The sequence below is a fragment of the Vibrio sp. T3Y01 genome (genome assembly GCF_013114525.1).
Lineage (GTDB): Bacteria > Pseudomonadota > Gammaproteobacteria > Enterobacterales > Vibrionaceae > Vibrio > Vibrio chagasii_B.
In genome coordinates this window covers 1-57,671 of record NZ_VTXJ01000018.1, presented here as the reverse complement: position 1 = coordinate 57,671, position 57,671 = coordinate 1, and the positions used below count along the sequence as shown (strand labels likewise).

The window sequence follows — 57,671 nt, the reverse complement described above, 5'->3', positions numbered from 1 at the left end:
CCTCTTAACTTTAAGGAGAAACCATGGGCAAACAGGAAGTCAAAACGCGTTCTGGAGAACGTGTTGCCGTTGTCGCTGGATTACGAACCCCATTCGCTCGTCAGAGCACAGAATTTAGCCAAGTGCCTGCGGTCGACTTAGGCAAAATGGTTGTGAGTGAAATGCTCGCAAGAACTGATGTCGATCCTGCGCTAATCGAACAAGTCGTGTTCGGCCAAGTTGTTCAGATGCCAGAAGCACCAAACATCGCGCGTGAAATCGTGTTGGGTACCGGTATGGATATCAATACCGATGCTTACAGTGTGACTCGAGCGTGTGCGACCAGCTTTCAAGCAGCAGTCAACGTGACCGAAAGCATTATGGCTGGCACGATTGATGTCGGTATTGCTGGTGGTGCGGATTCTTCTTCTGTATTGCCTATTGGCGTTTCCAAAAAGCTAGCTGCAAATTTATTAGCACTGAGCAAAACCAAAACCATGGGCCAAAAACTGAAAATTCTCAAAACACTTTCAGTAAAAGATTTGATGCCAGTACCGCCTGCCGTTGCTGAGTATTCGACCGGTTTATCCATGGGACAAACTGCTGAGCAGATGGCTAAGACACACGGTATTACTCGTGAAGCTCAAGATGCACTTGCTCACCGTTCTCACTCTTTGGCTTCTCAAGCATGGAAAGAAGGCAAGATTAAAGACGAAGTAATGACGGCATTTCCGGCACCGTACAAAAAGTACCTAGCGGAAGATAACAACATTCGTCATGACTCTACAGTTGAAGGTTACGCCAAGCTTCGTCCTGCTTTCGATAGAAAATACGGCAGTGTGACCGCTGCGAATGCAACGCCGCTGACTGATGGTGGTGCTGCTGTGATGTTGATGCGCGAAGGCAAAGCGAAAGAGCTAGGCTTAGAAGTACTGGGTTATATTCGTGGCTATGCGTTCTCAGCGATTGGTGTTGAAACGGATATGCTGATGGGACCAACGTACGCGACCTCGCAAGTATTGAAAAACACTGGCTTAGAGCTATCGGACCTTACGCTTATCGAGATGCATGAAGCATTTGCAGCTCAAGTTCTAGCGAATGTGAAAATGTTTGCTAGTGATGAGTTTGCACAGAAGAACCTTGGCCGTGATAAAGCGATCGGTGAGATTGATATGGATAAGTTCAACGTGTTGGGCAGTTCAATTGCTTACGGTCACCCGTTCGCAGCAACTGGTGCGCGTATGATGACTCAAACATTACGTGAATTAAAACGTCGCGGTGGCGGCTTAGCACTGAATACAGCATGTGCTGCTGGTGGTTTAGGTGCAGCAATGATCTTGGAGGTAGAATAATGTCTACGACTCTTGATGCAACAACAGAAAAAGAAGCAGTCACTAACGCGGAGTCAACTCCAGTGACTGAAGCACCGAAAAAGAAAGCGACCGCATTCTCTCTTAACATCGACGACCAAGACATTGCTTGGTTAGCGATTGATGTTCCAGGCGAGAAAATGAACACGCTCCAAGCGGCTTTTGCTGAAGAGATGAAAGCAATCTTTGAGCAGTTAAAAGAGAAGCAAAGCCGCGTTAAAGGGCTAATTGTTCATTCTCTTAAGCCTGATAACTTTATTGCAGGTGCTGATGTTCGAATGCTTGACGCGTGTAAAACCGCTGATGAAGCACAATCTCTAGCACGTCAAGGTCAAGAGATGTTCCAAGCGTTATCTGATCTTCCTTACCCAGTTGTTGCTGCGATTCATGGTCCATGTCTTGGTGGCGGTTTAGAGCTCGCATTAGCGTGTGACTACCGTGTGTGTACCGATTCAGATAAGACGCGCCTTGGTCTACCTGAAGTTCAACTAGGTTTACTACCAGGTTCTGGTGGCACACAACGCCTGCCTCGTTTAATTGGTTTGCTACCGTCACTCGACCTCATTCTTACTGGTAAGCAGCTGCGTGCTAAAAAAGCGAAATCGCTTGGTGTTGTGGATGCTTGTGTCCCAGATACCATTTTGCTTGAAGTAGCGAAAAGCTATGTTGAAAAGAATACGGGTAGCAAAAAAGGTAAGCGCCTTGCTTCTAAAAGCCAAGCATCGACGAAAGAGAAGCTCATCTCTCGCAACAGCCTTGGTCGTAAAGTGATTTTTGAACAAGCTGCGAAGAAGACCAATCAGAAAACTCGTGGTAACTACCCAGCAGCTGACGCGATTCTCGATGTGATTCGTTATGGTCTAGAAAATGGCTTTGAAAAAGGTCTTCAGTACGAAGCGAAGCGTTTCTCTGAGTTAGTAATGACTTCTGAGTCAAAAGCACTTCGCTCTATCTTCTTTGCAACCACAGAAATGAAGAAAGAACACGGCGCAGATGCAGAACCAAAAGCGGTTAAGCGTGTTGGTGTGTTAGGCGGCGGACTTATGGGCGCAGGTATTAGCCATGTGAGTGTAGCTAAAGCAAAAGTACCGGTTCGTATTAAAGATGTATCAAATGATGGTGTCCTAAACGCGCTTAACTACAACTACAAGTTATTCGATAAGCAGCGCAAACGTCGTATTCTGAGCCGTGCAGGTCTTGAAAGTAAGATGCTTCAGCTTTCTGGTGGTATCGACTTTACAAGCTTCAACCACACAGACGTTGTGATCGAAGCGGTGTTTGAAGATCTTGACCTTAAGCAGTCAATGGTTGCAGACATTGAACAAAATGCGAAGCCAGAGACTATCTTCGCGACGAATACTTCATCACTGCCAATCCATAAGATTGCAGAGAAGGCGCAGCGTCCAGAAAACGTGGTCGGTCTTCACTACTTTAGCCCTGCAGAAAAAATGCCGCTAGTTGAGGTTATCCCTCATGAAACAACGTCAGAAGAGACTATCTCGACGGTAGTAGCATTAGCGAAGAAACAAGGCAAAACACCGATTGTTGTAAAAGACACGGCAGGTTTCTATGTGAACCGTATTCTTGCTCCATACATGAATGAAGCGGCACATCTGCTACTCGCGAATGAGCCGATTGAAAAACTGGATAGTGCTTTATTGGATTTCGGCTTCCCAGTTGGCCCAATTACCTTGCTAGATGAGGTGGGTGTGGATATCGGTGCTAAGATCATCCCGATCCTAGTGAATGAGTTAGGTGACCGTTTCCAAGGCCCTGATGTGTTCGATATTCTTCTGAATGACAATCGCAAAGGTCGTAAGAGTGGTAAAGGCTTCTACACCTACAAAGGTAAGAAGAAGGAAGTCGATAAGTCAGTTTATAAGCTGCTTAAGTTACAACCTGAGCCTAAGCTAAGTGATAACGACATCGCAATGCGTTGCGTGTTACCTATGCTGAACGAAGCGGTTCGTTGTCTAGATGATGGCATTATCCGTAGTCCTCGTGATGGTGATATTGGTGCTATTTTCGGTATCGGTTTCCCTCCATTCCTGGGCGGTCCGTTCCGTTACATGGACCAAATTGGTATTAAGTCACTGGTTGAGATGATGAATGATTTTGCTGTGAAGTACGGTGACCGTTTCGCACCATGTGATGGCCTACTGACACGAGCTGGTTTGGATGAGTCTTTTTACAAGTAACTCTCTAGTACGCTAATTATTGAGCCCGTATCAAGCAGTTGATGCGGGCTTTTTTGTTTTATTAATGACTGTGAAAAGAGTGAGATTGCCGACTCCGTCGTTCCTCCCTATCGGGAATGACGGGGGAATTATGTGTTCTGTCTGGTAGAGCTGGTCGGTGTGAGAGATTCCCGACTCGGTCGTTGCTCCTTGTCGGGAATGACGGAGAGTGATGTGTTGTGTCAGGTAGTGTTGGTCGGTGTGGGAGATTCTCGATTCAGTTGTTTCTCCTTCTTGTGCGCTAGAAAAGAGAGGTTGAGAGTAAGCTATTGGTGTTCATTGGATAAACGTATCTCAACCAAAACTAACGTCATCTCCTAAAGCGACGAAGGAATGTAATAGGAGATCTGCTTTTGACTTTGCCCAATAAAAAAGGTTGATGCCTTCACATCAACCTTTTGAATGGTTAGCCCGTTAATTAGCCCAGTTCGGTATCTTTCGGGCGTAACTGGAACTCATCAATAGAGCCAATCTCGACACCTGCAGATAGCTTGTCTTCCTCGATATGAGCGTTGCCGTGTGCGTGCATAATCAGACGGTTAGCAGTACGTGGCTTAAGCTGACTAACCACAAAACGCATCATGTCTGAACGAGTGAGCCCTTTGAGCTCTTCTAGTACTCTCTCTCTCTGATTGAACTCCAAGTCCTTATTGCCTATCGCAACCCATAAGCGCTGAGCACGCCCACGCAAAGTGGTATCTGGTGTTGATATTTGATTCCAAAGGCCTCGTTTACTGCTGTGCCATTGGTAATCGTTCAGCTCCAACAACACCATGTAAAAGGCGTTGAGAAACTCATCGATTGAGACCAGTAAATCAGCTGGAGCAGCATTCGGCGATTGCACATAAAGCACAATGCCAGGGTGTCGATTCAGAGGCATGTTACCAGTGCCGACCATATAGCCTAGTTGTTGCTTGGTGCGTATCTCATGGAAGAACGTCGCCGACATCAAATGGTTGGCTAACGAATACAGTGCGATATTCTTAGGTGAAATATCAGGGCATTGATAGTAAACCACTATTGCCGAATCATCTTGATTACATACCACTTCACGCTGGAAGCTACCGTTTTCACCCAACATGATTAGCGGGCGCAGTGACTCTTCATAAGCTTGGTCTTTAACTCGTAGGGCATCCTTGAGTGTTTCAGCCATCTTGTGTGCATCAGCTTGTCGCCAGTCGCCATACACAAACATTTCGACATGAAGCTCGGCTAAAATAGATTGAACAAATGAAGAGAGTTCATCGACTTCAATCGTTTCTAGCGCTTCAATGAGCACCGCATATGGTGGGTTGTTGGGCTGTAAAATACCCGTCATTGCGTTAAACAGTTGCGAAATCGGGCGGTCTTGCGACGCGTTATTCCAGTTTCTGAGAAGTTGATGCTTAATGGTTTCAAAGCGTGTTGGACTAAAGTCTCGTGCCTGAAAGCGCTCTAGGATCATATTGAGTAGTTGTGGTTGCTTTTCGCTGAATCCAGAGAGTGTCAGTGTCACGCCACCTTGATGGGTGTACATGTTGTAACCCATGCCCGCGATTTCAGCCTGATAGGTCTCTTTTTCAAGAGAATCTAAGAACATCTCGACACATAAGCGTGTTTTTACGATGTTTCTTGGGCTAGCTACCGAGTGTGGGCTATCGATGGCGATATACACCACACCCTTAGGAACTCTAAACTGGTGATCCTGCAGGTGCCATAACTTAAAACCATCTAGCTCTTGCAATAGCTGTGGATATTCAGCGTCACCTTCAAGTTCTGCTGGGTCTAAGTCGTAGCAAATAAACGGGTTTTTACCGGGTAGCTCAAACTGCCAACCGGGATTGATGCAGGTGAAGCATTGAACTTGCTCAGCTGTAAAAGGAATAACCGAGTAGGGCGTAAAGTACCATTTTGCCTCTCTGTCATACTCAAAGCCTTTGGCAATAATGGTGGCACGCATATTGTCGACAGTTAAGTAAGGAAGCAGTGAACGTTGGAGATCTTCGTCGAAATGCGACATTTTATAGTCGCCATACACCACATCTTGCTCTTGATAGTGCTGCATGTTGATAACCAAATGGCTGACGACATCGAGCGGTCTTGCTGGCTCTTGAAAACGGAAAGCGGATTCTAAAACGGCACGTTTTTCAAGGTAACGCCACTCTTCAATCCCTTGTTGTTCAATCAACTTGATATATTGAAATACCGCTTGGATGATGTGGTCTGTTTTGGTTAGGCCTTCGATAGTTAGTGAGCAACTCACCGTGAAATCACGGTAGTTACTGCCGCTTGCACCACCGCCAGCAGAGAGTGATGTTATCCAGCCTTTCTCTTTGAGCTGCATCATCAAACTGCCTTCTCCTTCGTAACCTAATAGGTGTGCGAAGAATGACAGCGGTTTGACACCGTAGTGTTCATCCATGCTCGGCATAGGAAAGGTTAAGGTAAGTTTGCGGACATCCTTAATCGGTTCTACATGTACCTGAACTCCAGTACTCAATTCGCCAACAATGGGCACCTCGACCTTTTTGCCCTGAAGGTTGTGATTGGGGATTGAGCTGAAGCTGAAGCGCTCCTCAACCCAGCTTTGCATCTCATCTAATGATTGATTGCCGGACAGTGTCAGGGTCATTAGGTCGGCGGAGTACTGTTGCTGATGGAATGTGAGAATTTCTTCGCGAATAGTAACGCCATTTCTGTCACCTAACGTATCGATATTACCGACAGAAAACTTCGAGAATGGGTGGTTGTGATTAACCAACTCTTTGGTAACTTGGTATAGGCGTCGCGCATCATCGTTGAGTTTCATCTTGTACTCAGAATCAACGGCTTGGCGTTCTTTATCTAGTGCTTCTTCGTTAAATAGAGGGGCGGTAAAGAATTGGCTAAAGCGATCTAGAGCGGACTCGAAGGCATTCAATTCGACGTCAAAAAAGAAGCAGGTGTGCTCTGTTCCGGTCCAAGCATTGTTACTGCCACCATGTTGGCTGATAAAACTCTGAAACTCTCCGATCTTTGGATACTTTTCAGTTCCTAGAAATAGCATATGCTCTAGGTAATGCGCTAAACCTTCTCGGTCGGCAGGATCATCAAAGTGCCCGACATTAACGGCGAGTGCAGCTGCAGCTTTTTGAGCACAATTGTCTTGAACCAAAAGCACTCGCAATCCGTTATGTAAGGTGAGGTAACGGTATTGATGTTCATCGTTGGGGCTTAAATGCACTGGAGCATCTCCAAAGAAGGTGGTTTTTAAATTATGTACCCGATGGTTCGGCGTGCAAACCTCGTGATCATATTTTGGGATATGAAGTGCTTTTTTGGCGACTTCAACATCACTTTTATCGATTTTTATCAGTGATTTATTTTCTTTTAACAAGATTGTTAAGAAAGTCGAACTCTTTAGCAAGTGACTTGATATAATTATTTATATAGACTGCGGCTCCCTCTGGATTGAGGGCCAAACGCTAAGTAGCGTATCGCTGATATGGGATATATCGACTTTCGAAATGTTACGTAGACAGGACAGAACATGAAAATATTCATAATGCGCCACGGTGAAGCAGAGCATTTTGCTAACTCGGACGCAGAACGAGCGTTAACTAAGCGCGGTAAAATGGCGTCTCTTGCGGTGGCTCAAGCTGCAAATGAGCAGGGCATTAGCCAGTTTGACAAAGTGCTTGTGAGCCCATACTTGAGGGCACAAGAAACGTGGTTAGAGATCTCTCAGGCGTTTTCTGGAAAGAAAGTGGAAACCTGTGATGACATCACGCCTTATGGAATGTCTGACGATGTGTTTGATTTGACCGTGGCAATGGCTGAAGTAGAAAAACTAGAGACCATTTTATTTGTTTCTCATTTACCTCTAGTGGGCTACTTAACTGCTGAATTCGCAACCGGTATGGCGCCACCGATGTTCCCAACATCAGGTTTAGCGTGTATTGAATTCGATCTTGAGACACAAAAAGGCGAGCTGCTTTGGAACATCAACCCATAACTTAGGGTTTGATAGGACATAGTGCGACAGCTAGAATAGAAAAGGGCACCTCAGTAATTGAGGTGCCCTTTATTATTTGCTGTGATGTGATCACGACTCGTTCTATTTCTCTGGAATAGAGAGCAACACTAACAGTGCACCATTGCCGCCAAACTCGAGAGGCGCTTGGTGAAAAGCCATCACATCTGGATGCTGAGCCAACCACAAAGGCACTTTCTCTTTTAAGATGTGCTTACCGATGCCGTGCTGAACACAGGCACACGCGACACCTTCTTTGACACAGTGTGCGATCATGGCACCAAGCTCGCGTTTGGCTTCTTGTTGAGTCATGCCATGCATGTCTAGATAGACATCTGGAACATAGACACCACGACGAAGTCGTTTCACTTCATACTTGGAGACATCGTCCCGCGCATAGCGTGTTGGACCCTCTTCGCTAAGGTGCGGAATGAACTCATCTGAGAAATAAAACTCGCTGTCACTGGCTTGTCTTGCCGTTCGAGTAATTTCTTTTTGTTTGGCATTTCTTTTTGGCTGCTGGATTATGGTATCCTGTTGCAACTTTTTAACGCCCTTTACTGCATCGCTGAACAGGGCGAAATCGTCATCGAAATCGGTGTCTTTTTTGCTCATCAGGTTATGAATTCTAATTTGAAACGTAATTAGCAGTATTGTAGCGCTTTTCGGAGACAATTTTGGATAAGATTTTTGTAGAAGAAGCGGTATCAGAACTACACACGCTTCAAGATGTGATTCGTTGGACTGTTAGCCGCTTCAATGCAGCGGGCCTATTTTATGGTCACGGCACTGATAATGCGTGGGATGAGGCGGTACAACTTATTTTACCAACTCTTTATCTGCCGATTGATGTTCCTTCACATGTATTGAACTCTCGTCTAACGAGCAGCGAGCGTCTACGCATTGTTGAGCGTGTAATCAAGCGTATCAATGATCGTACACCAACGGCTTACCTAACGAACAAAGCTTGGTTCTGTGGTCTTGAGTTCTTCGTTGATGAGCGTGTTCTTGTGCCTCGTTCTCCAATTGGTGAGCTTATTGAAGCTCAATTCCAACCTTGGTTAACTGAAGAGCCGACTCGCATCATGGACCTTTGTACGGGCAGTGGCTGTATTGCTATCGCTTGTGCACACGCATTCCCTGAAGCAGAAGTTGACGCAATTGACATCTCTACTGATGCATTGCAAGTTGCAGAGCAGAACGTTCAAGATCACGGCATGGAGCAACAAGTGTTCCCAATCCGTTCAGATCTGTTCCGTGATCTGCCAAAAGAGAAATACAACCTGATCGTATCTAACCCACCATACGTGGATGAGGAAGATATGAACAGCCTGCCAGATGAGTTCACTCACGAGCCAGAACTTGGTCTAGCTGCGGGTACTGACGGCCTGAAACTGGTTCGCCGTATCCTAGCTAACGCGCCAGACTACCTAACTGATGACGGTATTCTTATCTGTGAAGTAGGTAACTCAATGGTTCATATGATGGATCAGTACCCAGAGATTCCATTCACTTGGATTGAATTCTCTAATGGTGGTCACGGTGTATTCATGATCACTCGTGAGCAGCTTGTTGCTTGCGCTGATGAGTTCTCTATTTACAAAGATTAGTTGGTAGCTATTAGGCGAATGATCCGGTCATTGGGCTGTAAGCTTAGAACCTGAAATCTAGTAAGACGTTCGATTTGAAACGTTTTGTTTAAACGCTATGCATTGCTGCATGGCGTTTTTTATTGCCTAGATTAAAGATGTTTGTATTCATATCGAAGACGTTAAGTGCAATATTTAGTTGATTAATATGAGGGCTTATTACATATTGGTGTTTAATATTTAGTCGTTTTAGTGAGTTAAGGAGAATTCACGATGAGCTTTGATACATGGATCTACTACCTGTTAGCCGTGCTGATTTTGACGGCATCCCCAGGCCCAAGTTCTTTATTGTGCATGACCAAAGGTGTGCAATCGGGCTTCAAATTATCGATATTTACTGCTTTAGGTAGCCTAACGGCGATTACCGGAATTCTCACGCTATCGTTTACGGGACTCGGAGTCATTATTGCCTCTTCTGAAGTGGTATTTAATGTCATTAAATGGACGGGGGCGGCTTATCTTATCTTCCTCGGATGGAAATCGTTGCGCTCGAGTCAGCAAGATTATGACCAACTACCGAGTCAGCAATCAGACTCTAAAGTCGTTAAAGAGAGTATCGTTTCTCACTACGTAAGTGGCTTTATCGTCGGTGCCAGTAATCCTAAAGCGATTCTGTTTTTTACCGCACTTTTCCCGCAGTTTATTGACCCATCACTCGCGCTATTACCGCAGTTTGCTGTGTTTGCTTTAACCTTTGCTGTGATGGAGCTTTCTTGGTTATTGGTGTACGCGTATTTAGGTGCAAAGTCGTCGAACTGGTTGTTCGCGAAAGGCCGAGCTAAGGTTTTCAATCGTGTGACAGGTGGCGTGTTTATTGGAGCTGGAGCGCTGCTTTCAACGACAAGTCGAGCTTAACTCTATGATTTATCGAAGGGGTGAATAGTTACAGAAACTTCTTGGTGCTGTCATAAAAGGTTAACATTAATATGCTTGCTGCTTTTAACAAAAAGCCGATATATTGTAGTTACACCATCACGTTCTCAAGGAGAGGCATATGCAGCATCAAGAAATGATTCAACACAGTAACTTTGGCGTTATCAGCCGTACTTGGATTTTCTCTACCCTTTCTCTAGTGGGTATTCTTGCTCTAATGTAGTCAGCTAAATGGCTCTATATTTCCAGTTTTCATTATGAACATACTTGTAAAAAAGTTTTCAAAGTTAGAACTCTTCCTCCTATAAATGTGGCTTTTCTCACCAGCTTAGCCACTTAACCTTTCCCTAAACGCGTCCTTCTTCTTAGTAAAAATTACATTTCATAGGGCAACAAAGCCAACTTTCGCACAAAGCTAATCGTGTAACCTGATCTGAAGTTGTTACTAAACTGTGATAATCTTAAATTATCTTTTATTTACAGTGTATCTCTCATGTCTGTCTGGGATTCTATTTCATTTAACAATCGATTTACTGCATTACCTCGACTGTTCTATACCCCAATCCAACCAACTCCGTTAAGCAATGTCCAATGGCTCGCCTGGAATCAAAACCTTGCCACTGAACTCGGCTTTCCGTCATTTGAGAGTGCTTCAGAAGAATTACTGGATACCTTATCTGGCAATGTGGAACCAGAGCAATTTTCTCCGTTAGCGATGAAATACGCAGGCCACCAGTTTGGTGCTTATAACCCTGATTTGGGCGACGGAAGAGGATTGTTGTTAGCTCAAGTTGTCGCTAAAAGTGGTGAAACGTTCGACTTACACCTAAAAGGTGCAGGGAAAACACCGTATTCGCGCATGGGTGACGGGCGCGCGGTTATCCGATCGACTGTGCGCGAGTATTTGTGCAGTGAAGCAATGGCAGGGCTTAATATCCCAACCACACGTGCATTAGCCATGATGACCAGTGACACACCGGTTTACCGAGAGAAGCAAGAATGGGGTGCACTACTTGTGCGTGCTTCTGAATCACATATCCGTTTTGGTCATTTTGAGCACTTGTTTTACACAAATCAGTTGGTTGAACATAAGTTGTTGGCCGACAAAGTCATCGAGTGGCACTTCCCTGAGTGCCTAGATGAAGAAAAGCCATACGCTGCTATGTTTAATCAAATTGTTGACCGCACCGCAGAGATGATTGCGTTGTGGCAAACAAATGGCTTTGCTCACGGGGTGATGAACACGGATAACATGTCGATCATTGGACAAACCTTCGATTACGGCCCGTTTGCCTTCCTTGATGAGTATGATCCCCGCTTGATCTGCAATCACTCTGATTACCAAGGGCGTTATGCGTTCAATCAGCAACCAAGAATCGGTATGTGGAATTTATCGGCATTGGCACACTCGTTGTCACCGCTGGTGGAAAGGGCTGATTTAGAGGCGGCATTGGAACAATACGAGCCACAAATGAACGGTTATTTCAGCCAACTGATGCGCCGAAAGCTTGGGATGCTTTCCAAGCAAGAAGGTGACAGCCGCTTGTTTGAGTCTATGTTCGAATTGATGTCGCAAAACAAAGTCGATTACCCAAGGTTCTTTAGAACTCTGTCGAACCTAGACACTTTGCCTGCTCAGGAAGTCATTGATTTGGTCCTCGATCGTGATGCAGCGAAGCTATGGTTGGATAACTACTTGCAACGTTGTGAACTTGAGGAGAGTTCAGCTACAGAGCGCTGCGAAAAGATGAGGCAGGTAAATCCTAAATACATTCTTAGAAACTATTTGGCTCAACTTGCGATTGAAAAGGCCGAACGTGGTGATAGTAGTGATGTTGATGCTCTGATGGTAGTACTCGCAGACCCATATTCGGAGCACCCTGATTACGAATACTTAGCTGCTTTACCACCGGAATGGGGTAAAGGGATGGAGATTAGCTGCTCGTCTTAAATCGGCTTACCAGTACAAAACCAACAGATAGCGGTCGCTTAGTTGTGATCTCTATCTGTTTGTTCTTCTAATTTTACAAACATATCAATAATCAAATACTCGACCTGCCTATACACTATGTGAATAAGTTGTAAATTTTATAGGTTTGGGCGATGCCAACAAATACTCGAATTCTCGTGGTGGATGATGATCAAGAAATCCGCGAGCTGCTGGAAGAGTACCTCACAAAATCAGGCTTCGATGTCTCCTCTGTTGGAGATGGTGTTGAACTTGAAACTCATCTGCAAAGCCAAGGTTACCCTGACCTGATACTTCTTGACGTGATGCTTCCCGGTGATGATGGTTTTACCCTGTGTCAGCGCGTCCGTAGAAACTCTAATGTGCCTATCATTATGCTGACTGCGGTGTCGGATGAAACCGATCAGATCATTGGCTTGGAAATTGGTGCCGATGACTATATCGCTAAGCCGTTTAGTCCCCGCCAATTAATGGCACGAATTAAAGCCTTGTTACGACGTGTTCAAGTGGTCGATGACAAGCCGAGTGACGCATTGCCTAAACAGATCATCTTTGGTGATTGGACACTCGATACTCTTGCACACCGAATCTCTCACAACGAAAGCGCCGAAGAGATGGACTTGTCAGGCAGTGACTTCTCACTGTTAATGCTGTTCCTAACGCGCCCAAACGAAGTGTTAGACCGAGATACTATTTCTTTTGCGACCAGAGGACGTGAAGCACTACCTTTTGAGCGTGGCATTGATGTTCAGTTAAGCCGTTTGAGAAGCAGGTTAGGAGATAGCGCTAAATACCCGCACTACATCAAAACCATGCGTGGTAATGGCTATATCTTGGCTGTCCCTGTGCATTATGAGCACTGAGTAAGAAGTCCGTATGAAGTGGTTGAGAAGTTTAAAGCCAAACTCGTTAGTTGCTAGAACCTTGCTTTTGACCTTACTAGCCGTCGTCATCGCTCAGGGCATTGCAACGTCGATTTGGTATGGTGAATCCAAACAAAAAGAACTAGAGGGTATTCGCTCCGCTTCATCGAGCATGGCGAACATGTTTGCCTCAACAGTGACTTTCTTCCAGTCTCTGCCCGTCAAATATCGCCATATCGTGTTAGATCAAATCCGTAATATGGGCGGGACGAGATTCTTCGTTTCTTTCAATAAAGAGGCGCTGATTGTCGAGCCGATACCCGATACCCGCTTAAAAACCGCATCGATCGAAGCCATAGAGAGTGTCTTGAGTAGCAAGCTCAACAAGGTGGAGTCGGTACGCGTTGATTTCTCTCGGCCAGAGCATCTTCGTTTGCTTAAAAATGACATCTATTTGAGCGATCTCCCGCGATCGTGGGCGCATCATACCTTAACCTTAGAGCCTCTCAATCCGCCGATTCTGGTTGTTCAGATTGAGTTAGCCAGCCATGAATGGGTTTACATTGCAGCACTGTTGCCTGCACCCTATGTAAAACTCGATGACACCATTCTCGGTCGTGAGCAGGTGATCTTCTTACTCTCTTCAACGTTGATTCTGCTGGTGTTGACCTACTTAATGATTCGCCGCCAAGTGCGCCCGCTTAAAAAGCTCGCGAGGGCCGCTAATGAGATGAGTATGGATATTCAGCAGCCGCCACTTAACGAGGAGGGGGCGACTGAGCTGGTCACGGCGACTCGAGCATTTAATCGGATGCAGCAGCGCATTCGTCGCTATGTGGCCGATAGAGAACACCTTTTCTCTTCTATTTCTCATGATTTAAAAACACCGATCACTCGGCTTAGGCTAAGAGCTGAATTGTTGGAAAGCGAAGTTAAGAAAGAGAAGTTCAACAAGGATTTGGATGAGCTAGAGATGATGGTCAAAGGTGCTCTGCAAGCGGTAAGAGATACGGACCTTCACGAAAACAACGCCATTATCGACCTCAATGACATGGTTGCTTCGGTTATTGAATCGCATAACCAGCATCAAACTTTAGTGGAATTTGAACCTATTGTGGTTGAACCGTTAGTCGCTAAGCCACTAGCGATTAAACGTGTGCTGACCAACCTTATCGACAATGCGGTGAAATATGGCACATCCGCTAAAGTTAATATCAGTAGCGATTCTGTGTGGGTTATCGTAACGATTCAGGACTACGGAAAAGGAATCCCAGAAGACAAACTTGAACTGGTGTTTGAACCTTACTTTAGGCTTGCGACCGACGACCAAGGACACGGTTTAGGGCTCGGAATCTGTCGAAATATCCTACACGGACACGGCGGAGATCTCATTATTCGTAACTCCCCTCAAGGCGGCTTAGAAGCCAAAGTCTATATCCCACGCGGCCTAGAAGTTTAATGTAACAATTGTGTTACATTGAACTTACCTTTTGTTTCAATCTTATAAATCAGAATAAGTAGACTCTTTATTGAACCGGGGGACGAGCCCGCTAAACATGGAAGATTATAATGAAAATCAATAAAACCCTACTTACTCTATCTCTTCTTGCTGCCTCAACATTTTCTCAAGCTGGTGAAGTGGAAGTGCTTCACTGGTGGACTGCTGGTGGTGAAGCTAAATCCGCTGCAGTACTTAAAGAGATGATTGAAGAACAAGGTCATACTTGGAAAGATTTCGCTGTTGCTGGTGGCGGCGGTGAAAGTGCGATGACCGTTTTAAAAACACGAGCAGTATCTGGTAATCCACCATCTGCCGCGCAGATCAAAGGTCATGATATTCAGGAGTGGGGTGGTTTAGGTTTTCTAACGTCTCTCGATGCAACCGCGAAACAAGAAAAGTGGGATGACTTACTACCCGCTGTTGTTACCAAAGTGATGAAATGGGACGGCGAGTACGTAGCGGTTCCTGTGAACGTTCACCGTGTTAACTGGCTTTGGGCAAACCCAGAAGTGCTCGAAAAGTCGGGTGTGACGGTTCCAACCACATTAGATGAGTTCTTTGCTGCTGCAGATAAGATCAAAGCAGCAGGTTTCATCCCCCTGGCGCACGGTGGTCAACCTTGGCAAGACGCGACAGTCTTCGAAGCCGTGGCACTTGATGTACTTGGTAGTGAAGACTACAACAAAGCGTTCGTTGATCTAGATATGGACGTGTTATCTGGCGATAAAATGGTCGAAGTGTTCACCAAGTTCAAAAAGATGCGTGACTACATCGACAGCAACTCTCCAGGTCGTGACTGGAACGTAGCAACCTCAATGGTTATCAATGGTGAAGCAGCAATGCAAATCATGGGTGACTGGGCGAAGGGCGAGTTTACAGCGGCAGGTAAAGTGCCAGGTAAAGACTACATCTGTGCACCAGCTCCGGGCACTGACGGCCAATTTACCTTCAATATCGATAGCTTTGCCTTCTTCGAGCTAGGCGATAAAGAGAATCAAAAAGCGCAACAAGATCTTGCGAAAACCATTCTTACTAAAGACTTCCAAGAGGTCTTCAACCTAAACAAAGGCTCGATTCCAGTGCGCCTCGATATGGACATGTCTAAGTTCGACCAATGTGCGTTGGATTCAATGGCAACCTTCAAAGCAAGTGCGGAATCTGGCGACCTTGTACCGAGTATGGCTCACGGCCTAGCAACGACAAGCTACGCTCAAGGCGCTATCTATGACGTTGTGACCAACTTCTTCAATGAGAAAGATGCTGATCCTAAAGAGGCAGCAGCTAAGTTAGCGAAAGCAGTAAAAGCCGCTATCTAACCTCATTTGGTCTAGTACCAAACCCCCAGGGTGGGTAGGTTCGTAGGGAGCCTATCCGCTCTTCACCTCAATTCTGATATGCGTGATGCTGATGTGGTGCCGAGAGGTAAGCCATTGGCTCAATTGTGCAACAAGGAAAAGTTATGGAGCATGTTTTGACTGAGTCGACTCCAAAACCGACAAGGAGCCAGCCTGCACCAAAGCCCAGTTTTGCTGACAGGTTACAACATTGGTTACCTAAGATTGTGTTGGCACCGACCGCGTTGGTGACCGTGGTATGTATCTACGGCTACATATTCTGGACGGCAGCGCTGTCGTTTACTAATTCTCGATTTCTACCGAGCTTCAATTTTGTTGGCTTTACTCAATATGAAAAGCTGATGGAGAACGATCGCTGGATCACCTCAATCACCAACCTCGGTGTGTTCGGGATCCTATTCATGGTGATTGCTATCGTCTTGGGTGTCGGTTTGGCGATTTTGCTTGACCAAAACATCCGTCAAGAAGGCGCGATTCGTACCATCTATTTATATCCAATGGCGCTGTCATTTATCGTGACGGGTACCGCTTGGAAGTGGATTTTGAATCCGGGCCTAGGTATTGAGAAATTGATGCAAGATTGGGGCTTTACCGACTTTAAATTTGACTGGTTGGTGGACTCTGAAATGGCGGTCTACACCTTAGTGATTGCCGCGCTTTGGCAGTCGTCAGGCTTTGTGATGGCGATGTTCTTAGCTGGCCTACGTGGTATCGATTCCTCCATCATTAAAGCCGCGCAAATTGATGGGGCAAGCTTACCCACTATTTATCTCAAAATCATTTTACCTTGCTTGCGACCTGTGGTTTTCAGCGCGGTGATCATAACTTCTCACATTGCGATTAAGAGCTTCGACCTTGTGACGGCGATGACAGCAGGTGGACCAGGGTATTCCTCGGATCTTCCGGCGCTATTTATGTATGCACACTCATTTACACGCGGACAAATCGGCCTCGGTGCCGCCAGTGCGATGATGATGCTTGCCGGTATTTTAGCGATTCTGGTGCCTTATCTTTACTCAGAGCTTAGGGAGAAAAAGTCATGATGAATAACATCAACTTTGCTCGAATGTTCATCTATTCGGCGCTGCTTTTCTTCTGCTTAGTTTACCTAATGCCGCTGTTCGTAATGGTACTAACCTCATTCAAAACCTTGCCAGATATTAAGGCTGGTAACTTGATGAGTTTACCCAAAGAGTGGGTGTTCGATGCTTGGTATAAAGCGTGGGATAGCGCCTGTACTGGCGTTAAGTGTGAAGGGGTGAAAGGCTATTTCTGGAACTCGTTCCAAATGGTGATTCCTGCGGTCGCTATCTCAACACTACTAGGCGCATTCAATGGCTATGTGGTCACTAAGTGGCAGTTCCGTGGTTCAAACCTGTTCTTTAGTTTACTGCTATTCGGTTGCTTCATTCCATTCCAAGTGGTGCTGTTACCGATGGCGACGGTACTGGGCAAAATGGGTTTAGCAAACACTACAGTTGGTCTGGTACTTGTGCACGTTATCTACGGCATGGCGTTTACGACGCTGTTCTTCCGTAACTTCTACATCTCGATTCCAGATGAGTTGATCAAAGCAGCGAAACTGGATGGTGCGGGCTTCTTTACCATCTTCTTTAAGATCTTATTACCGATCTCAACACCGATCATCATGGTGACGGTGATCTGGCAGTTTACCGCTATCTGGAACGATTTCTTGTTCGGGGTGGTGTATTCAGGCTCAGAGACTCAACCAATCACTGTAGCATTAAATAACTTAGTCAACACCAGCACGGGCGTTAAAGAATACAACGTCGATATGGCCGCCGCGATCATCGCTGCACTGCCAACGCTGTTGGTGTATGTCTTCGCAGGAAAATATTTTGTTCGTGGCCTAACGGCGGGATCAGTAAAAGGATAATTACCCATGGCAACATTAGATTTAAAACAGATCCGTAAAACCTATCGCAACGCGGACAACGAAACGTTAAAGGGCATCGACATTAGTATCGATTCGGGGGAGTTCTTGATACTTGTCGGCCCTTCGGGGTGTGGAAAATCCACCCTAATGAATACCATTGCTGGGCTAGAAAACATTAGTTCAGGTGAAATCGTGATTGATGGTGTCGACGTGGCTCAGGTTGAGCCCAAAGACCGCGACATCGCGATGGTGTTCCAGTCGTACGCACTTTACCCAAACATGACGGTACGTGGCAATATCGCCTTCGGCTTGAAGATCCGTAAGATGCCTCAAGACGAGATCGATGCTGAGGTGAATCGAGTCGCTGAAATGTTGCAAATCGAACAACTGCTGGACCGCAAACCATCACAGCTATCGGGTGGTCAGCGTCAACGTGTCGCGATGGGGCGTGCTTTAGCGCGTCGTCCTAAGCTGTACTTGTTTGATGAGCCACTTTCTAACTTGGATGCCAAGCTACGTGTGGAAATGCGCCATCAGATTAAGCGTCTGCATCAAAAGCTCAGCACCACGATTGTTTATGTCACCCATGACCAAATCGAGGCAATGACGCTGGCTGATCGTATCGCAGTAATGAAAGATGGTGAGCTGCAACAGTTAGGCACACCACAAGAGATCTACACTAAGCCAAGCAACATGTTTGTGGCAGGCTTTATGGGTTCACCATCAATGAATTTCATCAAGACTATGGTGGATCTCGACGAAGAGCAGAACCCGATCATCAAGGTTATTGGTACGGCTGATCAGGAGCACCATATTCGTCTGCCACAAAGCATGCGTGAACAAGACGGCAAAGAAGTTGTGATTGGCCTGCGTCCAGAGCACATTACTGAGCAACAAGGCGATGATCTGTCGGCAACCACTAAACTGGACTTACAGTTGGAAGTGCTAGAACCGACAGGGCCAGATACGATTGCGATGGTGAAGGTGAACGACCAAGAAGTGGCGTGTCGCTTATCACCGGAATTTGAAGTGTCGGTAGGGCAGATGGCACCGCTGCATTTTGACCTGTCGAAAGCGGTATTCTTTGATGCACAGACTGAAGCGAGAATTGATTTCTAGTTTTTGAGTCAGTAGTCCAATGAGAGGCTAAGCTTAAACAAAGGCAGTATCACTAACTTATAATGAGTAACGTGATGCTGTCTTTTTTGTTGTTTTAGCTTGTTTTATTTCCTCGTGAAAACAGAGGGATAAACGAGATAATCAGATTAACTGAAATAATATCGCCAATTAGTCACGGTTAGCTCTATAAAGCGGACTGAGAACAGCGTAGGATCGCGCTACTTTAGACCCAATACTAGGTGCACTTTTGTGCATAGACAGAATAAAACATGAAACTAACAGCAAAACCCTCCGCTAGTAACGCTCTACTTATCTCTATTACGACACCTGACTTTAAAGGTGACGAAGCAAAAGAGTCTCTTGCTGAACTTGCTCGATTAGTGACAACCCTAGGGTTTAAAGTGGTCGGTACTCAGTCACAACACCACAGTTCAACCCAACGACAAAACGTATTAGGTGCCGGTAAGCTTGCAGAAATTGCTCACCTAACCGGCTACCAAGGCTCGATTCAAGAAGTGGAAGACGAAGACTTCATTGATGAGTCTTTTGATTTTCATGCTGGTATTGATGAACTCGATTTTGATGACTTGCCATCTGAAGAGGTGGAGTTTGGTACTGCTGATGTTGTGGTATTTGACTGTGATTTGAGCCCATCTCAACTACGCAATGTTGAGGCTCACTTAGGTGTCGAAGTGTTTGACCGCACCGGTATCATCATCGAAATTTTCAGTCGCCACGCTCGCACTCGTACTGCACGTCTGCAAGTAGAAATTGCTCGCCTAAACTACTTAGTACCTCGACTTCGTGAAACAGCAGACGGTGACAAAGAACGTCAAATGGGTCAGGGTGCTGGTGAAACCTCACTAGAGCTTGACCGTCGTAAAGTACGTGACCAAATTGCTGCGCTTAAGCGTGAGCTGGTAAGCGTACAAGATGAAATGAAGAACCGACGCACACAGCGTTCGGAACTTTTCACTGTTGCTCTGGTTGGTTACACCAACGCGGGTAAATCTTCGATGATGCGTGCAATGACCGCAACCGAAGTGAGTGGTGAAGACAAGCTGTTCGCGACCCTAGATACGACGGTTCGTGCACTTCAGCCGATCACTCAGCCGCGTATCCTAGTGTCAGATACGGTGGGTTTCATCAAGAAACTGCCACACGATCTGGTTGCTTCATTCCACTCAACACTTGCAGAAGCGCACGATGCTTCATTGCTGCTTTATGTGGTTGATGCTTCTGACGTTTCATTCCGCGCACAGCTTGATGTGGTACATGAAGTATTAGCGCAAGTGGGGGTTGAAGGCAGCGAAAAACTATTAGTACTGAACAAGTGCGATAGATTGAGCGAAGAAGAGCAGTTAGAGCTGATTGAAGAGTTCCCAGATGCGATGCTGACGTCAACTCGCGACCCACTGGATATAACCAAGCTTCATAAGTACATCGTGGGTGTGGCTGAGCAAGGAATGATCGAAGAAGAGATCACCATTCCTTATTCTGGGCAAGGCATCATCGGTGAGATCCGCTCTAATATGAGTGTGGTGAAGGAAGAGTACGACTACGAGTGCATTAAGCTGACAGTACGTTCAAGTGCTATTGATTTAGCAAGACTTAAAAAGCGTATGCAGAACTCGTAATCATCTGTTTCAGATAATATTTCAATATCCTATTAAGATAACCAGCTCTAAAGAATCTCTATATAAGGCTGCCATTTTGTTTACCGAAGTGGTGGCCTTTATTTTTCCTCCTAACCTCTATTTGTCCTCTAAACCTCTATTTCATCATTGATAGTTTGGTCAACTCTCACCCATTTATAAATATTCTATGGGTCATTTTCCACCCATTAATATTATTGGCTGAGCTCCCTGATGAGCGGCTCGATATTACCAAGCCTTATGGTTAAAGGGTTGTTAATGATTTGTGTCAATATGGCGCGCTAATTGCCTTAGTGAAAGCACGCAGTTCCCATTGAAGGGCTGCTTTGTTTACTAAGGAGAATAATAATGTTTAAGCCTCTTACCCTGCTGTCTGTATCTGCTCTGGCACTCACCAGTTTTAATGCTGCTGCAAACTGTGATCCAGGTGAAATCGTGATTAAATTCAGTCATGTAACCAATACGGATAAGCACCCGAAAGGCATCGCTGCTTCTCTACTTGAAGAGCGAGTAAACACGGAAATGAATGGTAAAGCTTGTATGCAAGTTTTCCCTAACTCGACGCTTTACGATGATAACAAGGTACTGGAAGCCCTGTTAAATGGTGATGTTCAAATGGCGGCACCTTCGTTGTCTAAATTTGAGAAGTTCACTAAGAAATACCGCATTTTTGACCTTCCGTTCCTGTTTGAAGATGTAGAAGCCGTTGACCGTTTCCAAAACTCAGAATCTGGTGAAAAGCTGAAGAACGCAATGAAGCGTCGTGGTCTTCAAGGTTTGGCATTCTGGCACAATGGCATGAAGCAGATGTCTGCGAACAAGCCACTACTAACCCCTGCAGATGCAGAAGGTTTGAAGTTCCGTGTTCAAGCGTCAGACGTATTGGTAGCTCAGTTTGAGCAGTTAGGTGCTAACCCTCAGAAAATGTCGTTCAAAGAAGTATACGGTGGCCTGCAAACTAAGGTTATCGATGGTCAAGAGAACACTTGGTCAAACATCTACGGTAAGAAGTTCTTCGAAGTACAAGACGGCGTGACTGAAACCAATCACGGCATTTTGGATTACCTAGTGGTAACGTCAAACGACTTCTGGAAAGACCTACCTGAAGATGTACGTACACAGCTTGGCACCATCGTCCAAGAAGTCTCTGAAACTCGTAACGCTGAATCTTCAAAAGTTAACCTAGCGAACAAAAACAACATCATCGAAGCTGGTGGTGAGGTTCGTACGTTGACGCCTGAACAGCGTCAAGCATGGGTAACAGCACTTCAACCAGTATGGAAGAAGTTTGAAAAAGACATCGGTTCAGATCTTATCGATGCAGCATTAGCTTCAAACCAATAACACCGCTATAGGGCGGCGGCTCCCTACCGCTGCCCTTTATTAAAACAATTATAAGCGGAGCATTTATGGAACAGTCTCAAATGGAACAGTCTTTATTTTCCAAAGTCGGTAGAGTCACCGATTTAATTGAAGAGTCTTTAATAGCCTTCTTTCTGGGTGCAATGACCCTACTAACTTTTGCGAACGTGGTCTTTCGATACGCGTTCAATGACAACATTTTATGGGCATTGGAACTCACCGTATTCATGTTTGCATGGATGGTACTGGTTGGCGCTTCTTACGGCGTTAAAAAGCACTTTCACATTGGCGTTGATGTCATCATCAACCTTGCCCCTGAAAAGCTACGCAAAGTGTACGCGTTAATTGCCGTCACTAGCTGTCTTGCCTTTTCAATCTTACTTCTCATCGGTTCATGGAATTATTGGTACCCATTCGCGACTGATCGCGCATGGTATGAAACCGATGATATCCCAATGCCAGAGATGCTGCAGTTCTTAGCTGACTGGCTGAATGAAGGTGAGCGATACGAGAAACTACCACGCTTTATCCCTTACATGGCGTTGCCGATTGGTATGGCATTACTTACGTTCCGATTCATTCAAGTTGCTTACCAAGTTGTGACGGGCAAACTCGACCGCATGATTGCAGGTCATGAAGCCGAAGAAGAGTTGGATGCGTTGAAAGCGGATGTACTTGCGGGTTCTGACGAAGACGCGACTGCAGTATTGGATTCGACTACGAACAACAAGACCAGCGCGTCGGGTACAAAGCCTAACGGTAAGGAAGACTAATCATGGCAATGTTATTTCTATTTTTGATGGTAATTGCTTTTATGTTGGTCGGTGTGCCAATTGCGATTTCCTTAGGTTTATCAAGCATCCTGTTTTTGTTGATGCATTCAGATGCGTCATTGGCATCGGTCGCACAAACTCTGTTTAACGCCTTTGCTGGCCACTACACATTGTTAGCGATTCCTTTCTTTATCTTGGCCTCGAGCTTTATGTCTACTGGTGGCGTGGCGAAACGAATTATCCGCTTTGCTATCGCGATGGTTGGCTGGTTCCGCGGTGGCTTGGCGATGGCGTCGGTTGTGGCATGTATGATGTTCGCAGCGTTGTCTGGCTCTTCACCTGCGACGGTAGTGGCGATCGGTAGTATCGTTATCGCAGGTATGATCAAAAACGGTTATTCGAAAGAGTTTGCTGCAGGGGTTATTTGTAATGCAGGCACTTTAGGTATTTTGATCCCGCCATCGATCGTAATGGTGGTATACGCGGCGGCAACCGATGTATCGGTAGGTCGTATGTTCCTTGGTGGCGTGATTCCGGGTTTGTTGGCTGGTGTGATGTTGATGATCGCTATCTACATTGCAGCACGCATTAAGAAGATTCCAGCGCAACCATTTGTGGGTTGGGGTGAGATGTTCGCAGCCGCTAAAGACGCAAGCTGGGGTTTGCTACTGATCGTCATCATTCTTGGTGGTATCTACGGTGGTATCTTTACTCCGACAGAAGCAGCTGCAGTAGCGGCGGTGTATGCCTTCTTTATTGCCAACTTTATCTATAAAGATATGGGGCCGTTTGCGGATAAGAGCAACACCAAGCCAGCGCTGGTTAAAGTGTTCCAAACCTTCTTTCATAAAGATACCAAAGACACACTCTATGATGCGGGTAAGCTGACGATCATGCTGCTGTTTATCATTGCTAATGCTCTGATTTTGAAGCATGTGCTGACAGAAGAACGTATTCCTCAGATGATTACCGAATCTATGCTCTCTGCGGGCTTAGGGCCAATCACCTTCTTGATTGTGGTGAACGTACTGCTCTTGATTGGTGGTCAGTTCATGGAGCCATCAGGCCTTCTGATCATCGTTGCTCCGCTAGTATTCCCAATTGCTATCGCGCTTGGTATTGACCCAATTCACCTTGGTATCATGATGGTGGTGAACATGGAAATAGGGATGATAACACCGCCAGTGGGACTCAACTTGTTTGTAACTGCAGGGGTTGCCAAGATGTCGATGATGAATGTGGTCAAAGCGGCGCTGCCTTGGGTTGGCGTAATGTTCCTGTTCTTGATAATCGTAACTTACGTGCCTTGGGTATCGACATGGTTACCAACCACCTTGATGGGACCGGAGATCATAACCAAGTAGTTGTTTTAGCTTTTTATTAGAATGGAATTTAATCCATAAAAATTGAGGAGGTCTTTAGACCTCCTCATCTATGTGTCTTCCTCGCTTAACATGAGGATTGATCTGTTCGTATAGCGCTCTTTTCGCTTCCAATTCCGGCGTGTTTAAGTCGAGATGTTCATCGGTATAGTAAATGCCATCTATCTCGAAAGTGTCGCTAATCGAAGGAACTCTAGTTTTCTCACCCATAGCCATATCCTTATTATATTTATTGCATAACATCCTGTTATTGAAATAAGTATAGGTGATCTTGCTCGCAAATCTAATTTAGTTTGGTTCCGCCTTAAATGACTCTTTAGATAGCTGATGTTTTTGCATCTTATCGTAGAGTGTTTTTCTTGGTAGCTGCAGCCTTTCCATTGTCTCTTTGATACTACCGTTACATTCGATAAGCACTTGCTTTAACGTGTTTTTTTCAAATTCTGATACTAACTCGGCCAAAGACATTTGTTGGGCGGTTGTATTAGCGTTATCTGATAGGTGAGAAAGCTTACCTAAAAGGACAAAACGTTCTGCAGTGTTACGTAATTCACGCACATTTCCCGGCCAATCATGCGCTAAAAGGGCGTGTAATTCACTTTGTGGTAGAGCAGGGGCGGTTTTGCCATAGCGAGCGGCAGCGACCAACAAGAAGTGGTGGAACAGGGCTGGGATGTCTTCTTGTCTGCTTCTCAACGGTGGTAAATCTAAGGTCACAACGTTAAGTCGATAATAGAGATCCTGGCGGAAAGTACCTTCTTCAGCAGCCTTCTTTAGGTCGACTTTAGTGGCCGCAATCACGCGGATATCCAGAGGCACTAATCCGTTTGAGCCCACCCTTTCGATAACGCGTTCTTGCAATACTCGTAGCAGGCGTATCTGTGCTTGCATCGGCATGGACTCTATTTCATCCAAGAACAGGGTTCCGCCCTGAGCAAACTCAAACTTACCCACACGTTTACTCTCGGCGCCTGTGAATGCGCCTTTTTCATGACCGTAGAGCTCACTCTCAATTAGGTTTTCAGGAACGGCACCACAGTTTACAGCGACAAAGTTTTGTTCTCTGCGGCTGCTTTGCTCATGTAGGGACCGCGCGACCAGTTCTTTACCTGTGCCTGTCTCTCCAAATAACAAGATATCGGCGTTGGTGTCGGCGACATGGGTAATCACAGAGCGAAGCTCAGTCATGGTCTGAGTATCACCAATGATTCTCGGCCCAAGAGTTTTACTGGCTTTGAGTGAGCGTTTGAGTTCAAGGTTTTCCAAAGTCAGCTGGCGCTTTTCAATGGCGCGTTTGGTTGTCTCGATTAAGCGCTCATTGGCAAAAGGCTTCTCGATAAAATCATAGGCGCCGTCTTGAATCGCTTGTACCGCCATCGAGATGTCACCGTGTCCTGTGATCATGATGACGGGAATCTCTTTGTCTTTATGCATGACAGTGTTGAGCAAGTCATGGCCAGAGATACCGGGTAGACAGATATCGGTAATGATCACATGAGGTAACCCGTTCTCTTGAATCGCGAGTAAAGCTGATTCCGCATCGGGAAAGAATTCGGCGTCAATATCCGCGAGCTCAAAGCTCTGCTCAATCGCAATTCTTAGGTCAGATTCATCATCAATGAAGTAGACGTGACACATAGTTATTCCTTTAATTTTCCATAACTGATTATCGCTGAGTTCATATGCTAGGCCGTAAATCTTCGGGCTAGCCTCAGTCTGTTGTTTTTGTCTTTGCTGCTATTGTTCTTTCTGTTGCTAAACAAGCGGTAACTCTATGCTAAATCGAGCGCCACCTTGTGGACTGGTTCCTGTTGTGAGCTTGCCGTTAATTCCGCTGATTATTTGCTGAGATATCGATAAGCCTAACCCAAGCCCGTTCTTCTTGGTGGTATGGAAAGGCTCGAAAAAGTTACCGCTTGATGAAGACGTAAAGCCAGGCCCGTTGTCATCGATGTGAATCAGTAGCGTGTTATCTTGAGCCTCATCCGTTTCTTTGATTTCTAACAAGATGGCTAATTGCTTATCGTCTTGCTCTTCCATTGCCTGAACAGCATTAGTGAGTAGGTTGATGATGACTTGTTCCAGTTGAATGGCGTTAGCGAGTACACAGACATCGAAGGTTTCGGGCAGCTCATTAAGCTTAACTCGCTCGCTTTTGAACTGTGGCTTCATCAGTTCTTTAGATGAGTGAAGAATGGGCAGTATTTGTAAGGTGTGCAGCTCTTCGGCGGTCGATTTTTTAGCAAAGGAGCGAAGCTGGTGGCTGATTTTCGCCATACGATCGGTGAGTGCTGAAATACGCGATAAGTTGTCATCGACTCGATCTATTTTCTCTTTGGCCAGAAACAGTCGCCCATTGTCGGCGTAGCTGCGAATGGCCGCGAGAGGGTTGTTCAACTCATGACTAATACTGGCTGACATCTGACCTAATACCGCTAGCTTGGCTGCTTGAATGAGCTCGTCTTGGGTGTGTCTCAATACTCGCTCGGTTTCGATACGTTGCTTGATCTCTCCATGCAACTCAGAGGTTCTTTCGAGTACTTGAAACTCTAGTTTCTGATTCGCTTCAGACTGTAATCTGTCGATCTGAGCGCGTCGGTGTTGGCGATGAAGGTTAAGCTGAATGACCAGATAAATGATCGCGAATACTAAGCTTAATACCACCATGTAGGCTACCAAATCCCACCAAACCAAGTGTGTAGGAGAGAAGACCCTGACCGTTAATCCAGGGTCAGGTAGAAAGCGTGAAGAGGTAAAAAACTTTTCTCTAACTAAAGGATGAGATGAACGAATGCTGCTGGTCGCGCCCTCTAGATCGCCAGAGAAGTGAAGGCTTTCAATCTGGGTATCGAGATATTGCTGATTCTCCCGAATGCGAGCTTGTTGTGCATTATCGAGAGGCTGAAGACTTTTGAATAGCCATTCAGGATTGCTAGACATAAAGATAATCTGGTCTTTATCATCCGCGACAAAAAAGCTCTGTTTGCCTTGCCAGCTTGCTTCTATCGAAGATAAATCCATTTTTACCACAATTACACCAATGATTTCAGCAGCATAAGAGACCGGGTAAGAGTAATAGTAGCCTCTCTTTCCTGAAGTCGAACCTAAAGCAAAGTACTGCTTTTCATGTCCTTGAATGGCTTGTTGGTAATAAGGGCGAAAGGCAAAGTTACGCCCAACAAAAGAATGTTTTAGATTCCAGTTACTGGCTGCGATAGTGGTACCGATGCTATCCAATAAATAGGTGTCAGACGCCTGAATAACAGTGTTGACGTGCTCTAGATAGCGATTGGTGAGTTCAATTTGAGCAGTGTTGCTTGGTGAGTGCAGGGCATCAACCAGCTCTTTATCCTTCGAAAGCAGCTCAGGGATATGGGCAAACTTATCCAATTGGCTGGCAATGTGGACGGAAAAGCGGTCTAAGTTAGATTGGTGATCATTTAACAAACTTTGATGGCTCGTATTCCATACCCAGTGACCACCAAGGATCATTAAGACGCTGTAGGCGATCAATAACAGGATACGAATTCTCGAAGCTTGAAACATGCTGGTTCTCCGCTAAATCGGGGCGACAATATAAAGCCTGCTTTCTCTCATTCATCACAGTAATTAGCGGTAGTTTTTACTGAAAATAGAGAGCCAGTAGATGGAGTTAGGTTAAGGCTTTGTAACGGAGATTGTTGAAAAAGTTATCGACTCTGAGGGGTAAAACAAGAGCAAGATCTCTTTTTAAGGTTTTTAGCAAAAAAAGCCCTCGATTCCCTTGAAAAAGTCGCTATTGTCCCCATTTCTGTTGTGCTAAGTGATGTTCTGAACGTTTTTGTATCATTTAGTTGGACGAATTTAGAGCATTCATCATCAAGCAGAGGTGAACGGCTCGACAGAGATTAAACAGATCGCTAGAATGTCGCGTCTAAAATTTCTGTCCTGAGGCTAATCGGAGATACCTTTCTTGTTTCCGAAAACAAGCTTCGCTGCTTTTTATTAGCCAGTGAAAACTGAGCTGTTAACAAGTATGTGAAGATGAAGATATCGCTGATTAGTCTGGTGTTTGGTTGAATGAGCAATTCAAACATCAATGCTCGATTTTAAATTAGGTGTTCGGATAGAGCACTACACAAGGATGCAGCCAACAACGCCGGCTTTTGAATTAAAGCTAAGTTACGGCTCATATGCTCAGATTACTGAGCCAGTTTTGAGGTTTATATAATGCAAGTTACTGTTGAAACGCTAGAAGGCCTAGAGCGCCGTCTTAATATTACTGTTCCTGCTGCTAACATCGAAGATGCAGTTACAGCTGAACTACGCAACATCGCGAAAAACCGTCGTTTCGATGGTTTCCGTAAAGGCAAAGTGCCAATGAAGATGGTTGCTAAAATGTACGGCAAAGCAGTACGTCAAGACGTGATGGGCGAAGTAATGCAACGTCACTTCATCGAAGCGATCGTTAAAGAGAAAATCAACCCAGCTGGCGCACCAACTTTCGCACCAGTTGAAAACAACGAAGGCGCTGACCTAGTATTCAACGCAACTTTTGAAGTTTACCCAGAAGTTGAGCTGAAAGGTCTAGAAAACATCACTGTTGAAAAGCCAGCAGTAGAAGTTAAAGACGCAGACGTTGAAGAGATGATCGAAACTCTACGTAAGCAACAAGCAACTTGGACTGAAGTTGACACTGCAGCTGACGCTGGTTCTCGTGCAACTATCGACTTCGTTGGTTCTATCGACGGTGAAGAGTTCGAAGGCGGTAAAGCTGAGAACTTCCCACTAGAGATGGGCGCTGGTCGCATGATCCCTGGTTTTGAAGACGGTATCGTTGGTAAAACAGCAGGTATGGAATTCGAAATCGACGTAAACTTCCCAGAAGATTACCACGCTGAAAACCTAAAAGGTAAAGCAGCTAAGTTTGCAATCAAAGTAAACAAAGTTGAAGCTCGTGAACTTCCAGAACTAAACGAAGAATTCGTTGCTAAGTTCGGCGCAACTGACGGCGTTGAAGGTCTTAAAGCTGAAGTTCGTAAGAACATGGAGCGTGAGCTTAAGCAAGCTGTTAAGAACCGCATCAAAGAGCAAGCTATCGACGGTCTAGTTAACGAAAACAACATCGACGTACCTTCTGCTCTAATCGATCAAGAGATCGGTGTTCTACGTCAACAAGCTGCTCAACGTTTCGGTGGCAACACTGAAGCTGCTGACCAACTTCCACGTGAGCTGTTCGAAGAGCAAGCTAAACGTCGCGTAGTTGTAGGTCTTCTACTTGGTGAAGTAATCAAGACTGAAGAGCTAAAAGCTGACGACGAGAAAGTTAAAGCTATCATCGAAGAGATGGCTACAGCATACGAAGATCCATCTGAAGTTATTGCTTACTACGAGCAAAACGAGCAAATGATGAACAACATGCGCAACGTTGCTCTAGAAGAGCAAGCTATTGATGCAATCATCGCTAAAGCTCAAGTTTCTGATAAAGAAGTTAGCTTCAACGAGCTAATGAATCAGCAACCTGCTTAATATAGTAATATCTGACGTAGAAGGTTGACGTACGGTCGACAATTCTGCTAACAATGGTCCGTATGATTTTATCATTCGGGCCATTTATTTTAGGGACATAAGAATATGAGCTACCAAGAAAAAAATACAATGCCATCGATTATGGACGCACTAGTTCCTATGGTGGTTGAACAGACTTCCCGTGGTGAACGTTCTTACGATATTTATTCTCGTCTATTAAAAGAACGAATCATTTTCTTAACAGGTCAAGTGGAAGACCACATGGCAAATCTTGTCGTGGCTCAACTGCTTTTCTTGGAATCTGAAAACCCAGACAAAGATATCTACCTTTACATCAACTCACCTGGCGGTAGCGTAACAGCAGGCATGTCTATCTACGACACAATGCAGTTCATCAAGCCAAACGTGAGCACAGTATGTATGGGTCAAGCTTGCTCTATGGGTGCATTCTTACTAGCGGGTGGTACTCCAGGTAAGCGTCACGTGCTTCCAAACTCACGTGTAATGATTCACCAGCCACTTGGCGGCTTCCAAGGCCAAGCGTCTGATATTCAGATTCACGCGCAAGAGATCCTAACGATCAAACAAAAGCTAAACAAACTATTGGCAGAGCACACAGGCCAGCCCCTAGAAGTTGTTGAGCGTGATACAGATCGTGACAATTTCATGTCTGCTGATCAAGCAGTAGAATACGGTTTAGTGGATTCAGTTCTTAATCACCGCGGTCAATAATTGCAGGGCAATTGTTTGACGCAAAGTGATGCAAATTGATATACACTCAAACCATAGAGAGTAAAGGCTAAGAGGTTAGCGAATGACAGATAAAAGCAAAGAGGGTGGTAGCGGTAAACTGCTTTACTGCTCTTTCTGTGGCAAAAGCCAGCACGAAGTTCGCAAGTTAATCGCAGGTCCTTCTGTTTACATTTGTGATGAATGTGTCGATCTTTGTAACGACATTATTCGTGAAGAAATCAAAGATGTTCTTCCTAAGAAAGAGTCTGAAGCGCTGCCAACGCCGCGTGAGATTCGTGAGCACCTTGATGACTATGTAATCGGTCAAGAATACGCGAAAAAAGTGCTAGCAGTTGCAGTATATAACCACTACAAGCGTTTACGTAATGGTGATACGACAGCTGAAGGCGTAGAACTAGGTAAGAGTAATATTCTTCTTATCGGTCCTACCGGTAGTGGTAAAACGCTACTGGCTGAAACACTGGCTCGTTTCCTAGACGTTCCTTTCACAATGGCAGACGCAACTACACTAACCGAAGCGGGTTACGTGGGTGAAGATGTTGAAAACATCATCCAGAAGTTGCTTCAGAAATGTGATTACGACGTAGCGAAAGCGGAACGCGGTATTGTTTACATCGATGAAATCGATAAGATTTCTCGTAAAGCTGAAAACCCATCAATCACGCGTGACGTGTCTGGTGAAGGTGTACAGCAAGCTCTACTAAAACTTGTTGAAGGTACAGTTGCTTCTGTTCCACCACAAGGTGGTCGTAAGCATCCACAGCAAGAGTTCTTGCAAGTGGACACGTCTAAGATCCTATTTATCTGTGGTGGTGCATTTGCCGGCCTAGATAAAGTGATTGAACAGCGTGTAGAAACAGGTTCAGGTATCGGTTTTGGCGCTGAAGTGCGTTCAAAAGACGAAACCAAAACTATTGGTGAACTGTTCACTCAAGTAGAACCTGAAGATCTAGTGAAGTACGGTCTAATTCCAGAATTCATTGGTCGTCTACCTGTTACAACAACACTGACAGAGCTTGATGAAGAAGCGCTAATCCAAATCCTTTGTGAGCCGAAGAATGCACTGACTAAACAGTACGCAGCATTATTTGAGCTAGAGGATACAGAGCTAGAGTTCCGCGAAGACGCGTTACGTGCTATTGCTAAGAAAGCGATGAGCCGTAAAACGGGTGCTCGTGGTCTACGTTCTATCTTGGAGGGTGTTCTACTAGAAACGATGTACGAACTGCCATCTTCAACTGATGTAAGCAAGGTTGTGATTGATGAGTCGGTAATCAATGGTGAGTCAGAACCACTGTTGATTTACAGCAACTCAGACAATCAAGCAGCTGTTGCAGAGTAGGTCTTTTTTAGACAAGTCGCTCAAATTGAAAAAGGAGGTAAGCAATTACCTCCTTTTTTTTATTCTTCCATTGAATCCAGTCGTTTAAGCCCCATATACTGCTTTATAAGTTAAAGCGGAAGAGAGAAATATATGAACTTGGAACGTTCCGAGCGTATCGAAATCCCCGTGCTACCTCTACGTGATGTAGTGGTTTACCCACACATGGTTATTCCATTGTTTGTTGGTCGTGAAAAATCGATTACTTGCCTAGAGTCGGCAATGGAAGCTAACAAACAAGTACTACTTGTTGCGCAGAAAGAAGCGGACACTGATGAGCCTTCAATTGACGACCTATTTAAAGTAGGTACCGTCGCTACCATTCTTCAGTTACTTAAGCTCCCTGATGGTACGGTTAAAGTACTTGTTGAAGGTCAGCAACGTGCAAAAATTCACGAGTTCAAAGAGAGTGAATTTTTCCTAGCGGATGCCGAATACGTTGTTACCTCAGAACTTGACGAAAAAGAACAAGAAGTGGTTGTTCGCAGCGCGATCAATCAATTCGAAGGCTTTATTAAGCTAAACAAAAAGATTCCACCAGAGGTTCTAACCTCTCTGAATGGGATTGATGAAGCAGCTCGTCTTGCAGATACCATCGCAGCACACATGCCACTTAAACTTGTAGACAAACAGCACGTACTAGAAATTCTAGATGTGACTGAGCGTCTAGAGTTCCTGATGGGCCAAATGGAATCAGAAATTGATATCCTGCAGGTTGAAAAACGCATCCGTGGCCGTGTTAAGAAGCAGATGGAAAAATCTCAGCGTGAGTACTACCTGAATGAGCAAATGAAAGCGATTCAGAAAGAACTTGGCGAGATGGACGACGCTCCTGATGAATTCGAGACTCTGAAGAAGAAGATCGAAGAGTCAAAAATGCCTCAAGAAGCTCGTGAAAAAACCGAGCAAGAACTGCAAAAACTGAAAATGATGTCGCCTATGTCTGCTGAAGCAACAGTAGTACGTAGCTACATCGATTGGATGGTTGGCGTTCCTTGGGCTAAGCGCTCAAAAGTTAAGAAGAATCTAGCGAAAGCGGAAGAGATCTTAAACGAAGATCACTACGGCTTAGAGCGTGTTAAAGAACGTATTCTTGAGTACTTGGCGGTACAGAACCGTATCAATAAGCTGAAAGGTCCAATCCTTTGTCTTGTTGGTCCTCCTGGTGTGGGTAAAACGTCATTAGGTCGCTCTATCGCGGCTGCTACAGGTCGTAAGTACACGCGTATGGCACTAGGTGGCGTTCGTGATGAGGCTGAGATTCGTGGTCACCGTCGTACCTACATTGGTTCTCTTCCGGGTAAATTAATCCAGAAGATGTCTAAAGTTGGTGTTAAGAACCCACTCTTCCTATTGGATGAGATCGATAAGATGTCTTCTGATATGCGTGGCGACCCATCTTCAGCACTTCTTGAAGTACTGGATCCAGAACAAAACAACGCGTTTAACGATCACTACCTAGAAGTAGATTACGATCTGTCAGACGTTATGTTCGTTGCGACTTCTAACTCGATGGACATTCCTGGCCCGCTACTGGACCGTATGGAAGTGATTCGTCTGTCTGGTTACACAGAAGATGAAAAGCTGAATATTGCTAAGAGCCACCTGCTAGATAAGCAAGTTAAGCGCAACGGTCTAAAACCTCACGAAATTGAGATTGAAGACTCTGCAATCATCGGCATTATTCGTTACTACACGCGTGAAGCGGGTGTACGTAGCCTAGAGCGTGAAATCTCTAAGATCTGCCGTAAAGCAGTGAAGAACATCCTACTAGACAGCGACCTCAAGTCTGTAACGGTTAACATGGATAACCTGAAAGAGTACTTAGGCGTTCAACGTCACGACTTCGGTAAAGCGGATGAGAGCAACCGTATTGGTCAAGTAACAGGCCTGGCGTGGACTCAAGTTGGTGGTGACTTGCTGACTATCGAAACCGAAGCAATGCCGGGTAAAGGTAAGCTAACGCAAACCGGTTCTCTTGGCGATGTGATGAAAGAGTCTATCCAAGCTGCGATGACGGTAGTTCGTTCTCGTGCAGAAAAACTGGGTATTAACTCAGATTTCTATGAGAAACGCGACATTCACGTTCACGTACCAGAAGGTGCGACACCGAAAGATGGTCCAAGTGCGGGTATCGCAATGTGTACTGCGCTTGTTTCTAGCTTAACGGGTAATCCTGTGAAAGCTGAGGTCGGTATGACAGGTGAAATTACCCTTCGTGGTGAAGTTTTACCTATCGGTGGCTTGAAAGAGAAACTGCTTGCAGCACACCGCGGCGGCATCAAAACGGTACTGATTCCGAAAGACAATGAGCGTGATTTGGAAGAGATTCCAGACAACGTAATCGCTGACTTGAAGGTGATCCCAGTTCAGTGGATTGACGAAGTACTGAAAGTAGCGCTAGAACGAGATCCGTCAGGGGTCGAGTTTGACGTGAAAAAATAGTGATGCATAGCAAAAATAAGTAAAGAATTACGCTGATAGGCCCGAAAAGGCTTGTCAGCGTTTTTTTTGGACGCTAAGTTATTGATCAAAGCGGCAGCCCTTTTGCAATAAGGGTTGCGGCTAAATTAAAACCAAAATGGAACGTACAGTCATCGAGAAGTAGTCACAGATGACACATAGGGGAAAAACAGTGAATAAAACACAACTAGTAGAATCAATCGCAGAAAACGCAGACATCTCTAAAGCTTCAGCTGGTCGCGCTCTAGACGCTTTCATCGAAGCAGTTGGCACAACGCTACAATCAGGTGACCAAGTTGCACTTGTTGGCTTTGGTACTTTCAGTGTTCGTACTCGTGCTGCTCGTACAGGTCGTAACCCAAAAACTGGTGAAGAGATCCAAATCGCAGAAGCTAAAGTACCTGGCTTCAAAGCGGGTAAAGCACTTAAAGACGCATGTAACTAATTTCTACTGCTGAAACCTCGATTTTAAAGAGGGGAAGGCAGTAAAATGCGTTTACTGTTTGAAAATTGATGTTTCATTCTTAAACAGTATATGTGCAAAGCACATTGAACTAATTTAAATTATGCGCATCCTACTGATGCGCATTTCTTTTTCTGATAATATCGCGTGAATAGATTTTTATTTTGAAGCCAATGCTTCATATCCGGAGAGCACTTAAATTATGATGGATCGATTACGCGAAGGCGTGAATAGCATCGCGGTAAAAATTATCCTTGGGTTGATTATCCTGTCATTCGTATTCGCAGGTGTAGGCAGCTACATCACCGGTGGCGGTAACAACGCAGCAGCTAAAGTTGGCAATACAGAAATCGGTCGTGGTGAGTTCGAACAAGCTTACCAAAACGAACGTAATCGCATGCAATCTCAACTTGGCGATTACTTCGCTCAAATGCTTGCAGACCCTGCGTACGTAGAGTCTTTCCGTAAATCAGTACTTGATCGCATGATCAACGACGTTCTACTTGAGCAGCAAGCAGAGTCTCTAGGCCTACGAATCAGCGATTCTCAAATCCGTACAATGATTCTAGAAATGCCTCAGTTCCAAACTGCGGGTCAATTCGACCAAGAAGTTTACCAAGCAGCACTACGCCGTGCAGGTTTCAGCGCAGAAAGCTTCGCTGAATACATGCGTCGTGACCTAATGCGCAACCAGCTTGTGACAGCACTTCAAGGCAGTGAATTTGTTCTTCAAGGCGAAATCGACACACAAAGCAAGCTAATCGCTCAAACTCGTGACATTCGCACAGTGACTCTTTCTGTTGCTGACCTTGCTAAAGACGTTGAGCTAACTGATGAGCAGATCGAACAGTACTACACTGAAAACCCTCTAGCGTACACTCGTCCAGAGCAAGCTAAAGTGTCTTACATTGAACTTTCTGCTGAAGCACTTAAGTCACAGCTAGAAGTGAGCGACGAAGAAGCACAAAAATACTACCAAGAACACTTAGACAAGTACTCAACGGCAGAGCAACGTAAAGTGAGCCACATTCTTGTTGAAGGCGACGACGAAGCAAAAGCTCAGTCAATCCTAGACGAGCTAAATGCAGGCGCTGACTTTGCTACGTTAGCAGAAGAGAAATCTGACGACTTCGGCAGTGCAGATGTTGGCGGTGACTTAGGTTGGATCGAACGTGATGTGATGGACCCAGCTTTCGAAGACGCAGCTTTCGCTCTTCAGAATGTTGGTGATACAACTGGCCTAGTTAAGTCTGACTTCGGTTACCACATCATCAAGCTAGACGAACTAAAAGCGCCTGAATCTCAGCCATACGCAGAAGTAGCGGCAGAGATTAAGCAAGAACTTCTAGACCAACACGCAGTAGACCAGTTCTACGAAATGCAAACTGAGCTAGAAAAAGTAGCGTTTGAATTCCCAGACTCGCTAGACGATTCTGCAGAAGCTATCAATGCTAAGATCACAACAACTGATTTCATCTCTCAAGCTGATGCTCCAGAAGTTCTGATGACGCCTGCAGTTATGCAAGCTATTTTGAGCCCTGAAGTGAAAGAAGATGGCCTTAACTCCGAAGTTATCGAAGTGGCTCCTGAGCACGTCATTGTTGTACGTGTTGAAGAGACTCGTGATGAGACAGTTCTTCCTCTTGAAGAAGTGAAAGACCAAGTTGTGGCGGCACTATCTGCTGTAAAGGCGGAAGAGCAAGCTGTTGAGCTAGGTGTTTCTCTAGTTAACGACCTTAAAGCTGGTAACGAAGCTGTGCTAGCGGACAACAACCTTGAGTTCACAGAGCTTGAGACCATTGACCGTAACTCTCCACTAGCTGCTTCTGTGTTCGCTCTAGCGAAGCCAGAAGAAGGCAAAGTGGTATTCGGCCAGTCTAAAGACCAAAACGGCAACATCGTTGTTGTAGAGCTGTCTAAAGTAACGGCTGAAATTAACCCTGCATACAGCACTCAAATTGGTGCTCAGTTGGAGCGTGTTGGTAACCAGCAAGATCTGACTAACGTATTAAACGTACTACGCAAAAACGCAGACGTTGAATACTACGTAGTAGGTCAAGGTCAGTAATCATCAATTGTCTTGCTAGGTAGCCACAAATCATATTTGTGAGCCAACAAGCAAGCTGATGAAAATAAGATGTATAACAAAGCGGGTCACTTAGGTGGCCCGCTTTATTTTTATCTGGCGCTCATGTTATCTCTTGCTACAAACGCATAAATTACCTTTTTTCACAAAGGAATGGATTATGCGCACTCTATATTCAACACTACTTCTTTCACTTCTGATGTTTTTAAGCCCTACAGCACTCGCAGACAGCCCAACTAAGGCTGAGCTTTATGATGGCATTGAGGTTACAGTAAACATTAATACCGCGACCGCAGAAGAGCTATCAGCGCTATTGGTTGGTGTGGGCGATAAGAAAGCCAAAGACATTGTCGACTATAGAACTGAGAACGGTGCATTTGCTACCGCTGACGATTTGGTGAGTGTCAAAGGGATTGGTGAAGCAACGGTTGAGAAGAATCGCGAAAGAATACAGCTTTAGTTTGTTTTTTTGCTCATTACCAATGAAATGATAGCTAGGAAGCCGCCTGCCAGTGCACCTGCTAGGTGGGCTTCAATAGCCACTCTCGCGTTAATTAGCTCACCAGTCGTGCTGGAAGGGCCTACAAATTGCTCCCAAGCGATTTTAGCGACTAATCCTGATACCAACAGCCAACTAGATTTCCTGCCGTTTAAAGCCTCTCTGAGCGCGAATAAGCCAAACAATCCATGCAGTGTTCCCGATAAGCCTACATAAATCTGAATGCTTGAAAGCAACAAAGCCAATCCAGTGATTAAACTGATCATAGCTAACGCAGAGATAAGTTGTTTTCGTGTGGGTTGAAACAGATAACTGATGATCCACAAGCCTGCTAGATTCATTAGCAGATGTGAGTAGTTGGTATGTGAAAAGTTTCCTGTTAGGATCCGCCACCATTGTCCATCGACAATCGCACTTTTATCCCAAACGACCCAAGCCTGCACTGGCTCTAGTTGGAATATGACGCATAAAAGTGAAGTGAAAATTAAAACAGGGTACACATTACATCCATGTCTCGTTATTGCCCCCAATGCAGCAAGGCGTTGAAAGCTTGTATTTGTCAGTGGGTTACACCACTAGAGTCGAACGTTGAGCTTATCATTCTTCAGCACCCATCAGAAGAGCATCGTCCGATGGGAACCGCGCGTATCCTCTCGTTATCTTTAAAAAATAGTGTGACGATCGTCGGTGAAGATTTTTCAGATAATGAGCAACTGAATGCCATGCTGGCTGATACGCAATATCAGCACGTGATTTTGTACCCGAGTGAACACTCTGCGCCAGTTGAATCTGTAACACGGCCTAATAAAAAGCTACGTGTGATTTTATTGGATGGGACGTGGAAGAAAGCATTCAAGATGTGGCAAGTGTCGAGTAACTTGCATGCGTTGAACACGGTCCACTTACCAAAAGATCTCAAGGGTAATTACCGAATCCGTAAAGCGCCAAGTGAAAATAGCTTGTCGACTGTAGAAGCTGGGTACCATTTACTGAGCTTGTTAGAAGATGGCCGAGATTTCAGTCCGCTGCTAACGGCATTTGACCAAATGATTCAGTTTCAAATCAATCAAATGCCGCCGGGCGTATTTGAGAAAAACTACTTAGCGTAATCTCATTAATACTTGTCTAAGTTCGCTGAGTCTAAGTACTGCGAGTAAGTCTAGAACTCTGTATGTGCTGAAAACAACTGTTGGTGCATCTTCTGAGCCAGGTCATCGGTCATTGATGAGATGTAATCGGCGATCACGCGCATCTTTCTGGATGCATCTTGATGTTGTAGCCATTGCTTCTTGATGGGCAGTGGCAACAGGCGTTCAGGATCGGCGCTGAAGGCTTCAAACATATCCATGATGATCTGCTGGCCTTTGTACTCAATAACTTGAACCTGCGGCACTTGAATCACGAATTCGCTGACGAAGTGTTTCAGCTTGTCGAGGGTAGCATCCATGCTTGGCTCCAATACGGCATTGTAGGCAAGCAGTGCGTTCTCAAAACTTTCATCAACAGGCTTAATCGAGATACTCGTCAGCAGCGCGTTAACAATCCCACCAATGGCATCTTTTCTGCGGTACTGCTCGCCAGAAAACAACATCTCTGTGATCGAATCTAGGTGTTCACAGATCCACGGGTCCGCCATCTCTTTTAACTGCGGATAAGCCGATTCAACCCACTGCGCTTTAGTCACTGAACCAAGCACAATCGCATCTTCCAGATCATGCACGCCATAAGCGATGTCGTCGGCAAGCTCCATGATGGAACAGTCGAGTGACTTATACTTAGTCTTGTTATGTTCTAGTGGCTCTGTGTGCGACTTTCTTTTCTGTTTGAGAAGCTGTTGGTCGTTCGCTGAGAGTGGTTCAAGTACCCAGTTGAATAACTCTTCGTCATGATCGTAGATACCTTTCGCTGGCATCCAGTCTTTGGCACGAAGTTGTCGCTGGTGCTTAACGGGTTCTGGTTGTTCTTTTGCCTTCACTTCACTGAGTAGTGAAGGGTACTTGATTAGCCCTAACAGGGTACGTCGAGACAGGTTCATCCCGTGGTGCTCTGTGTAAGGTTCTAGCTGGGTGACAATGCGAAAGGTTTGCGCATTGCCTTCAAAGCCGCCGTGTTCGCACATCATATAGTTGAGTGCAACTTCACCGCCATGCCCGTATGGCGGGTGGCCGATATCGTGAGCCAAACATAAAGAATCAATTAGGCTATCTGAAGGCAGAAGGTCTCGAAACTCAGGTTGCTTTTTCTTCAGTTGAGCAACGATACCTGTGCCAAGCTGCGCTGCTTCTAGCGAGTGGGTTAAGCGCGTACGGTGAAAGTCATTAACCGTGGTGCCGTGCACTTGAGTTTTTGCTTGTAGTCGACGAAAAGCGGCAGAGTGAAGCACGCGTGCTCGGTCTCGCTGATAAGGGCTGCGGTGATCATCACGTCTTATTTTGTGTTCATCGTCATTTCGATGTTGCCACTCTTGTTCGAGTACAAAAGAAGGTTCGAGTTGAGAATTCAAAATATCACCTATCAAATTGATTTTATTTAACTAATTACAAGCAACTTATACCCAGCTAGCTTATCTCGTCTAGTGATAATTCAAAGCTTGGAGCAAAGGTGGTGAGAAAGTAGTCCATTTCAGGACTTTTGCGCTGTTCGAGAGTCTCTTCTAGCCGACGTTTGGCTTGTTCATACTCATGGTTGCCAGCGCTGAGCTCTTCTAAACATTTTAGATACGCACAGATAGTATCGGCTTGTTTTACGATGTTCTGCTCTTCTTTACTGGCAGTGCCGGAGATTAAGAAGGGGGCGAAATCATCTTGAAACTCTTCTGGCAGCATCGAAAGTAGCCTTTGCTCTGCAGCTGCTTCTATCTTCTTATACTCTTGAGCGATATCTGGGTTGTAGTATTTGACGGGTGTAGGCAGATCCCCAGTCAGTACTTCACTGGTGTCATGGTACATCCCGATTAGGGCAATGTGTTCTGGGTTGAGTTTGCCATCAAACTTTTTGTTTTTGATAAGCGCCAAGGCATGGGCGACGAAAGCGACCTGTAGGCTGTGTTCTGAAATGTTCTCGCTTGAGACGGAGCGCATCAGAGGCCAGCGTTGGATAAGCTTCATGCGTGCGAGATGGGCGAAGAAATGGCTCTGTTTCATAAATGTCCTATCTAGAGAGTGCTCCACTCGTACTTTTTGTTTGCCACAAACTGCACGAGACAGCGGATACAAAAAAGGCTCCTAAACTGGAGCCTTTTAAGCATAGAAGTGAATGAATACAAGTTAAAGTCTTTTAAAACAGCAAATTGTAGCCATCTTTCTTGTGCTCATTAACCTTCGATGAGGTCGTCTTGATTGTAAGTCTGCAAGAAGCGCTCTAGGCGACCAATTGCCACTTCAAGGTCTTCAATATGTGGCAAAGTCACAATACGGAAGTGGTCAGGCTTAGGCCAGTTGAAGCCAGTACCTTGTACTAACAGTACTTTTTCTTGCTTAAGGAAATCGAGTACGAACTTCTGATCGTCTTTAATGTTGTACATCTCGGTGTCGATCTTCGGGAACAGGTACATCGCGCCTTTTGGCTTCACACAAGACACGCCAGGGATCTTGTTAATCAGTTCCCATGCTCGGTCACGTTGCTCAAGCAGGCGGCCGCCTGGCAGAATCAGTTCATTGATACTCTGATAGCCACCCAATGCCGTTTGGATAGCGTGCTGCATTGGTACGTTGGCACACAAACGCATAGATGCAAGCATTTCTAAACCTTCAACATAACCTTTGGCTAAGTGTTTAGGACCGGTCAAGAACATCCAACCACCACGGAAACCACAAACACGGTAAGCTTTAGATAGGCCGTTGAACGTTACCATCAGTACGTCTTCGGCCAACGTTGCAACAGAGGTATGTACAGCACCGTCGTAAAGGACTTTGTCGTAAATCTCATCAGCGAAGATGATTAGACCGTGTTCACGTGCAATCTCGACAACTTGCAGTAGGAAATCACGGCTGTAAACCGCACCTGTAGGGTTGTTCGGGTTGATAAGAACGATGCCGCGAGTCTTCGGTGAGATCTTTGCGCGCATATCATCCAGATCTGGGTACCAGTCTGCATCTTCATCACACATGTAGTGAACCGGAGTACCACCAGAAAGTGCAACAGACGCTGTCCATAGAGGGTAATCTGGAGCGGGAACTAAGATTTCATCACCATTATCCAGTAGCGCTTGCATAGACATAACGATAAGCTCTGAAGCACCGTTACCAATGTAAACGTCTTCTACGTCAAGATTGCGTAGACCTTTTTTCTGGTAGTGTTGAACAACCGCTTTACGGGCTGAATAGATACCTTTTGAGTCACAGTAACCTTGAGATGTCGGCAGGTTACGGATTACGTCAACAAGGATTTCATCAGGGGCGTCAAAACCAAATGGGGCGGGGTTACCAATATTAAGCTTTAGTATTTTATGCCCTTCTTCTTCCATGCGCTTAGCATGTTTGAGTACCGGCCCCCTGATTTCGTAGCATACGCTGTTGAGTTTTGACGACATCCCGATATTTTGCATTGCCGATTTCCTGAAATTAATTTAAATACTTTATTAAAGTACCGCAAAATGGCGTTTGATAGAATAAAAATCTGATGAATGTCGCATTTCAGTGTCACGTTTGGTCTTTTTGTTGTCACCCTTTTCTAAGTTTTAATTCATCGCTTTTATGGTTATTGTCTAAAATGATAGAGGGGCTCGCTTAAAGTCACAGGAATGTTGAAAAGATATCGGACATTCTTGATCTAAGTGGGTGCTACCCATAAAGTATCAAACTAATATAATAAGAATTTAGATGTGAACGAGGTCGATTTGTCACATTTCCAGCAAACTATCTCCGCTTTGATTGAGCGAGTACAAAATGCCCAAGCAAGCGAAGTTCGTTGTGTTGAAGTTCTCACGCAAAAACCATCGTTTGCATTTATCGAATGGCTTCATGCTCAACCGCTTTTTCCTAAGTTCTACTGGCAGTCACGCGACACTCGTGAAGAGGTGGTTGCGCTTGGCCAGTTACACACATTTTCAGATCCAGCACCCGCGTATGCGATTCTAGGTGAAGACCAACGAATCTGGGGTGGACGTTCATTTGACGGCCATACTGAAAAAAATCGCCGCTGCATGGAATCTTTCTTCTTTCTTCCTCAGATAGAATTGATCCGCTTTGACGACACTTGGTCTCTGGCCGTTAACTTATCGCCTGATCGTGTTGCGTCGATTAATGCTCTGAATAAGCTGTCTGTTGATGCTGCGATATTGGCTCCCTTGTCTGCCCATATTGAACAGATTAACCACGTTCCAGAAAGAGAACAGTGGGGTGGTTTGGTTGAGAAGGTGCTTAAAGGCATTAGCGACGAAGAATATAAGAAAGTGGTTTTGGCACGTAAAACGACGCTAAAGCTTGATGCGCCTATTTGTGCTGCTCAACTACTTAAAGCGAGCTATCTGCAAAATCACCACAGCTTCCACTTTATGTTGGTACTGGATTCAAAACACAGCTTTATTGGTTCGACGCCTGAGCGCCTATATAGTCGACATGGCACCGAGCTCGATACGGAAGCACTGGCTGGGACTATTGGTCGTGGCGAGAACGCGACTGAGGATATGGAGCTAGCCAACTGGCTTTCTCAAGACACTAAAAACCTCAATGAGAACCAATATGTGGTCGATGACATCATTGAGCGTCTCACGCCTCATTCACAATCTGTACACGTAGAGAAAGAAGCGCGTCTGGTTCGTCTGCGTAAGGTGCAGCACCTAAAACGAAATATTCATGCGCAGCTTAATAACGGTGTTAATGGCGTTCAGTTGCTTGCCGCTTTACAACCTACAGCAGCAGTAGCAGGACTACCGCGTAAAGAAGCAATGGACTTCATTCTTGAACACGAACCGTTTGCTAGAGGCTGGTACGCCGGTTCTGTCGGTTACATCAGTCACCAACGAGCGGAATTTTGTGTGGCAATTCGAAGTGCATTGATTGTAAACGATCAAGTACAGCTGTTTGCAGGCGCGGGGATCGTGCCTGGATCGGTAGCAGAGCATGAGTGGCAAGAACTGAATAAGAAGATGTCGACCTTGCTTAGCCTGATTTCTGATCACCCACCATTGGGTGTGGCATCATGAGTCACGACCAAGCGGTATTAAACAGAGTTTGGTGTAACACATTACTTGAAGAGCTTGTCCGCAGTGGTGTTGAACATGTTTGCATCGCGCCAGGCTCTCGCTCAACACCATTAACACTCGAAGCCGAAGCTAACTCTAAGCTCACTTTACACACGCATTTTGATGAGCGCGGGCTTGGCTTCCTTGCTTTAGGTTTGGCTAAAGCGAGCAACAAGCCAGTTGCGGTGATTGTTACGTCCGGTACTGCTGTGGCTAACCTTCTACCAGCGACCGCTGAATCTGGATTAACGCGAGAAAAGCTAATCTTGCTGACCTCCGATCGGCCAATCGATTTAGTCGACTGTGGTGCTAACCAAGCGATTCAGCAGCAGGGTATTTTTTCGTCTCACGTTGAAACGGCATTAAACCTTCCAAGTCCAACGACACAAGTTTCTTTGAATTGGCTTTTGACGTCGGTTGATAACGCACTGGCGAAACAAAGCAGTTTTGGCGGTGCGATTCACATCAATTGTCCGTTCCCAGAGCCGCTCTATTCTAAGAACAGTGCTGAGATGTATGCTGACTACACTAACAGTATCGCTCGGTGGAGCTCGTCAACAATCCCGTATTCTAATACCTGTTTACCCAATCATTTGACTGTACAACCGATAGCGCTGGGCGATTACCTAGCGCGTAAAGGTGCGGTGATTATTGGTTCGATTGATAAAGAAGCGGCAACAAAAGCGCAGCAGTTTGCTTCTGCTTTGGGCTGGCCAACTTTCTGTGATCCTCAATCGGGCGTGAGTAGTGATTGGAAGCATTATGATCTGTGGTTACAAAGTGACTCAGTCAAAGAGCAACTCAACCAGTGTGATTTTATTCTTCAGTTTGGTGAGCGCATTGTTTCTAAGCGATTAAACCAATGGGTTAAGTCACAAGCGGCTTGGTTCGATTGCACGCAATATGTTGTGGTTTCACCTGATGTGCACCGTATAAATCAAGACCATCTGCCTCAAACTCATATTGTTGCCAATATTGAGTCATGGATAACCGATCAACACCTGCCAACGTTGTTGGGCAAACACTCGGGTTGGGCGACGCCTTTAATCGAGGTGGCGAATACCGTTCAGCAACTCGCACTCGCACAAATATCCAATAATGACCAACTGACCGAGTTGAGTGTTGCGGTTGACTTGTCGTCTAGACTTAAAGACAGAGAGTTGTTTGTGGGAAACAGCTTGATGGTAAGGCTGGTGGATATGCTGTCTTCAATATCTGCAAATCGAGTTTACAGCAATCGTGGTGCATCGGGCATTGATGGCTTGGTGGCGACGGCTGCGGGTGTAGTGAAAGCCAACCAAAATCCTTTGTTGATGTTGATTGGCGATACTTCTTTGCTTTACGACCTCAACTCACTGGCTCTACTGACTCATAATTTAACGCCGATGGTTATTGTTGTGACCAACAATGATGGCGGTGCGATCTTTGATTTATTGCCGGTACCAGAACAACAGAAACAATCACTTTATCAAATGCCTCATGGTTTCAGTTTTGAACACGCTGCTGCGCAATTCCAGTTGGGGTACGCTGCGCCAGAAACCTTGAATTGCTATCAAACCATTATCGAACAACATTTCGAACAGGGTCAGGGTACCTTGCTCGTGGAAGTTAAGACGCCCCCCGAACAAGCGTCTACCTTGCTGAAACAATTGAGTTCAATGCTCACCGAGGCATTAGCCTAAGGACTTTACATGCTTTACTCCGATTATTACCCAGCTGTACAAGATTCTTCTGACAAACCTTTGCTTGTTTTCTTACATGGTTTACTCGGAAGCGGGGATGATTGGAGTGCATGTCATCCATTCCTCGAGGATTTTCCTCTCCTTTGCATAGATTTACCCGGACACGGACAAAGTCGCTTTATCGATCCGGTAGGGTTTGATCATTGCTGCAAGAAAATTGTCCAGTGCATCACATCCCAACTGGCTCTCAACGATCTTCCTGCCGATTATCCTATCGTAGTGATTGGGTATTCTATGGGCGGAAGGCTCGCTATGTATGGGGTGACAAGCCCTTGCTTTGAGACGCTCAACCTCGAGAAAGTCATCATTGAAGGTGGCAATTTTGGCTTGGAATGTGATGAAGAAAGAGCACAAAGGTTAGTACATGATACGCAATGGGCTGTTCGTTTTGCACAGCAGTCGATTGAAGATGTTTTAGACGATTGGTATCAACAAAGCGTCTTTTCTTCACTAAATCATGAGCAAAGACAAACTTTGGTCATAAAGCGTAGTGGTAACCTTGGTGTATCCGTAGCAAATATGTTGTTATCTACTTCGTTAGCTAAGCAACCGGATTTACGTGCCACATTGAAATCTCATGAGCATTTATTGCATTATGTATGTGGAGAAAAAGATCGTAAATTCATGGAGCTAGCTGAGAATAGTGGCTTTGAATATAGTCAGGTTGATTACGCTGGTCATAATGTTCATTTTGAACAACCAGAGATGTTTTCAAACTTGATTATCCAATGTATCGCCAGTCGTTGATGAACTGACTGAGCGTGTCTCTCGTATCAAGCGCTATAGAAAGCAGAGCAACACCGTCGCGACTCTACACTAGTCGCGCTCTCTAATAGAACAATGGGAATCACCATGGCTAAAACAGTAGGCATCACAGAAGAAGAACTTTACGCAGCCGTTAACTGGCGCGATGAAAGCAGTCAATATGAAGATATTCAATACCACAAGTCTGAAGACGGTATTGCGAAAATCACGATTGCTCGCCCTCAAGTACACAATGCGTTCCGTCCACAAACCGTAAATGAGATGATTAATGCTCTGGCTGACGCTCGTTACGACGAGAAAGTTGGCGTAATCATTTTGACTGGTCTTGGTGAGAAGGCGTTCTGTTCTGGTGGTGACCAAAGTATTCGTGGTGACTACGGCGGCTATCAAGATGATTCAGGTACACACCACCTGAACGTACTTGATTTCCAACGTCAAATTCGTACTTGTCCCAAGCCAGTAATCGCAGCGGTATCGGGTTGGGCAGTCGGTGGCGGTCATGTACTTCACATGATGGCAGACCTTACTATTGCCGCTGAAAATGCCCAGTTCGGTCAGACGGGTCCTAAAGTGGGTTCATTCGATGGCGGTTGGGGTGCTTCTTACATGGCTCGCATTGTTGGCCAGAAGAAAGCGCGCGAAATCTGGTTCCTATGTCGTTTCTACGATGCTCAAGAAGCATTGGATATGGGCTTGGTGAACACGGTTGTGCCTGTCGCTGACCTAGAAAAAGAAACCGTTCGTTGGTGTCGTGAAGTTCTACAACACAGCCCAATGGCGCTACGTTGTCTGAAAGCAGCGCTGAATGCCGACTGTGATGGCCAAGCAGGTCTGCAAGAGCTTGCAGGTAATGCAACCATGATGTTCTACATGACAGAGGAAGGTCAAGAAGGCCGAAATGCGTTTAACGAGAAACGTCGACCTGATTTCGACAAATTTCCGCGTAATCCATAGTATTTCTCCTCTTCAAAATGAGTCGCTAATAGCGGCTCGTTTTGTTTTGATGTTCCCCGTTTTTTAGGAAACTTTATGAACTCAGTGAATTCTCAGCGTCACGCTAAACTTTACCGTTATCAATTACCTATGGATAGTGGCGTGGTGCTTCGTGACAATAAGTTGAACGAACGCGTTGGCTATATCATCCAACTTGAGTGTGATGGTAAAACTGGTCTTGGCGAAGTTGCGCCTTTGCCCGGTTTTAGCCAAGAAGATGCCGAACAAGCTGGCATTCAGCTTCAACACGAATTAGAGCTTTGGAGCCACAATAAACCTCAAACGCCTTTCGACGAGCTGTATCCTTCTGTCGCGTTTGGCTTTTCAATGGCGATGATGGAATTGCGAGGCGATCTTAACGCTCAAGGTAACTACCAAGCGGCGCCTTTGTGTACAGGCGATCCAGATGAACTGATCCCTGTATTGAATGAGATGGTAGGCGAGAAGGTCGCGAAAGTGAAAGTCGGCCTCTACGAAGCGATCCGTGATGGCATGCTAGTTAGCTTATTTCTTGAGTCGATCCCTGATTTAACGCTAAGACTTGATGCCAACCGCGCGTGGAAGCCAGAGAAAGCGAAGCAGTTCATTAAGTACATTTCGCCGTCACTGCGTCAGCGTATTAGCTTTATTGAAGAACCTTGCCAAAAGCCAGAAGACAGCTTGGCCTTTGCCATCGACCACGGCGTAGCAATTGCTTGGGACGAGACACTGCAAGAAGCGGTGCGTAACCCTGAGTTTGATTTAAGTGACTTAACTGGCGTTAAGGCTGTGGTAATTAAGCCAACCTTAATCGGCTCGGTAGAGCGCTGTGTGGCAATCATTGAACGTGCACAACAACTTGGCATTAAGCCTGTTTTAAGCTCAAGTATTGAGTCGAGCCTTGGCTTAACTCAGATTGCGCGATTGGCACAGCAGTACTTGCCTAATGAAGTGCCGGGGCTTGATACGATTGGTTTGTATCAACAACAGCTAGAATTGCCATGGCCAGGTTGCCAGCTTCCTGTTGCGAGTCTTGAACAGCAGCAGCTGATTTGGTCTTCATAAGCCGATTGTTCGGTTGACTCAATCAGTTTTCAATCTTTAACTTGGTTATCTTATGATGCGCCTACAATCTAATCATCACCCGCTCTGGGTACAGTGGACGCAGCACAACCCACATCAAACAGCATTCGTCACACCCAACCGTGCTTACACTTGGCTGCAAGTTGTGGCGTTAGTGAGTGATTACCAACAACAGCTATCAGAACAAGGTCTCTCAGAAGGAGATGTGTTGACTATTGTTGGTAAGAACCAAGCCGAAGTGATCCCCGTTTATCTCGCGGCACTTAATTTAGGTGTACTTTGTGCGTTCACCATGCCCCAACCTTCAGCTCGCTTAACGCAAAAGCTTGAATCGCTTTATAGGCCGTCGGATAGACGTTACTTATGGCTGTTAGAGAGCAGTGGTTTAAATCAACCAGACCTTGCTGAACCAAACACTCAGTTACTTACATTGCCTTGTTTGAGCGACTTAGATGTTGATGACAAACTAGCAGCAACGTCAAGACTTTCTGGTTTTAGCCCTCAGAACCTCGCGAGTATCGTATTCACTTCGGGTTCGACTGGAAACCCTAAAGCGGTGGCTCACACACTTGCGCAGCACCTGTATTCAGCTGCCGGGTTACTGGACGTCTTCCAATTTAAAGACAGTGATACTTGGCTGCTGAGTTTGCCTATGTACCATGTGTCAGGGCTGGCGATTGTTCATCGTTGGCTAGTTTCTGGTGGCTGTATAAAAATGGGTATTGGTCAGCTTGAATCCGATATCAAGGGCTGTAGTCATGCTTCGTTGGTCGCTACTCAGCTACATAGGCTATTAAAGAGTAAGCAAGCACTTACTTTAACTCATGTGCTATTAGGTGGCAGCCATATTCCAGAAGCGCTTGGCCTTGAAGCTCAGCAAATGGGGATTGAGACTTGGCTTGGTTATGGCATGACGGAAGCGGCCTCAACGGTGACAGCAAAGCTTGTTGATGCGAGCAGCACTGCCGGTTTTGTGCTTAATCATCGCCAATTGAAAATAGAAAACCAACGTATCTATATTGGAGGTAATACCCTCGCTTCTGGTTACTACTATCAAGGTACTTTAACCCCTTTAGTGGATGAGAATGGCTGGTTTGATAGTAAAGATCTTGGTCAATGGCATGGCGAGCAAGTGTCGATTATTGGCAGAGCCGATAATCAGTTTATTTCTGGCGGTGAGAATATTCACTGTGAAGAAATTGAGAGGGCACTTGGTCAACTTCCTGAGGTTAAGCAAGCCTTTATTATACCCGTTGAAGACAGTGAATTTGGCTTTAGACCCGTTGCGATTATTGACTGTGATGAAATGCCAACCAAAGTGTGGTTTGCCGAACAGCTACAAGGAAGCCTAGAGCGATTTAAGTTCCCTATCGACTACTACCGCATGCCAGAGCAAGAACAATTAGGCATCAAGGTATCGAGAGCGGGATTGGCGCAGTGGTTACAAGAGGTTCGTTCTAAATAAAACGAAGCGCAATACACGGTGACTAGTCGTAATTGCGCTTCAGGGGGGTGTGATGGTGGTGAAGCCATCACAAATTCTTATTGTTTTATCTTGTCATCAAAAGGTGCCGTGTTAAGCGAGAGCCTTTTTCATTTGTTCTGCGACCTTATCCACTTTTCCTAAGCCAATGATAACTTGCAGTCCACCTTTACCCACCGGAACCACACCTGCTGCTCCTAGTTTCTTCAGTTTGTCACTGTCGGCGATTGAAGAGTCTTTTACCGTTAGGCGTAGGCGAGTGATGCAGTTATCAACTTCTAGGATGTTGTCCGCACCGCCAATCGCTTCAATGTAGTTGTTAGTTAGGTTCACGAGTGCTTCAGGAGATGCAGTCTCGCCTTCAGCTTCCATCTCTTCACCACGACCTGGAGTACGTAGGTTGAATTTGATGATAGCGAAGCGGAAGATGCAGTAGTACAGCGCGAAGAACACAACACCTTGCACCAATAGCATGTACCAGTTCACTGCTAGTGGGTTTTGGCTAGACAGTACCAGGTCAACAAATCCTGCTGAGAATCCGAAGCCTGCCATCCATTCCATGCTTGCCGCAATGTAAAGTGATAGACCTGTTAATACTGCGTGCAGTAGGAACAGTACAGGAGCAAGGAACATGAAGCTGAATTCTAGTGGCTCTGTGATACCCGTGAAGAATGAAGCCATAGCTGCCGCAAGCATGATAGCGAATACTTGGTTCTTATTTTTCGCATCAGAACAGTGATACATCGCCAATGCTGCTGCTGGTAGGCCAAACATCATGATAGGGAAGAAGCCCGCTTGGTACATGCCAGTTTTACCTGGAATACCCGTACCGTTAGCGATAGATTGCGCGCCGCCTAGGAAGTTTGGAATGTCGTTAATACCGACAACGTCGAACCAGAACACAGGGTAAAGAGCGTGGTGCATACCAACTGATAGGAACAAACGGTTGAAGAAACCAAACAGACCAGCACCGACTGCGCCCATGCTTTCTAGTTTAATACCCAGAACGATCAGAGCGTCGTAAACAGCTGGCCAGATGTAAAGAAGAGCAAAGGAGAGAGCCATACCTGCGATTGAGGTCAGGATAGGAACCAAACGCTTACCGCTGAAGAACGCTAGAGCTTGAGGAAGTTCAACGGTTGAGTAGCGGTTGTAGATCTCAGCAGAGATGATACCCACAATGATACCTACGAATTGGTTGCTGATTTTGCCAAAAGCGGCTGGCACTTCACTTGCCTCAACATTAAGCAACTGTGCGACTGAGCCTGGGTTTAGCAACGTGGTGACGACAAGGAACATCACGAAACCAGATAGCGCCGCAGAGCCATTTTTGTCTCGGCTTAAGCCAAATGCGACACCGACTGCAAAGAGAACGGCCATGTTATCAATGATCGCACCGCCAGATTTGATCAAGAATGCGGCCAAAATACTTTCCGAACCCCATCCAACAGGATCCAACCAGTAGCCAATACCCATAAGGATTGCCGCAGCTGGCAGTGTGGCTACGGGAACCATCAATGCCTTACCTACTTTTTGCATATACCCAAGTATATTCATACGTGCCCCTAAATTTTGAAATTAATTTTTTTAATGTTTCTGCTCACCAGTATTTGCAACCAAATATTGATCAATGCAGTATTTTAAGTAACTGCGGCTATTAGAAACTTATTTCTTAATGCAAACAAACGAAACGGGTAGTACCATGAATTAAAATTTTTAATGCATGAGTGCTTATGGCAAACCATCAGTCTTTACTTAGAAATCTTCATACCTTTAATGTCGCAGCAGAGAAAATGAGCTTTACGCTGGCTGCTAAAAAGCTTCATTTAACACAAGGAGCGGTGAGTCATCGTATTAAGGTGTTAGAAGGTGAGCTTGGCTTTAACTTGTTTGTACGAGGCACACGCAAGCTTGAGTTGACCGAAGAAGGTCAGCGCTTTCAACGAACTTTGTCTAAGTCGTTAAGCTCGATTTTTGGTGAGATTGAAGACATTACCAACACCGATCTCTATGGGCAGATCAATATTGGTACTAGCCCAGCGTTTGCTAATAGCTGGTTGTTGCCTAGGCTCGCAGACTTTAAGAAAAGATACCCTAAGTTTAATCTCAATATCTTTTCGCAAGAGGAACAGGACTTTCACCAAAACCACCTTGATATAGCAATCTATTACGGTGCGGAAGATCTTAAAGACATGCACCGACAACGCCTTTTTGGTGAAAAGTACATTCCGGTTTGTACGCCGAGTTATGCTGCAGAACACAAGATCTTTGATGATGGTTTGGAGTCGCTTAATAGGATTAACTTTATTCATGCGTTAGGCTCCGACGTTTGGCAGCGCTGGATTAAGCACAATAATTTGGATGTGAATCTGTTCGAGCAGTTTTATTGTGTGAGTCACCGAGATATGGGCGTTAAGAGTGCTTTGTTCAATATTGGCGTTGCGATGGGGCGTTATCACTTCGTGAAGCAATACATTGAGACGGGAGAGCTAATTACGCCTTACCCAAGCATGGAGACAGATAAAGGATATGATCTCATCTGCCCGCTTGGCACCGAAAAGCGGCCTAAAGTTAGAACCTTTATCAAGTGGTTAGAAGGGCAGTTGAACTAGGTTAGTTAATTTAGCAATTAGATAGTTCAAAACAGAATTTATTATCTTTATAACCATCCATCATAATAAGCCATATAAATAACGGATTATAGAATAAGGTCTTATTATGAAAATTGCCCTCATCATTGCAGTGTTACTGCAGATAGGCCAAGCCATCACATCGTCAGGGCTGACGCGTTCGTTAGCTGAACTTACTGCATTTGTGTTAGTTGTGGTATTGGTTTTGATGAAAAGAGAGAGCAAGAAGAGTGATAAGCCCCTGTTTGAATAGCGAATTGGTCGAAATGTATCAAAAACGATAAAGGCAAAGCCCATATGAGCTTTGCCTTTTTACTTCCTGTTTCGATCTTCGAGCTTAGTGATCTTGTTAGAGATTTAACTCCCTAGAGGTTATGCGAGGGTCAACCACGCTAATGAACCTGTAGAGATCATTACCCACATCGTAATACCAAACATCAATGGCTTTGGTCCCGCCGCTTTCAGTTTCTCTACAGAGATACCGCAGCCAATTAAGAATAGACACACAACCAATGCACGCTTAGACACGTCAAAAATGCCTTGGTATACCACTTCAAATTGTGGCAACAAGTCGCTGACTGCGATAGCTGCACAGTAGAAGAAAATGAAGTAAGGCACGGTAATCTTCTTTTGATCGCTCTTGAAGATCATTGCGCTAACCAAAGCGATTGGGATGATCCACAATGCACGCGCGAGCTTAAGTGTTGTTGCGGTAGTCAGTGCTTCTTCACCATATGCAGAGGCAGCACCAACAACTGAAGAAGTATCGTGAATCGCGATCGCAGCCCAGGTACCGAACGTTTGTTGGCTCAATTCAAGTGCATGACCAATCATCGGGAATAAGAACAGTGCTACAGAGTTCAATACAAAGACGGTAGCCAAAGCTAAACCAATCTGTTCGTCTTCTGCTTTGATTGCCGGAGCGACCGCTGCAATCGCGCTACCACCACAAATGGCGGTACCAGAAGAAATCAGGTAACCCGTAGTACGGTCCAGCCCCATGCGTTTTGCTAAGAACCAGCCAATAACCAGCGTGCCGATAATTGTGGTAATGATCAAACCAATACCGTCACCAGTCACCGCTAGTGCTTTCTCAAACTGAATGCCAAAGCCCAAGCCGACAATTGAGTAGGCCAGTAGTTTCTTAGTCAGTTTGCCGACTTCTACGTTTTCTGGCACTAAACCTAAGCTCGCAAGCAGGAAACCGATAACCAGCGCAGTAGGGGAGCTTACCCATGGGGTTAAGCAAAATAGAGCAGCAAGATAAAATGGAATGGATTTATTCATTTTCATTATATTATTTTTATCGTTTCTGGTTATGGCAGCGTAGCGAAGACTATACGCTTAACTTGATGATAAGTAAGTCTAAATGAATTGAACAAACGTTAAGAAAAACTAAACGTCTGTTCAGGAGGGACATTTGGACTTATTTTAAGCTAATTATCTTTGAGAGCCACGTAGATCAGCAACAGCCTGATGCAGAGTTTCACAAGATGCATCGGCCGGTGAAATTGGCTCACCTGTTTCGATCTCTAGCTTTGTCCAGAAACGAGTTGGCAACCCTTTGCATGCTCGGCCTTTATAGCGACTGAAGTAGCTGCCCCATAACCCTTTGAGAGCCATTGGAATGACTGGTACGGGAGAACGTCGGATAATCAGCTCCATACCACGCATGAATTCTGCAACCTCGCCATCTGAGGTGAGTTTACCTTCCGGGAAGATACACACGATATGACCTTCATGTAGGGCTTGTTCAACCTCGTTGAAAGCGTTGCGAATCGAGCGGCGGTTGGTGGATGAGATAGGAATCACTCCAGCTCTTTTCAAGAAGCGTCTTAATGGCGGAAGCTTGGCATAGTCTTCTTCCATGACAAAACGAATCAGGCGAGGGCAAACCGCGCTGAGTAGCAGTGCATCCATATAGCTGACGTGGTTACAAACAATCAACGCTCCACCGTTTTCAGGTAGGTTGTGCAGATTCTTGTGCTTAACACGGTACATGGTGTGCGTGACGACCCAAGTGAAGAAGCGGAAGGCGTAAATGGGTACCTGATAGAACAGGTAAAGCATCACGAAGGTATTCAATAGCGCCAGCAGTACAAACAGCTGTGGAATGGATAATTCAAGCACGCTTAAGCATACGATGCCCATCACAGCGCTACCTACCATGAACAGCGAGTTGTAGATATTTAGCCCTGCAATCACTTGAGCACGCTCGTCTGGTTTCGCGCGTAGCTGCATCAGTGAATAAAGTGGAACAATAAAGATACCACCAGAGATGCCAAGCAGCAGTAGATAAGCAAACAGCGGCCATAGCTCGGAGTAAGTCACAAATTGCTGGAAAGAGCCAAATTCGGGCAAAGACTCAGGGATGGATGTCGCCATCAGCAAGCCAAAGATTGAAATTCCTAAACTGCCCATTGGCACAATGCCGATCTCAATTCGGTGATTGGAAAGCTTGTCACAGGCTAGAGAGCCAATGGCAATGCCTACAGAGAATAGCGCCAGCAAAAAGGCAACAGAACTCTCAGTGCCATTCAAATGCAGCTTAGTGAAGTTTGGGAATTGGGTTAAGTAGGTCGCGCCAAGGAACCAAAACCAGCTTATAGACATTAAAGCTTGGAAGGTTGGTCGGTCTTTTTTTGCAATCGCGAGTGTTGCTTTGGTCAGCTTGATTGGCTGCCATTTCACTTTAAGATCTGGCGCATTGCTTGGTGCTTCAGGAATAAAGCAGCTTGATACGTAGCCAAGCACAGCAAATGACACAATACAAATTGCTGCAACCAGCTTCGCGCTCTCTTCCGATGCAATAATACCGGCACCCAAAGTACCAATTAAAATTGCTAGAAATGTACCTGTCTCAACTAATGCGTTACCTGAAACGAGTTCTTTTGTTTCTAGTTGCTGAGGGAGTAGCGCGTATTTTACCGGTCCAAAGAAGGCACTCTGCGTTCCCATTAGAAACAGAAGTAGAAGTAAGATACCGTAGCTTTCGTAGATAAAACCAATCGCACCCAGCGACATGATCACCACTTCAAGCAGCTTCACTTTACGGATGAACCAAGATTTTTCGTATTTGTCAGCCAGTACACCAGCTAAAGCTGAGAACAGGAAGAAGGGCAGAATAAATAGCCCAGCCGCCAAGTTTATGAATAGGTTGCTGGAGATAGGTAGTGTGTCTACGCTTGCGAAAGCAACAAACAGCAACAGAACATTTTTGAATATGTTGTCGTTAAAGGCTCCCAGAAACTGGGTAATAAAGTAGGGTAGGAACCTTTTTTGCGTTAACAGCGAAGATTGGCTGCTGTTGTTCATTGTCTTTCCTTGAATGCTTACCAGTTGGTTAAGTAGTTTGAGACTAGGTTATTAATCAACTCTTTACCATCGATAGGCTCAGATGCGAAAAACTTATCGTCAACACTCAGAAGTGTAATTCCGTGCACGCCAGACCATAATACACGGCTCGCTTTAACGACTTCGCTTTCCGTATGTTCAGGTGCAATTGCGATTAACAATTGCTCTAACATGCCAGTCATCTTATCGATACGGTTGGATTGCCATTCAGGTAGGTTTTCACCGTTCATGTTGTGCTCAAAGATAAGCTGCCAACGGTGTGGGTGCTTTTGCGCAAAGTCGTGGTAGCAGTATGCAAGATTAAATAATGCTTGCTGTGCATTGCTTGATTGTTCAACGGCAGCTGCAGATTCAGCCGCGAGCTCATCCAGGGTTTTAGCTACAACATGAAGAAGCAAAAGATTGTAGTTACCGAACACATTTACCAGGGTACTCGGTACATAACCAATCATGTTCGCGATTTTTCGTAGGCTCAACTCGTGATAGGAGTGCTGCTCTAAAAAGTCTGTCACTGTATTTAAAGTCAGCTGGATCAATTGTTCTCGAGTGTGGTCGTTTCTGCGTGCCATGAGTAGTTTCTAGTAAATGAACATCGTTCAATATTTTAATGCTGCCCCTGAGTGCCGTCAATCCCTTCGCTAGTTTAGTAATCAACTAATCGCCGCAATATTATGAAACATGTGTAAACACAGTGAATATTTCATTGTGCTTTGTTAACGAGTATGATTAAGGTGTCGAAAGATAAAGAAACCTATAAAGGATAATAATGAAACGATTTTTCTCACTAGTCGCGATTCTGATGGTATCAGTCGCGGTGACACCAATCGCGGAAGCGAAAAAGTTTGGTGGTGGTAAGTCTTTTGGTAAGAGTTTCAAAACGGCTCCTGCACCCAAACAGCAACAACAGAACACGAATTCAATCCGACAAGATCAAGCCGGTAAGAACACAGCGGCTAACTCTAGCAAGAAAGGCCTTATGGGCGGTCTGCTAGGCGGTTTACTCGCAGGTGGTCTACTAGCAGCATTCTTCGGTGGCGCATTTGAAGGTATCCAGTTCATGGATATTCTGATTATGGGTCTGATTGCTTTCCTAGCGTTTAAGTTCCTACGTGGCATGCTTGGCGCGAAGCAGGGTTCTATGAATCAGCAGAATGCACGAGGCCAACAGCCAGCATTCGGCGGTATGGGACAAAACAAGTTTGAACAACCAACGCAACAGCCAAATGTTCATAACTTCGAGCAAGCACAACCTCAATCACAAGGCACTGCTGGTGGCTTTGGTTTTGGTGCGCAAAGTGATGTTCCACATAACTACCCACCGGGTTTTGATCAAGCGGCATTCATCAACGGCTCTCGTGAGCACTACCGTACACTGCAAGGTGCATGGAACCACAACGAGCTAAGCACGATTGAAGAATACGTGTCTCCAAGCCTTTTCGAAGACCTAAAAGCTGAGCGTAGCAAGCTAGACGGTGATCAGCACACAGATGTAATGTACGTTGATGCTGAAATCGTTCGTGCAGACCATGACGGCAGCAAAGCACAGCTAAGCCTACAGTTTAGCGGTCGCTACCGTGATTCTGCGGAAGGTATCGAAGAAGACATCACTGATATCTGGCACTTAGAGCGTGACCTAACAACCGACAACGCACCTTGGTTGATTGTTGGTATTCAAGGTTAATCTCTGGCACGGCTAACAGAATAAGTTAGCAAACCAGTGCTTTGATTATTAAAAGCCCCGACGGAGAAATCTGTAGGGGCTTTTTTGTGTCTGGTCGTTTGACTCTGCAAGTGGCTAGAAGAGATCTAGTTAGGGAAGGCCTGGGAATAAGGTGGGCTAACCTCAATGTAAGTTACTCATTTTAATGTTCTTAATTAGTTACTTAACCAAATAAAACTTAGGAGTTGGTTGATATGACGAGGTTTTTTGAGCCTATATTAGAGCCTGAACTTTCATCGCAGGAGAAACAGAAAATAGTGGATGACTGCGAAGCCCCTGTTTCGACAAACTGCTTAGGTTGCGCAGCTTATTTGGTTTGTAAGCATAATATGGAGGTTTGGAGTGATTGATTCATCGGTAAGTTCAAAGGTATCAACTACCTTACGATAAGATCGGTATTGCAGTGTTCTAACGTTTAGAAGAGAAGTTACGCTGAGAGATATGGAATGTTAGAAACGAAAAAAGCCAACTCAATGAGTTGGCTTTTCGATTTTCCAATTAAGGATAATATGGTGGAGGGAGACGGATTCGAACCATCGAAGGCAGTGCCGGCAGATTTACAGTCTGCTCCCTTTGGCCACTCGGGAACCCCTCCAGGGTGTGTCTTACT

46 protein-coding genes, 1 tRNA gene and 1 pseudogene are annotated in these 57,671 nt (G+C 45.3%); 34 read left to right on the top strand and 14 right to left on the bottom strand.

What is annotated here, in order from left to right:
- Nucleotides 1-23 precede the first annotated feature (23 nt).
- The gene (gene fadI / locus F0232_RS17955; RefSeq protein ID WP_019824831.1) at nt 24-1,331 is read left to right on the top strand and encodes an acetyl-CoA C-acyltransferase FadI; all 1,308 of its coding nucleotides are present in this window, start codon (nt 24-26) and stop codon (nt 1,329-1,331) included.
- The gene (gene fadJ / locus F0232_RS17950) at nt 1,331-3,547 is read left to right on the top strand and encodes a fatty acid oxidation complex subunit alpha FadJ (RefSeq protein WP_171750951.1); all 2,217 of its coding nucleotides are present in this window, start codon (nt 1,331-1,333) and stop codon (nt 3,545-3,547) included. The genes fadI and fadJ overlap by 1 nt, the downstream gene beginning before the upstream one ends.
- A gap of 457 nt (nt 3,548-4,004) precedes the next feature.
- Here the strand turns inward: fadJ and F0232_RS17945 are convergent, their stop codons facing one another.
- The gene (locus F0232_RS17945; RefSeq protein WP_105059177.1) at nt 4,005-6,788 is read right to left on the bottom strand and encodes an insulinase family protein; all 2,784 of its coding nucleotides are present in this window, start codon (nt 6,786-6,788) and stop codon (nt 4,005-4,007) included.
- Nucleotides 6,789-7,094: 306 nt separating this feature from the next.
- Between F0232_RS17945 and sixA the strand changes: the two genes are divergently transcribed.
- A complete protein-coding gene (gene sixA, locus F0232_RS17940) occupies nt 7,095-7,559 on the top strand; it encodes a phosphohistidine phosphatase SixA (protein ID WP_004739901.1) in 465 nt (154 codons plus the stop codon).
- A gap of 102 nt (nt 7,560-7,661) precedes the next feature.
- Here the strand turns inward: sixA and smrB are convergent, their stop codons facing one another.
- A complete protein-coding gene (gene smrB, locus F0232_RS17935) occupies nt 7,662-8,192 on the bottom strand; it encodes an endonuclease SmrB (RefSeq protein ID WP_061033674.1) in 531 nt (176 codons plus the stop codon).
- A 62-nt stretch (nt 8,193-8,254) separates the two neighbouring features.
- Here smrB and prmB point away from each other — a divergent pair, with 62 nt between their 5' ends.
- The 13 genes from prmB to F0232_RS17870 all read left to right on the top strand — a co-directional run bounded on the left by prmB (nt 8,255) and on the right by F0232_RS17870 (nt 23,957).
- Nucleotides 8,255-9,187, top strand: a complete 933-nt coding sequence (gene prmB / locus F0232_RS17930; RefSeq protein WP_008218350.1) for a 50S ribosomal protein L3 N(5)-glutamine methyltransferase — start codon at nt 8,255-8,257, stop codon at nt 9,185-9,187.
- A 252-nt stretch (nt 9,188-9,439) separates the two neighbouring features.
- Nucleotides 9,440-10,081: a LysE family translocator gene (locus F0232_RS17925; RefSeq protein WP_061033673.1), complete on the top strand. Its 642-nt coding sequence runs from the start codon at nt 9,440-9,442 to the stop codon at nt 10,079-10,081.
- Between the two features lie 511 nt (nt 10,082-10,592).
- Nucleotides 10,593-12,050, top strand: coding sequence for a protein adenylyltransferase SelO (locus F0232_RS17920; RefSeq protein WP_105059178.1), 1,458 nt, complete (start codon nt 10,593-10,595; stop codon nt 12,048-12,050).
- 152 nt (nt 12,051-12,202) lie between these two features.
- Nucleotides 12,203-12,931, top strand: coding sequence for a response regulator (locus F0232_RS17915; RefSeq protein ID WP_008218359.1), 729 nt, complete (start codon nt 12,203-12,205; stop codon nt 12,929-12,931).
- Nucleotides 12,932-12,944: 13 nt separating this feature from the next.
- A complete protein-coding gene (locus F0232_RS17910; RefSeq protein WP_105059179.1) occupies nt 12,945-14,390 on the top strand; it encodes an ATP-binding protein in 1,446 nt (481 codons plus the stop codon).
- Nucleotides 14,391-14,500: 110 nt separating this feature from the next.
- Nucleotides 14,501-15,748: an ABC transporter substrate-binding protein gene (locus F0232_RS17905; RefSeq protein ID WP_105059180.1), complete on the top strand. Its 1,248-nt coding sequence runs from the start codon at nt 14,501-14,503 to the stop codon at nt 15,746-15,748.
- Nucleotides 15,749-15,891: 143 nt separating this feature from the next.
- Nucleotides 15,892-16,830 carry a carbohydrate ABC transporter permease gene (locus F0232_RS17900; protein ID WP_105059181.1) on the top strand — a complete coding sequence of 313 codons (939 nt, stop codon included), beginning with the start codon at nt 15,892-15,894 and terminating at the stop codon, nt 16,828-16,830.
- Nucleotides 16,827-17,684 carry a carbohydrate ABC transporter permease gene (locus tag F0232_RS17895; RefSeq protein WP_008218366.1) on the top strand — a complete coding sequence of 286 codons (858 nt, stop codon included), beginning with the start codon at nt 16,827-16,829 and terminating at the stop codon, nt 17,682-17,684. The genes F0232_RS17900 and F0232_RS17895 overlap by 4 nt, the downstream gene beginning before the upstream one ends.
- Before the next feature lie 6 nt (nt 17,685-17,690).
- Nucleotides 17,691-18,803: an ABC transporter ATP-binding protein gene (locus F0232_RS17890; RefSeq protein ID WP_061033667.1), complete on the top strand. Its 1,113-nt coding sequence runs from the start codon at nt 17,691-17,693 to the stop codon at nt 18,801-18,803.
- Between the two features lie 269 nt (nt 18,804-19,072).
- Complete coding sequence (gene hflX / locus F0232_RS17885) at nt 19,073-20,440, top strand: GTPase HflX (RefSeq protein ID WP_008218370.1); 1,368 nt, start codon at nt 19,073-19,075, stop codon at nt 20,438-20,440.
- Between the two features lie 366 nt (nt 20,441-20,806).
- On the top strand, nt 20,807-21,802 hold the full coding sequence (locus F0232_RS17880) for a TRAP transporter substrate-binding protein (protein ID WP_061033666.1): 996 nt from the start codon (nt 20,807-20,809) through the stop codon (nt 21,800-21,802).
- A 65-nt stretch (nt 21,803-21,867) separates the two neighbouring features.
- Complete coding sequence (locus tag F0232_RS17875) at nt 21,868-22,593, top strand: TRAP transporter small permease (RefSeq protein WP_061033665.1); 726 nt, start codon at nt 21,868-21,870, stop codon at nt 22,591-22,593.
- A gap of 2 nt (nt 22,594-22,595) precedes the next feature.
- Nucleotides 22,596-23,957: a TRAP transporter large permease gene (locus F0232_RS17870; RefSeq protein WP_008218377.1), complete on the top strand. Its 1,362-nt coding sequence runs from the start codon at nt 22,596-22,598 to the stop codon at nt 23,955-23,957.
- Nucleotides 23,958-24,011: 54 nt separating this feature from the next.
- On the opposite strand, the gene F0232_RS17865 is transcribed toward F0232_RS17870, so the two are convergent.
- The 3 genes from F0232_RS17865 to F0232_RS17855 form a co-directional block, all read right to left on the bottom strand.
- Nucleotides 24,012-24,185 (bottom strand): hypothetical protein, encoded by a 174-nt coding sequence (locus tag F0232_RS17865; protein WP_008218379.1) that lies wholly within the window; start codon nt 24,183-24,185, stop codon nt 24,012-24,014.
- Between the two features lie 78 nt (nt 24,186-24,263).
- A complete protein-coding gene (locus F0232_RS17860) occupies nt 24,264-25,613 on the bottom strand; it encodes a sigma-54 dependent transcriptional regulator (protein ID WP_061033663.1) in 1,350 nt (449 codons plus the stop codon).
- Nucleotides 25,614-25,730: 117 nt separating this feature from the next.
- Complete coding sequence (locus F0232_RS17855; protein ID WP_105059183.1) at nt 25,731-27,521, bottom strand: ATP-binding protein; 1,791 nt, start codon at nt 27,519-27,521, stop codon at nt 25,731-25,733.
- Between the two features lie 162 nt (nt 27,522-27,683).
- Here F0232_RS17855 and F0232_RS25255 point away from each other — a divergent pair.
- The 8 genes and pseudogenes from F0232_RS25255 to F0232_RS17820 all read left to right on the top strand — a co-directional run.
- Nucleotides 27,684-27,866 (top strand): annotated as a pseudogene (locus tag F0232_RS25255) (hypothetical protein); the annotation flags it as partial.
- A 318-nt stretch (nt 27,867-28,184) separates the two neighbouring features.
- Nucleotides 28,185-29,483, top strand: a complete 1,299-nt coding sequence (tig, locus tag F0232_RS17850; RefSeq protein WP_004739926.1) for a trigger factor — start codon at nt 28,185-28,187, stop codon at nt 29,481-29,483.
- 105 nt (nt 29,484-29,588) lie between these two features.
- Nucleotides 29,589-30,215, top strand: a complete 627-nt coding sequence (gene clpP, locus F0232_RS17845; protein WP_004736080.1) for an ATP-dependent Clp endopeptidase proteolytic subunit ClpP — start codon at nt 29,589-29,591, stop codon at nt 30,213-30,215.
- A gap of 82 nt (nt 30,216-30,297) precedes the next feature.
- Nucleotides 30,298-31,578 carry an ATP-dependent protease ATP-binding subunit ClpX gene (gene clpX, locus F0232_RS17840; RefSeq protein WP_105059184.1) on the top strand — a complete coding sequence of 427 codons (1,281 nt, stop codon included), beginning with the start codon at nt 30,298-30,300 and terminating at the stop codon, nt 31,576-31,578.
- Nucleotides 31,579-31,710: 132 nt separating this feature from the next.
- Nucleotides 31,711-34,062 carry an endopeptidase La gene (gene lon, locus F0232_RS17835; protein WP_061033661.1) on the top strand — a complete coding sequence of 784 codons (2,352 nt, stop codon included), beginning with the start codon at nt 31,711-31,713 and terminating at the stop codon, nt 34,060-34,062.
- Nucleotides 34,063-34,231: 169 nt separating this feature from the next.
- Nucleotides 34,232-34,525 carry an HU family DNA-binding protein gene (locus F0232_RS17830; protein ID WP_012604504.1) on the top strand — a complete coding sequence of 98 codons (294 nt, stop codon included), beginning with the start codon at nt 34,232-34,234 and terminating at the stop codon, nt 34,523-34,525.
- 220 nt (nt 34,526-34,745) lie between these two features.
- A complete protein-coding gene (gene ppiD / locus F0232_RS17825) occupies nt 34,746-36,611 on the top strand; it encodes a peptidylprolyl isomerase (RefSeq protein ID WP_061033660.1) in 1,866 nt (621 codons plus the stop codon).
- Nucleotides 36,612-36,789: 178 nt separating this feature from the next.
- Complete coding sequence (locus F0232_RS17820) at nt 36,790-37,089, top strand: helix-hairpin-helix domain-containing protein (RefSeq protein WP_061033659.1); 300 nt, start codon at nt 36,790-36,792, stop codon at nt 37,087-37,089.
- On the opposite strand, the gene rrtA is transcribed toward F0232_RS17820, so the two are convergent.
- Complete coding sequence (gene rrtA / locus F0232_RS17815; protein WP_061033658.1) at nt 37,086-37,628, bottom strand: rhombosortase; 543 nt, start codon at nt 37,626-37,628, stop codon at nt 37,086-37,088. The two genes, F0232_RS17820 and rrtA, sit on opposite strands and share 4 nt — an antisense overlap.
- 9 nt (nt 37,629-37,637) lie before the next feature.
- Here rrtA and F0232_RS17810 point away from each other — a divergent pair, with 9 nt between their 5' ends.
- A complete protein-coding gene (locus F0232_RS17810; RefSeq protein WP_061033657.1) occupies nt 37,638-38,237 on the top strand; it encodes a tRNA-uridine aminocarboxypropyltransferase in 600 nt (199 codons plus the stop codon).
- 50 nt (nt 38,238-38,287) lie between these two features.
- Here F0232_RS17810 and F0232_RS17805 read toward each other — a convergent pair whose 3' ends face one another.
- The 3 genes from F0232_RS17805 to F0232_RS17795 form a co-directional block, all read right to left on the bottom strand.
- Complete coding sequence (locus F0232_RS17805; RefSeq protein WP_105059185.1) at nt 38,288-39,631, bottom strand: anti-phage deoxyguanosine triphosphatase; 1,344 nt, start codon at nt 39,629-39,631, stop codon at nt 38,288-38,290.
- A 55-nt stretch (nt 39,632-39,686) separates the two neighbouring features.
- Complete coding sequence (yfbR, locus tag F0232_RS17800) at nt 39,687-40,271, bottom strand: 5'-deoxynucleotidase (RefSeq protein WP_004739934.1); 585 nt, start codon at nt 40,269-40,271, stop codon at nt 39,687-39,689.
- A gap of 170 nt (nt 40,272-40,441) precedes the next feature.
- Nucleotides 40,442-41,674: a pyridoxal phosphate-dependent aminotransferase gene (locus F0232_RS17795; RefSeq protein WP_004739935.1), complete on the bottom strand. Its 1,233-nt coding sequence runs from the start codon at nt 41,672-41,674 to the stop codon at nt 40,442-40,444.
- A 291-nt stretch (nt 41,675-41,965) separates the two neighbouring features.
- Between F0232_RS17795 and F0232_RS17790 the strand changes: the two genes are divergently transcribed.
- From F0232_RS17790 to menE, 6 genes are all read left to right on the top strand, one after another.
- A complete protein-coding gene (locus F0232_RS17790; RefSeq protein ID WP_105059376.1) occupies nt 41,966-43,273 on the top strand; it encodes an isochorismate synthase MenF in 1,308 nt (435 codons plus the stop codon).
- Nucleotides 43,270-44,994 carry a 2-succinyl-5-enolpyruvyl-6-hydroxy-3-cyclohexene-1-carboxylic-acid synthase gene (gene menD / locus F0232_RS17785; protein ID WP_105059186.1) on the top strand — a complete coding sequence of 575 codons (1,725 nt, stop codon included), beginning with the start codon at nt 43,270-43,272 and terminating at the stop codon, nt 44,992-44,994. Before F0232_RS17790 ends, menD begins: the two co-directional genes overlap by 4 nt.
- Before the next feature lie 9 nt (nt 44,995-45,003).
- Nucleotides 45,004-45,801 (top strand): 2-succinyl-6-hydroxy-2,4-cyclohexadiene-1-carboxylate synthase, encoded by a 798-nt coding sequence (gene menH, locus F0232_RS17780; protein ID WP_105059187.1) that lies wholly within the window; start codon nt 45,004-45,006, stop codon nt 45,799-45,801.
- A 105-nt stretch (nt 45,802-45,906) separates the two neighbouring features.
- Nucleotides 45,907-46,773 (top strand): 1,4-dihydroxy-2-naphthoyl-CoA synthase, encoded by an 867-nt coding sequence (gene menB, locus F0232_RS17775; RefSeq protein ID WP_105059188.1) that lies wholly within the window; start codon nt 45,907-45,909, stop codon nt 46,771-46,773.
- Between the two features lie 75 nt (nt 46,774-46,848).
- On the top strand, nt 46,849-47,856 hold the full coding sequence (menC, locus tag F0232_RS17770; RefSeq protein WP_105059189.1) for an o-succinylbenzoate synthase: 1,008 nt from the start codon (nt 46,849-46,851) through the stop codon (nt 47,854-47,856).
- 52 nt (nt 47,857-47,908) lie between these two features.
- Complete coding sequence (gene menE, locus F0232_RS17765; RefSeq protein WP_105059190.1) at nt 47,909-49,339, top strand: o-succinylbenzoate--CoA ligase; 1,431 nt, start codon at nt 47,909-47,911, stop codon at nt 49,337-49,339.
- A 111-nt stretch (nt 49,340-49,450) separates the two neighbouring features.
- Here the strand turns inward: menE and nagE are convergent, their stop codons facing one another.
- Nucleotides 49,451-50,896: an N-acetylglucosamine-specific PTS transporter subunit IIBC gene (gene nagE, locus F0232_RS17760; RefSeq protein ID WP_171750954.1), complete on the bottom strand. Its 1,446-nt coding sequence runs from the start codon at nt 50,894-50,896 to the stop codon at nt 49,451-49,453.
- A gap of 194 nt (nt 50,897-51,090) precedes the next feature.
- Here nagE and F0232_RS17755 point away from each other — a divergent pair, with 194 nt between their 5' ends.
- Nucleotides 51,091-51,969: a LysR substrate-binding domain-containing protein gene (locus tag F0232_RS17755; RefSeq protein ID WP_105059192.1), complete on the top strand. Its 879-nt coding sequence runs from the start codon at nt 51,091-51,093 to the stop codon at nt 51,967-51,969.
- Between the two features lie 106 nt (nt 51,970-52,075).
- On the top strand, nt 52,076-52,240 hold the full coding sequence (locus tag F0232_RS17750) for a hypothetical protein (RefSeq protein WP_008220662.1): 165 nt from the start codon (nt 52,076-52,078) through the stop codon (nt 52,238-52,240).
- Between the two features lie 119 nt (nt 52,241-52,359).
- Here the strand turns inward: F0232_RS17750 and F0232_RS17745 are convergent, their stop codons facing one another.
- The 3 genes from F0232_RS17745 to F0232_RS17735 all read right to left on the bottom strand — a co-directional run bounded on the left by F0232_RS17745 (nt 52,360) and on the right by F0232_RS17735 (nt 55,910).
- The gene (locus tag F0232_RS17745) at nt 52,360-53,280 is read right to left on the bottom strand and encodes a YeiH family protein (RefSeq protein ID WP_061033648.1); all 921 of its coding nucleotides are present in this window, start codon (nt 53,278-53,280) and stop codon (nt 52,360-52,362) included.
- A 147-nt stretch (nt 53,281-53,427) separates the two neighbouring features.
- A complete protein-coding gene (locus F0232_RS17740; RefSeq protein ID WP_105059193.1) occupies nt 53,428-55,302 on the bottom strand; it encodes an MFS transporter in 1,875 nt (624 codons plus the stop codon).
- 17 nt (nt 55,303-55,319) lie between these two features.
- Nucleotides 55,320-55,910, bottom strand: coding sequence for a TetR/AcrR family transcriptional regulator (locus F0232_RS17735; protein ID WP_008220667.1), 591 nt, complete (start codon nt 55,908-55,910; stop codon nt 55,320-55,322).
- A gap of 197 nt (nt 55,911-56,107) precedes the next feature.
- Between F0232_RS17735 and F0232_RS17730 the strand changes: the two genes are divergently transcribed.
- Entirely contained in the window at nt 56,108-57,022 is a 915-nt protein-coding gene (locus F0232_RS17730; protein ID WP_008220669.1) for a Tim44 domain-containing protein, read from the top strand.
- 549 nt (nt 57,023-57,571) lie between these two features.
- On the opposite strand, the gene F0232_RS17725 is transcribed toward F0232_RS17730, so the two are convergent.
- Nucleotides 57,572-57,656, bottom strand: a tRNA-Tyr gene (locus F0232_RS17725).
- Nucleotides 57,657-57,671 lie beyond the last annotated feature (15 nt).

Bases quoted from the DNA above. Each gene is read 5' to 3' on its own strand.
- tig (WP_004739926.1), top strand. From the start codon at position 28,185: ATGCAAGTTACTGTTGAAACGCTAGAAGGCCTAGAGCGCCGTCTTAAT.
- F0232_RS17755 (WP_105059192.1), top strand. From the start codon at position 51,091: ATGGCAAACCATCAGTCTTTACTTAGAAATCTTCATACCTTTAATGTC.
- F0232_RS17865 (WP_008218379.1), bottom strand. From the start codon at position 24,185: ATGGGTGAGAAAACTAGAGTTCCTTCGATTAGCGACACTTTCGAGATA.
- F0232_RS17795 (WP_004739935.1), bottom strand. From the start codon at position 41,674: ATGCAAAATATCGGGATGTCGTCAAAACTCAACAGCGTATGCTACGAA.
- F0232_RS17735 (WP_008220667.1), bottom strand. From the start codon at position 55,910: ATGGCACGCAGAAACGACCACACTCGAGAACAATTGATCCAGCTGACT.
- F0232_RS17890 (WP_061033667.1), top strand. From the start codon at position 17,691: ATGGCAACATTAGATTTAAAACAGATCCGTAAAACCTATCGCAACGCG.
- F0232_RS17920 (WP_105059178.1), top strand. From the start codon at position 10,593: ATGTCTGTCTGGGATTCTATTTCATTTAACAATCGATTTACTGCATTA.
- F0232_RS17750 (WP_008220662.1), top strand. From the start codon at position 52,076: ATGAAAATTGCCCTCATCATTGCAGTGTTACTGCAGATAGGCCAAGCC.
- F0232_RS17740 (WP_105059193.1), bottom strand. From the start codon at position 55,302: ATGAACAACAGCAGCCAATCTTCGCTGTTAACGCAAAAAAGGTTCCTA.
- ppiD (WP_061033660.1), top strand. From the start codon at position 34,746: ATGATGGATCGATTACGCGAAGGCGTGAATAGCATCGCGGTAAAAATT.
- menE (WP_105059190.1), top strand. From the start codon at position 47,909: ATGATGCGCCTACAATCTAATCATCACCCGCTCTGGGTACAGTGGACG.
- F0232_RS17900 (WP_105059181.1), top strand. From the start codon at position 15,892: ATGGAGCATGTTTTGACTGAGTCGACTCCAAAACCGACAAGGAGCCAG.
- F0232_RS17820 (WP_061033659.1), top strand. From the start codon at position 36,790: ATGCGCACTCTATATTCAACACTACTTCTTTCACTTCTGATGTTTTTA.
- sixA (WP_004739901.1), top strand. From the start codon at position 7,095: ATGAAAATATTCATAATGCGCCACGGTGAAGCAGAGCATTTTGCTAAC.
- F0232_RS17895 (WP_008218366.1), top strand. From the start codon at position 16,827: ATGATGAATAACATCAACTTTGCTCGAATGTTCATCTATTCGGCGCTG.
- F0232_RS17830 (WP_012604504.1), top strand. From the start codon at position 34,232: ATGACACATAGGGGAAAAACAGTGAATAAAACACAACTAGTAGAATCA.
- F0232_RS17875 (WP_061033665.1), top strand. From the start codon at position 21,868: ATGGAACAGTCTCAAATGGAACAGTCTTTATTTTCCAAAGTCGGTAGA.
- F0232_RS17905 (WP_105059180.1), top strand. From the start codon at position 14,501: ATGAAAATCAATAAAACCCTACTTACTCTATCTCTTCTTGCTGCCTCA.
- menB (WP_105059188.1), top strand. From the start codon at position 45,907: ATGGCTAAAACAGTAGGCATCACAGAAGAAGAACTTTACGCAGCCGTT.
- F0232_RS17860 (WP_061033663.1), bottom strand. From the start codon at position 25,613: ATGTGTCACGTCTACTTCATTGATGATGAATCTGACCTAAGAATTGCG.
- yfbR (WP_004739934.1), bottom strand. From the start codon at position 40,271: ATGAAACAGAGCCATTTCTTCGCCCATCTCGCACGCATGAAGCTTATC.
- F0232_RS17915 (WP_008218359.1), top strand. From the start codon at position 12,203: ATGCCAACAAATACTCGAATTCTCGTGGTGGATGATGATCAAGAAATC.
- menH (WP_105059187.1), top strand. From the start codon at position 45,004: ATGCTTTACTCCGATTATTACCCAGCTGTACAAGATTCTTCTGACAAA.
- menC (WP_105059189.1), top strand. From the start codon at position 46,849: ATGAACTCAGTGAATTCTCAGCGTCACGCTAAACTTTACCGTTATCAA.
- F0232_RS17745 (WP_061033648.1), bottom strand. From the start codon at position 53,280: ATGAAAATGAATAAATCCATTCCATTTTATCTTGCTGCTCTATTTTGC.
- clpP (WP_004736080.1), top strand. From the start codon at position 29,589: ATGAGCTACCAAGAAAAAAATACAATGCCATCGATTATGGACGCACTA.
- clpX (WP_105059184.1), top strand. From the start codon at position 30,298: ATGACAGATAAAAGCAAAGAGGGTGGTAGCGGTAAACTGCTTTACTGC.
- nagE (WP_171750954.1), bottom strand. From the start codon at position 50,896: ATGCAAAAAGTAGGTAAGGCATTGATGGTTCCCGTAGCCACACTGCCA.
- F0232_RS17870 (WP_008218377.1), top strand. From the start codon at position 22,596: ATGGCAATGTTATTTCTATTTTTGATGGTAATTGCTTTTATGTTGGTC.
- lon (WP_061033661.1), top strand. From the start codon at position 31,711: ATGAACTTGGAACGTTCCGAGCGTATCGAAATCCCCGTGCTACCTCTA.
- F0232_RS17810 (WP_061033657.1), top strand. From the start codon at position 37,638: ATGTCTCGTTATTGCCCCCAATGCAGCAAGGCGTTGAAAGCTTGTATT.
- smrB (WP_061033674.1), bottom strand. From the start codon at position 8,192: ATGAGCAAAAAAGACACCGATTTCGATGACGATTTCGCCCTGTTCAGC.
- F0232_RS17730 (WP_008220669.1), top strand. From the start codon at position 56,108: ATGAAACGATTTTTCTCACTAGTCGCGATTCTGATGGTATCAGTCGCG.
- menD (WP_105059186.1), top strand. From the start codon at position 43,270: ATGAGTCACGACCAAGCGGTATTAAACAGAGTTTGGTGTAACACATTA.
- fadI (WP_019824831.1), top strand. From the start codon at position 24: ATGGGCAAACAGGAAGTCAAAACGCGTTCTGGAGAACGTGTTGCCGTT.
- F0232_RS17925 (WP_061033673.1), top strand. From the start codon at position 9,440: ATGAGCTTTGATACATGGATCTACTACCTGTTAGCCGTGCTGATTTTG.
- F0232_RS17855 (WP_105059183.1), bottom strand. From the start codon at position 27,521: ATGTTTCAAGCTTCGAGAATTCGTATCCTGTTATTGATCGCCTACAGC.
- F0232_RS17880 (WP_061033666.1), top strand. From the start codon at position 20,807: ATGTTTAAGCCTCTTACCCTGCTGTCTGTATCTGCTCTGGCACTCACC.
- fadJ (WP_171750951.1), top strand. From the start codon at position 1,331: ATGTCTACGACTCTTGATGCAACAACAGAAAAAGAAGCAGTCACTAAC.
- hflX (WP_008218370.1), top strand. From the start codon at position 19,073: ATGAAACTAACAGCAAAACCCTCCGCTAGTAACGCTCTACTTATCTCT.
- F0232_RS17910 (WP_105059179.1), top strand. From the start codon at position 12,945: ATGAAGTGGTTGAGAAGTTTAAAGCCAAACTCGTTAGTTGCTAGAACC.